This window comes from Bradyrhizobium sp. IC4060, assembly GCF_020193715.1.
Taxonomy (GTDB): Bacteria; Pseudomonadota; Alphaproteobacteria; order Rhizobiales; family Xanthobacteraceae; genus Bradyrhizobium; species Bradyrhizobium yuanmingense.
The window spans coordinates 1-56481 of the sequence record NZ_JADYVJ010000007.1; the positions used below are offsets into that span (position 1 = coordinate 1).

The 56481-nt window shown below is 65.8% G+C and carries 50 protein-coding genes and 1 pseudogene; 27 read left to right on the forward strand and 24 right to left on the reverse strand.

Translation table 11 applies throughout. The features are described 5' to 3' along the window. The 4 genes and pseudogenes from I6F16_RS22385 to I6F16_RS22400 form a co-directional block, all read left to right on the forward strand. Positions 1 to 150, forward strand: a pseudogene (locus I6F16_RS22385) (chemotaxis protein CheW); the annotation flags it as partial. A 72-nt stretch (positions 151 to 222) separates the two neighbouring features. Next, the gene (locus I6F16_RS22390) at positions 223 to 588 is read left to right on the forward strand and encodes a response regulator (protein ID WP_007600538.1); all 366 of its coding nucleotides are present in this window, start codon (positions 223 to 225) and stop codon (positions 586 to 588) included. Between the two features lie 75 nt (positions 589 to 663). After that, positions 664 to 1851, forward strand: a complete 1188-nt coding sequence (locus I6F16_RS22395; protein WP_225115058.1) for a chemotaxis response regulator protein-glutamate methylesterase — start codon at positions 664 to 666, stop codon at positions 1849 to 1851. After that, positions 1848 to 2720, forward strand: a complete 873-nt coding sequence (locus tag I6F16_RS22400) for a protein-glutamate O-methyltransferase CheR (RefSeq protein ID WP_225115057.1) — start codon at positions 1848 to 1850, stop codon at positions 2718 to 2720. The genes I6F16_RS22395 and I6F16_RS22400 overlap by 4 nt, the downstream gene beginning before the upstream one ends. A gap of 158 nt (positions 2721 to 2878) precedes the next feature. Here I6F16_RS22400 and I6F16_RS22405 read toward each other — a convergent pair whose 3' ends face one another. The 4 genes from I6F16_RS22405 to I6F16_RS22420 all read right to left on the reverse strand — a co-directional run bounded on the left by I6F16_RS22405 (position 2879) and on the right by I6F16_RS22420 (position 5695). Further along, positions 2879 to 4039 (reverse strand): glutathionylspermidine synthase family protein, encoded by a 1161-nt coding sequence (locus I6F16_RS22405; RefSeq protein ID WP_036011885.1) that lies wholly within the window; start codon positions 4037 to 4039, stop codon positions 2879 to 2881. Positions 4040 to 4042: 3 nt separating this feature from the next. Continuing rightward, a complete protein-coding gene (locus I6F16_RS22410) occupies positions 4043 to 4423 on the reverse strand; it encodes a hypothetical protein (RefSeq protein WP_074448088.1) in 381 nt (126 codons plus the stop codon). A gap of 1 nt (position 4424) precedes the next feature. Continuing rightward, positions 4425 to 4829 (reverse strand): DUF350 domain-containing protein, encoded by a 405-nt coding sequence (locus tag I6F16_RS22415; RefSeq protein ID WP_036011880.1) that lies wholly within the window; start codon positions 4827 to 4829, stop codon positions 4425 to 4427. A 164-nt stretch (positions 4830 to 4993) separates the two neighbouring features. Further along, positions 4994 to 5695 (reverse strand): response regulator transcription factor, encoded by a 702-nt coding sequence (locus I6F16_RS22420; RefSeq protein WP_016848562.1) that lies wholly within the window; start codon positions 5693 to 5695, stop codon positions 4994 to 4996. 448 nt (positions 5696 to 6143) lie between these two features. Between I6F16_RS22420 and fliI the strand changes: the two genes are divergently transcribed. The 6 genes from fliI (at position 6144) to I6F16_RS22450 (ending at position 12276) form a co-directional block, all read left to right on the forward strand. After that, positions 6144 to 7469 (forward strand): flagellar protein export ATPase FliI, encoded by a 1326-nt coding sequence (fliI, locus tag I6F16_RS22425; protein WP_036011877.1) that lies wholly within the window; start codon positions 6144 to 6146, stop codon positions 7467 to 7469. 121 nt (positions 7470 to 7590) lie between these two features. Beyond that, a complete protein-coding gene (gene fliJ, locus I6F16_RS22430) occupies positions 7591 to 8010 on the forward strand; it encodes a flagellar export protein FliJ (RefSeq protein ID WP_025032035.1) in 420 nt (139 codons plus the stop codon). Between the two features lie 176 nt (positions 8011 to 8186). Beyond that, positions 8187 to 8732, forward strand: coding sequence for a sigma-70 family RNA polymerase sigma factor (locus tag I6F16_RS22435; RefSeq protein ID WP_225115056.1), 546 nt, complete (start codon positions 8187 to 8189; stop codon positions 8730 to 8732). Positions 8733 to 8769: 37 nt separating this feature from the next. Further along, complete coding sequence (locus tag I6F16_RS22440; RefSeq protein WP_225115055.1) at positions 8770 to 9831, forward strand: anti-sigma factor; 1062 nt, start codon at positions 8770 to 8772, stop codon at positions 9829 to 9831. Between the two features lie 151 nt (positions 9832 to 9982). After that, positions 9983 to 10942: an AraC family transcriptional regulator gene (locus tag I6F16_RS22445; RefSeq protein WP_225115054.1), complete on the forward strand. Its 960-nt coding sequence runs from the start codon at positions 9983 to 9985 to the stop codon at positions 10940 to 10942. Between the two features lie 113 nt (positions 10943 to 11055). Beyond that, positions 11056 to 12276 (forward strand): FAD-dependent oxidoreductase, encoded by a 1221-nt coding sequence (locus tag I6F16_RS22450; protein WP_225115053.1) that lies wholly within the window; start codon positions 11056 to 11058, stop codon positions 12274 to 12276. A 275-nt stretch (positions 12277 to 12551) separates the two neighbouring features. Here I6F16_RS22450 and I6F16_RS22455 read toward each other — a convergent pair whose 3' ends face one another. The 8 genes from I6F16_RS22455 to I6F16_RS22490 all read right to left on the reverse strand — a co-directional run bounded on the left by I6F16_RS22455 (position 12552) and on the right by I6F16_RS22490 (position 19940). Next, the gene (locus I6F16_RS22455) at positions 12552 to 12752 is read right to left on the reverse strand and encodes a hypothetical protein (RefSeq protein WP_036011854.1); all 201 of its coding nucleotides are present in this window, start codon (positions 12750 to 12752) and stop codon (positions 12552 to 12554) included. A gap of 294 nt (positions 12753 to 13046) precedes the next feature. Next, positions 13047 to 15188 (reverse strand): flagellar biosynthesis protein FlhA, encoded by a 2142-nt coding sequence (gene flhA / locus I6F16_RS22460; protein WP_036036007.1) that lies wholly within the window; start codon positions 15186 to 15188, stop codon positions 13047 to 13049. A gap of 353 nt (positions 15189 to 15541) precedes the next feature. Then, positions 15542 to 15844, reverse strand: a complete 303-nt coding sequence (locus tag I6F16_RS22465; protein ID WP_036011848.1) for a copper-binding protein — start codon at positions 15842 to 15844, stop codon at positions 15542 to 15544. Positions 15845 to 15861: 17 nt separating this feature from the next. After that, on the reverse strand, positions 15862 to 16317 hold the full coding sequence (locus tag I6F16_RS22470; protein ID WP_036011860.1) for a cupredoxin family protein: 456 nt from the start codon (positions 16315 to 16317) through the stop codon (positions 15862 to 15864). 32 nt (positions 16318 to 16349) lie between these two features. Next, positions 16350 to 17684, reverse strand: a complete 1335-nt coding sequence (locus I6F16_RS22475; RefSeq protein WP_036011845.1) for a copper oxidase — start codon at positions 17682 to 17684, stop codon at positions 16350 to 16352. A 14-nt stretch (positions 17685 to 17698) separates the two neighbouring features. Next, on the reverse strand, positions 17699 to 19126 hold the full coding sequence (locus I6F16_RS22480; protein WP_036011842.1) for a TolC family protein: 1428 nt from the start codon (positions 19124 to 19126) through the stop codon (positions 17699 to 17701). A gap of 9 nt (positions 19127 to 19135) precedes the next feature. Continuing rightward, positions 19136 to 19417, reverse strand: a complete 282-nt coding sequence (locus I6F16_RS22485) for a hypothetical protein (RefSeq protein WP_225113998.1) — start codon at positions 19415 to 19417, stop codon at positions 19136 to 19138. Positions 19418 to 19493: 76 nt separating this feature from the next. Further along, entirely contained in the window at positions 19494 to 19940 is a 447-nt protein-coding gene (locus tag I6F16_RS22490) for a hypothetical protein (protein WP_225113999.1), read from the reverse strand. Positions 19941 to 20061: 121 nt separating this feature from the next. On the opposite strand from I6F16_RS22490, the gene I6F16_RS22495 reads away from it, so the two are divergent. Then, positions 20062 to 21354: an MFS transporter gene (locus I6F16_RS22495; RefSeq protein WP_225114057.1), complete on the forward strand. Its 1293-nt coding sequence runs from the start codon at positions 20062 to 20064 to the stop codon at positions 21352 to 21354. A 74-nt stretch (positions 21355 to 21428) separates the two neighbouring features. Here I6F16_RS22495 and I6F16_RS22500 read toward each other — a convergent pair whose 3' ends face one another. Further along, positions 21429 to 21836: a DUF4864 domain-containing protein gene (locus I6F16_RS22500; protein WP_225114000.1), complete on the reverse strand. Its 408-nt coding sequence runs from the start codon at positions 21834 to 21836 to the stop codon at positions 21429 to 21431. 221 nt (positions 21837 to 22057) lie between these two features. Between I6F16_RS22500 and I6F16_RS22505 the strand changes: the two genes are divergently transcribed. After that, positions 22058 to 22435: a PRC-barrel domain-containing protein gene (locus I6F16_RS22505; RefSeq protein ID WP_074448090.1), complete on the forward strand. Its 378-nt coding sequence runs from the start codon at positions 22058 to 22060 to the stop codon at positions 22433 to 22435. A gap of 193 nt (positions 22436 to 22628) precedes the next feature. Here the strand turns inward: I6F16_RS22505 and I6F16_RS22510 are convergent, their stop codons facing one another. Together I6F16_RS22510 and I6F16_RS22515 are read right to left on the reverse strand one after the other, a co-directional pair. Next, entirely contained in the window at positions 22629 to 22844 is a 216-nt protein-coding gene (locus I6F16_RS22510; RefSeq protein WP_225114001.1) for a hypothetical protein, read from the reverse strand. A gap of 754 nt (positions 22845 to 23598) precedes the next feature. After that, positions 23599 to 24231: a TetR/AcrR family transcriptional regulator gene (locus tag I6F16_RS22515; RefSeq protein WP_109145194.1), complete on the reverse strand. Its 633-nt coding sequence runs from the start codon at positions 24229 to 24231 to the stop codon at positions 23599 to 23601. Between the two features lie 252 nt (positions 24232 to 24483). On the opposite strand from I6F16_RS22515, the gene I6F16_RS22520 reads away from it, so the two are divergent. Genes I6F16_RS22520 through I6F16_RS22530 form a run of 3 tightly spaced genes read left to right on the forward strand, consistent with a single transcriptional unit; the run spans position 24484 to position 28281 of the window. Further along, the gene (locus I6F16_RS22520; protein ID WP_036026794.1) at positions 24484 to 24981 is read left to right on the forward strand and encodes a (2Fe-2S)-binding protein; all 498 of its coding nucleotides are present in this window, start codon (positions 24484 to 24486) and stop codon (positions 24979 to 24981) included. Beyond that, positions 24978 to 26033: a xanthine dehydrogenase family protein subunit M gene (locus I6F16_RS22525; RefSeq protein ID WP_036026792.1), complete on the forward strand. Its 1056-nt coding sequence runs from the start codon at positions 24978 to 24980 to the stop codon at positions 26031 to 26033. The genes I6F16_RS22520 and I6F16_RS22525 overlap by 4 nt, the downstream gene beginning before the upstream one ends. Next, positions 26026 to 28281 (forward strand): xanthine dehydrogenase family protein molybdopterin-binding subunit, encoded by a 2256-nt coding sequence (locus tag I6F16_RS22530; RefSeq protein WP_074448091.1) that lies wholly within the window; start codon positions 26026 to 26028, stop codon positions 28279 to 28281. Before I6F16_RS22525 ends, I6F16_RS22530 begins: the two co-directional genes overlap by 8 nt. A gap of 178 nt (positions 28282 to 28459) precedes the next feature. Here the strand turns inward: I6F16_RS22530 and I6F16_RS22535 are convergent, their stop codons facing one another. Then, positions 28460 to 29008, reverse strand: a complete 549-nt coding sequence (locus I6F16_RS22535; RefSeq protein WP_018646206.1) for a cupin domain-containing protein — start codon at positions 29006 to 29008, stop codon at positions 28460 to 28462. Between the two features lie 161 nt (positions 29009 to 29169). On the opposite strand from I6F16_RS22535, the gene I6F16_RS22540 reads away from it, so the two are divergent. Beyond that, positions 29170 to 30498: an aspartate aminotransferase family protein gene (locus I6F16_RS22540; RefSeq protein ID WP_225114002.1), complete on the forward strand. Its 1329-nt coding sequence runs from the start codon at positions 29170 to 29172 to the stop codon at positions 30496 to 30498. Between the two features lie 66 nt (positions 30499 to 30564). Next, positions 30565 to 31830, forward strand: a complete 1266-nt coding sequence (locus I6F16_RS22545) for a D-amino acid dehydrogenase (RefSeq protein WP_225114003.1) — start codon at positions 30565 to 30567, stop codon at positions 31828 to 31830. A 133-nt stretch (positions 31831 to 31963) separates the two neighbouring features. On the opposite strand, the gene I6F16_RS22550 is transcribed toward I6F16_RS22545, so the two are convergent. Then, positions 31964 to 32620, reverse strand: coding sequence for an XRE family transcriptional regulator (locus I6F16_RS22550; protein WP_225114004.1), 657 nt, complete (start codon positions 32618 to 32620; stop codon positions 31964 to 31966). A gap of 178 nt (positions 32621 to 32798) precedes the next feature. Between I6F16_RS22550 and I6F16_RS22555 the strand changes: the two genes are divergently transcribed. From I6F16_RS22555 to I6F16_RS22570, 4 genes are read left to right on the forward strand one after another with little or no spacing between them, the layout of a single operon-like run. After that, on the forward strand, positions 32799 to 33557 hold the full coding sequence (locus tag I6F16_RS22555) for an ABC transporter substrate-binding protein (RefSeq protein WP_225114005.1): 759 nt from the start codon (positions 32799 to 32801) through the stop codon (positions 33555 to 33557). A gap of 28 nt (positions 33558 to 33585) precedes the next feature. Continuing rightward, a complete protein-coding gene (locus tag I6F16_RS22560; protein ID WP_024341720.1) occupies positions 33586 to 34239 on the forward strand; it encodes an amino acid ABC transporter permease in 654 nt (217 codons plus the stop codon). Continuing rightward, positions 34236 to 34967 (forward strand): amino acid ABC transporter ATP-binding protein, encoded by a 732-nt coding sequence (locus I6F16_RS22565; RefSeq protein WP_036011798.1) that lies wholly within the window; start codon positions 34236 to 34238, stop codon positions 34965 to 34967. The genes I6F16_RS22560 and I6F16_RS22565 overlap by 4 nt, the downstream gene beginning before the upstream one ends. A gap of 11 nt (positions 34968 to 34978) precedes the next feature. Next, on the forward strand, positions 34979 to 36262 hold the full coding sequence (locus tag I6F16_RS22570) for an FAD-binding oxidoreductase (RefSeq protein ID WP_225114006.1): 1284 nt from the start codon (positions 34979 to 34981) through the stop codon (positions 36260 to 36262). A 50-nt stretch (positions 36263 to 36312) separates the two neighbouring features. On the opposite strand, the gene I6F16_RS22575 is transcribed toward I6F16_RS22570, so the two are convergent. After that, complete coding sequence (locus tag I6F16_RS22575; protein WP_081494583.1) at positions 36313 to 36531, reverse strand: hypothetical protein; 219 nt, start codon at positions 36529 to 36531, stop codon at positions 36313 to 36315. 147 nt (positions 36532 to 36678) lie between these two features. Next, entirely contained in the window at positions 36679 to 38268 is a 1590-nt protein-coding gene (locus tag I6F16_RS22580; protein ID WP_225173999.1) for a gamma-glutamyltransferase, read from the reverse strand. Between the two features lie 122 nt (positions 38269 to 38390). Between I6F16_RS22580 and I6F16_RS22585 the strand changes: the two genes are divergently transcribed. Beyond that, positions 38391 to 39164: an enoyl-CoA hydratase-related protein gene (locus tag I6F16_RS22585; protein ID WP_109145186.1), complete on the forward strand. Its 774-nt coding sequence runs from the start codon at positions 38391 to 38393 to the stop codon at positions 39162 to 39164. Between the two features lie 139 nt (positions 39165 to 39303). On the opposite strand, the gene I6F16_RS22590 is transcribed toward I6F16_RS22585, so the two are convergent. Both I6F16_RS22590 and I6F16_RS22595 read right to left on the reverse strand, forming a co-directional pair. Beyond that, the gene (locus I6F16_RS22590; protein WP_172788150.1) at positions 39304 to 39480 is read right to left on the reverse strand and encodes a hypothetical protein; all 177 of its coding nucleotides are present in this window, start codon (positions 39478 to 39480) and stop codon (positions 39304 to 39306) included. 9 nt (positions 39481 to 39489) lie between these two features. Then, positions 39490 to 39723 carry a hypothetical protein gene (locus I6F16_RS22595; RefSeq protein WP_036011788.1) on the reverse strand — a complete coding sequence of 78 codons (234 nt, stop codon included), beginning with the start codon at positions 39721 to 39723 and terminating at the stop codon, positions 39490 to 39492. A 198-nt stretch (positions 39724 to 39921) separates the two neighbouring features. On the opposite strand from I6F16_RS22595, the gene I6F16_RS22600 reads away from it, so the two are divergent. From I6F16_RS22600 to I6F16_RS22610, 3 genes are all read left to right on the forward strand, one after another. Next, complete coding sequence (locus I6F16_RS22600; RefSeq protein WP_225114008.1) at positions 39922 to 42009, forward strand: PQQ-dependent sugar dehydrogenase; 2088 nt, start codon at positions 39922 to 39924, stop codon at positions 42007 to 42009. Next, entirely contained in the window at positions 41966 to 42904 is a 939-nt protein-coding gene (locus I6F16_RS22605; protein WP_225114009.1) for an SMP-30/gluconolactonase/LRE family protein, read from the forward strand. The genes I6F16_RS22600 and I6F16_RS22605 overlap by 44 nt, the downstream gene beginning before the upstream one ends. Positions 42905 to 43035: 131 nt before the next feature. Next, positions 43036 to 44061: a histone deacetylase family protein gene (locus tag I6F16_RS22610; protein WP_036026779.1), complete on the forward strand. Its 1026-nt coding sequence runs from the start codon at positions 43036 to 43038 to the stop codon at positions 44059 to 44061. A 234-nt stretch (positions 44062 to 44295) separates the two neighbouring features. On the opposite strand, the gene I6F16_RS22615 is transcribed toward I6F16_RS22610, so the two are convergent. From I6F16_RS22615 to I6F16_RS22625, 3 genes are all read right to left on the reverse strand, one after another. Beyond that, positions 44296 to 45027: a 4'-phosphopantetheinyl transferase superfamily protein gene (locus I6F16_RS22615; RefSeq protein WP_225114010.1), complete on the reverse strand. Its 732-nt coding sequence runs from the start codon at positions 45025 to 45027 to the stop codon at positions 44296 to 44298. A 220-nt stretch (positions 45028 to 45247) separates the two neighbouring features. Further along, positions 45248 to 45418, reverse strand: coding sequence for a hypothetical protein (locus I6F16_RS22620; RefSeq protein WP_225114011.1), 171 nt, complete (start codon positions 45416 to 45418; stop codon positions 45248 to 45250). Positions 45419 to 45557: 139 nt separating this feature from the next. Beyond that, on the reverse strand, positions 45558 to 52001 hold the full coding sequence (locus I6F16_RS22625; RefSeq protein ID WP_225174000.1) for a non-ribosomal peptide synthetase: 6444 nt from the start codon (positions 51999 to 52001) through the stop codon (positions 45558 to 45560). 136 nt (positions 52002 to 52137) lie between these two features. On the opposite strand from I6F16_RS22625, the gene I6F16_RS22630 reads away from it, so the two are divergent. Then, entirely contained in the window at positions 52138 to 55602 is a 3465-nt protein-coding gene (locus I6F16_RS22630) for an AAA family ATPase (protein ID WP_225114013.1), read from the forward strand. Position 55603: 1 nt separating this feature from the next. Further along, positions 55604 to 56398, forward strand: a complete 795-nt coding sequence (locus I6F16_RS22635) for an rRNA adenine N-6-methyltransferase family protein (protein WP_225174001.1) — start codon at positions 55604 to 55606, stop codon at positions 56396 to 56398. Positions 56399 to 56481 lie beyond the last annotated feature (83 nt).

Below are 56481 nucleotides of genomic sequence, written 5' to 3' on the forward strand. Positions count from 1 at the left end.
CCCGAGGACGGTAAGGAAGAAAACCCCGTCAACCTCGACCCCCGCATGGCCAAGCTCGCCGGCGGCGTCCACCGCCTCGACGGACAGCTCATGGTCGTCCTCGACGTCGACCGCGTCCTCGAGCTCGCGCCCGAGATGATGGCGGCCTGATACGGCGGCATTGCCGCCGAGGGACTTGCGATTGGAAGTGCCCCGCAAAGGGGAAAGGAAGCAGAGGTTCACATGCGAACTTGTCTCGTCGTTGATGATTCCAGCGTCATCCGAAAGGTTGCGCGCCGGATCCTGGAGGGGCTCGACTTCCAAATCCTCGAAGCCGAGGACGGTGAGAAGGCGCTGGAGGCCTGCAAGCGCGGCCTGCCGGACGCGGTGCTGCTCGACTGGAACATGCCGGTCATGGATGGCTACGAGTTCCTCGGCCATCTCAGGCGCATGCCCGGCGGCGACCAGCCCAAGGTGGTGTTCTGCACCACCGAGAACGACGTCGCGCATATCGCGCGCGCTCTGCACGCCGGCGCCAACGAATACATCATGAAGCCGTTCGACAAGGACATCGTGACGGCGAAATTTCAGGAAGTCGGCCTGATCTGAGCGATCTCCCGGAGGCTGAACGGATCCTTCGGCGCTTGTTTTCAACTGAACCGTTTCAGTCTGAGTTGGTGTGTAATGAGTGTTGCGTTCGCAGGTAATTCGACCACGAGCACGTCGCGCGAAACCGGGCCGCTGCGGGTGATGATCGTCGACGACTCGGTCGTCATCCGCGGTCTGATCTCGCGCTGGATTGGTGCCGAGCACGACATGGAGGTCGCGGCCTCGCTGCGCACCGGGCTCGAGGCGGTCAACCAGCTCGACCGCATCAATCCCGATGTTGCCGTGCTCGACATCGAAATGCCCGAGCTCGATGGCCTCTCGGCGCTGCCGCAACTGCTCGCCAAGAAGCGCGATCTCGTCATCATCATGGCTTCCACCCTGACCCGCCGCAACGCGGAGATCAGCTTCAAGGCGTTGTCGCTCGGCGCAGCCGACTACATTCCCAAGCCGGAATCGACGCGTGAGGCGTCGGCCGCGGACATTTTCCATCACGACCTGATCCAGAAGATCCGCCATCTCGGCGCGCGGCTGCGTCGCAAGTCTGCGGTTGCGAGTCCGCCGCTGGCGCCGGCGAGCCCGGCTCCCGTCGCGCGCAGTCCTGTCGCGCGGCCTGCCGCGCCTGCGCCCGCTCCGGCCCCCTCGTCAGGCTCGGTGTCAACGCGTCCGTTCTCGACCCAGGCGCCCAAGGTGCTGTTGATCGGCTCCTCGACCGGCGGTCCTCAGGCGCTGATGTCGCTCGTCACCGAGCTCAGCGCCGTGATCGATCGCTTCCCGGTGCTGATCACCCAGCACATGCCGCCGACCTTCACCACCATCCTGGCCGAGCATCTGGCGCGCTCGAGCCGCCGGCCGGCGGCCGAGGCGGTCGACGGCGAGCCGGTCAAGCCGGGACGGATCTACCTCGCACCGGGCGGCAAGCACATGCGCGTCACGCGCAGCGGCGCCGATCCTGTGATCGCGCTCGACGACGGCCCCGCCGTCAATTTCTGCAAGCCTGCGGTCGATCCGCTCTTCACCTCCGCCATCGACGTCTGGCACGGCAACATCCTCTCGGTGATCCTGACCGGCATGGGCTCGGACGGCATGCGCGGCGGCAAGGACATCGTCGCGGCCGGCGGCAGCGTGATTGCGCAGGACGAAGCCTCCAGCGTGGTCTGGGGCATGCCCGGCGCGGCGGCCAATGCCGGCATCTGCGCGGCGATCCTGCCGCTCAACCAGATCGGCGCCAAGGTCAACCGCCTGTTCGCTGGAGACCGCTCGTGACGCCCGCAGATTACGACTATCTGCGCAAGTTCCTGAAAGAGCGCTCCGGTCTCGATCTCTCCGCCGACAAGCAATATCTGGTCGAGAGCCGGCTGCTGCCGCTCGCCCGCAAGGCAAGCGTTCCCGGCATCCCCGACCTCGTCCTGAAGATCAGGAACGGCGACGGCCGGCTTGCGACCGACGTGGTCGAAGCGATGACCACCAACGAGACGTTCTTCTACCGCGACAAGATTCCGTTCGATCACCTGCGCGGCACCATCCTGCCGGGCCTGATCCAGGCGCGCGCGGCGCGCAAGTCGCTTCGCATCTGGTCGGCGGCCGCCTCGACCGGGCAGGAGCCCTATTCGATCGCGATGTGCGTGAAGGAGATGGGCGCGGCGCTCGCGGGGTGGCGCATCGAGATCGTCGCCACCGATCTGTCGCAGGAGGTGCTGGAGAAATCCAAGGCGGGCCTCTACAGCCAGTTCGAGGTGCAGCGCGGCCTGCCGATCCAGCATCTGGTGAAATACTTCACGCAAACCGGCGAGCTCTGGCAGCTCAACGCCGACATTCGCGCCATGGTGCAGTTCCGCCAGCTCAATCTGCTGCAGGACTTCTCCCATCTCGGCACGTTCGACGTGATCTTCTGCCGCAACGTGCTGATCTATTTCGACCAGGACACCAAGGCGGTGATTTTCGAGCGCATGGCGAAGGCAATGGAAGCCGACGGCACGCTGCTGCTGGGCGCTGCCGAATCCGTCGTCGGCATCACCGATGCATTCCGCCCGATCGCCGATCGCCGCGGCCTCTATCAGCTCAACCCCGCGCGCTCCGGCCGTCCGATGGGCGGATTGATGCCGCAGCCGCTGAAGGTCGCCGCGGCGAGATGAAGTTCTCTTTGTCATTCCGGGGCCGCGCATAAGCGCGGAGCCCGGAATCCATAACCACAGGCCATCGAAATAGGCAGGCGGTTAGACCAGGGCCATTTCATCCGACTGTGGTTATGGATTCCGGGCTCGCGACTTTGTCGCGCCCCGGAATGAGAAAATCACAAAATCGCATGCGGCAAGAACCGCGAGCGGTTGCCCGTGATCGGGCTCTCGTCCTCGCGGATCGATATCCCGCAGGGCTCGTGGTTCACCAGCCAGCTTCCGATCACCGGATAGCAGCCCGAAAAGTTCGGCAGCGGTGCCAGCGCCTGACGTACGAAACCTTCGGCGCCGTACGGCCCCGTCTGCTCGTCGAGCGGCATGCCGCCGGAGACCAGCGTGACATTGGCGCCTTCGCGCGACAGCAGCGGCTTGCGCACATAGGACGTGCCGAGCTCGGCGGCGCGCGGATCGTCCTCGAAGAAGGCCGGCAGCAGATTGGGATGGTTCGGAAACATCTCCCAGAGCAGCGGCAAGATGCCCTTGTTGGAGAGCACCGCCTTCCACGGCGGCTCGATCCAGCGCGTTGGCGCATCCTTCAGCTTTGCGCCGAAGGCGTCCTGGAACATCCATTCCCAGGGATAGAGCTTGAAGGCGAGCGCGATGTCGTTCTCGCCGAGATCGACGAAGCCGCCGGCCTCGTCGCGCCAGCCGACCTGCTCGATGTCGAGCAGCGTCGTCGAGAGTCCGGCCTGGCGCGCGGTGTCTTCGAGATAAGCGAGCGTGCCGGCGTCCTCTTCGTTGCCGGTGATCCCTGTGAGATGGACGTGACGGCTCCCAGCGATCTCCTTCCATGCCGCGATCAGCCGCTCGTGGATGGAGTTGAATTGGTCGGCACGCGAGGGGATGACGCGGCGTTCGATCGCCTGTTCGAGCCAGGTCCATTGGAACACCGCGGCCTCGAAGATCGAGGTCGGCGTGTCCGCGTTGTATTCGAGCAGCTTTGCCGGCGACTTGCCGTCGAACCTCAGATCGAGCCGGCCGTAGAGGCTGCGGTCGTCGCGCTTCCAGCTCTCGACGATCAGGCCCCAGAACGCTTCCGGAATCTTCAGCCGTCGCAAGGAACGCTCGTCGCCGATGACGCGGCCGGCGAGTTCCAGGCACATCGCGTCGATCTCGCCGGTCGGCGCCTCGATGCCTCGCTCGATCTCCTCCAGCGTAAAGCCATAATAGGCGCGCTCGTCCCAATAGCGCTCGCCGTCGATGGTGTGGAAGACGAAGCCGCATCGTGCGGCGGTCTCCCGCCAGTCGTCGCGCTCGAGGCAGGTGATGCGCTGCATGGATCAGCCGCCGCCCGAGAAGCCGTGGCCGAACGAGCCGAAGCCGCCGCGGCTCACGCTGCTATGGCTGACATTGGACGACGTTCCCGACGAGGAATGGCTGGAGGAATCGCCGCTGAACAAGCTCGATCGCGACGACCAGCGCGAACTGCTGCCGCCCGACGAACTGCTGCTGCTCGTGCAGGTCGTGGTCGTCTGCCCCGGCACGGCGCCGGGCGTGGGCTCGCAGTTCTGCCGCGGCATCAAGGTATAGGCCGTGGTGCCGACGGCGATCGTGCCCATCACCAGCAGCGCGACGTGGCCGGAGCGCTTCACCGGCGGTCGCGGCGGCTCGGCGACTGGCCGGCGCTTGCCGAACTCCTTCTTCGCGGGTTTGTCGGCCATGTCAGTAGATCATGCTGGCGGCGTTCAGCAGGCCCGCGGCGAGCGAGGACAGGCCGAGCCAGATCGCCGGGGCAAGCTCGCCGTCATCGATGCGCCTCGACAAGTCCGGCACCGGAACCTTGACGAGATAGAATACGATGACCTGCACGATCAGCGCGATCGTCGCCCAGATCAGGCAGTCCAGCACGTTGGCCGAATGCGCGATGGCGCTGACCAGCGGCGCCACGAAGCCGAGCAGGCTGAGCCCAAGCGCGATCGCCGCGGCCGGCTGGTTGTCGCGAATGAGCTGGAATTCGTTATGCGCCGTGATGCGGGTGTAGACGAACAGATAGGCCACGATCACGATCAGCCCGGTGCAGAAATAGACCAGGAAGGCGGGCAGGCCGGCGAGTGATTGCAGGATCATCGTTCCCCCATCGTGCAGCGACCATTCGTCGGCAGGGGAAGGCTAGGGGTTCAAACGTTAAGCTTCCAATGAAGCGTCCCCCCAAAAACGAAAACCCCGCCATTTGCGGCGGGGTCCAGGCTGGGAGGAGCGAGCCTGACTGGGCTCGCGACGTAACCCAGGGATCAGGCGGGGATGCGCTCGTCGGCCTCGTGCGGCTCGCGCAGCACGTAGCCGCGGCCCCAGACGGTCTCGATGAAGTTGCGGCCCTCGGAGGCGTTGGCGAGCTTCTTGCGGAGCTTGCAAATGAAGACGTCGATGATCTTCAGTTCGGGCTCGTCCATGCCGCCATAGAGGTGGTTGAGGAACATTTCCTTGGTGAGGGTCGTGCCTTTGCGGAGCGAGAGCAGCTCCAGCATCTGATATTCCTTGCCGGTCAGATGCACGCGCTGACCGCCGACTTCCACCGTCTTGGTGTCGAGGTTGACGACGAGGTCGCCGGTCTGGATGACCGACTGGGCATGGCCCTTGGAGCGGCGCACGATGGCGTGGATGCGGGCCACCAGCTCGTCCTTGTGGAAGGGCTTGGTCATGTAGTCGTCGGCGCCGACGCCGAGACCCTTGACCTTGTCCTCGATGCCGGCGAGGCCGGAGAGGATCAGAATCGGTGTCTTGATCTTGGAGACCCGGAGCTGCTTGAGCACATCGTAGCCGGACATGTCGGGCAGGTTGAGGTCGAGGAGAATAATGTCGTAATCGTATAGTTTACCGAGATCGACGCCTTCTTCCCCCAAATCGGTCGTGTAGACGTTGAAGCTCTCCGACTTCAGCATCAGCTCGATCGACTGCGCGACGGCGCTGTCATCTTCAATCAGCAAAACGCGCATGCCAGTTCCCCATAGTCGCCGCTCCTGGGCGTCAGGTCGGCCGCATTCGCGGCACTCAACAAAACGCCTTTGAACAACTGATTCGGATCCTGACAACAGATGGTTAACAAAGTCTGATTCTGGAACGCAAGTCCCCCCGGTGCAATTTTTGTCGAATCGCCCTAAGGTCTTGCGTACGAAGCAGCTTTCGTTACCCGATTCCGTTCAAGCTCCACTTTAAGAGACGGGCCTAACCGACTCCCGCGACTCAGCCTTCTTCTGAAGGGGAGGCACGCTCAGTCTCAAAGACAGTGACGCAATGATTAATGATGCGGGTAAACACGAAGTTAAGCGCCGTTCAGAAATATGGCGAAACTTAAGGTTTTCACCGTGATGTCCCGGGATCACCGAAGGCGACCATCTCATGAGGACCCTCATATGAAGGTGCGCTGCTGATGAAGGCCCCCCGATGAAGGCGCTGGCCGAACAGATCGGCGACATCGACGGCATCAACATCTATGGCCGCGTGGTCGGCGTTCGCGGTCTGATGGTCGAGGTGGCCGGCCCTATCCACGCGATGTCGGTCGGCGCGCGGCTGGTGATCGAGACCGGCGCCAACCGCACCATTCCGTGCGAGGTGATCGGCTTCTCCGGCAACAATGCCGTGGTGATGCCGTTCGCCGGCCTCGAGGGCGTGCGCCGCGGCTGCAAGGCGGTCATCGCCAATGCCGCCAACCAGGTGAGGCCGTCCGCGGCCTGGCTGGGACGCGTCGTCAATGCGCTGGGCGAGCCGATCGACGGCAAGGGGCCGCTGCCGCAGGGCTCTTCGCCGATGCCGTTCCGCAATACGCCGCCGCCCGCCCATTCGCGCAAGCGCGTCGGCAGCCCGCTCGACCTCGGCGTGCGCGCCATGAACACCTTCCTCACCTGCTGCCGCGGTCAGCGCATGGGCATCTTCGCAGGCTCCGGCGTCGGCAAGTCGGTGCTGCTGTCGATGCTGGCGCGCAACGTCGATGCCGATGTCAGTGTCATCGGGCTGATCGGCGAACGCGGCCGCGAGGTGCAGGAATTCCTGCAGGACGATCTCGGCGAGGAGGGCCTTGCGCGCTCAGTCGTGGTGGTCGCGACCTCCGACGAGCCGGCCCTGATGCGCCGCCAGGCGGCCTACCTCACGCTCGCGGTCGCCGAATATTTTCGCGACGAGGACAAGGACGTGCTCTGCCTGATGGACTCGGTGACGCGCTTTGCGATGGCCCAGCGCGAGATCGGCCTGTCTGCCGGCGAGCCGCCGACGGCCAAGGGTTACACGCCGACCGTCTTCACCGAGTTGCCGAAGCTGCTGGAGCGTGCCGGGCCGGGATTGGGCGAGGGCGCCATCACCGCGATCTTCACGGTGCTGGTCGACGGCGACGACCATAACGAGCCGATCGCCGATGCCGTCCGCGGCATCCTCGACGGCCACATCGTGATGCAGCGCTCGATCGCCGAGCGCGGCCGCTATCCCGCGATCAACATTCTCAAATCCGTCTCGCGCACGATGCCGAAATCGGCCGATCCGCAGTTCTGGCCGGTGATCCAGCGGGCGCGCCAGGTGATGGCGACCTATGCCGACATGGAGGAATTGATCCGTCTCGGCGCCTACCGCGCCGGCTCCAGTCCCGAGGTCGACGAGGCCATCCGCCTCAACGAGCCGCTGGAAGCCTTCCTGCGCCAGCGCAAGGACGAAAAGGCATCGCTCGCGGAGGGCTATCGCCAATTGGCGCAAATCCTCGGCAATTTGGAAACGGAACGCTAACTTTGTCCGGTCATCATCCGATCCCACAGAGTAGCAGAGCCGGTCTGGGCCCCCTTCGGGCCCGTGGGGTGACCGGTATCGTCCCACGTGCAGCGGGGGGACTTCTGGGGAGTACGAGTCGATGAAGTCACGAGATACCCTCATCCGCCTGAAGAAGTTTCAGGTCGACGAGAAGCGCCGCCGGGTCACCCAGATCGAGACCATGATCGCCGACTTCCAGCGCATGTCGGTCGATCTCGAACGCGAGATCCAGACCGAGCAGGAGCGCGCCGGGATCAACGATCCCTCGCACTTCGCCTACCCGACCTACGCCAAAGCCGCGATCCAGCGCCGCGAGAACCTGACCCGCTCGGCCGACGAGCTCAAGGGCCAGCTCGAGGAAGCCAAGGCCGCACTGGCCGAGGCCTTCGAGGAACTGAAAAAGGTCGAGCTGCTCGACGAGCGCGACCAGGCCCGCGAGCGTGCCGAGGAGAACGCCCGCGAGCAGGCTGACCTCGACAGCATCGGCCTGATGCGTGCCCGTATCGGCGCCGTCGCCTGAGCCGCTAGCACCAGATCATCTAGGAATTCCAGAACCCGGACCCGCAAGGTCCGGGTTTTCGCATGTGCTGTCCACAGTGTGGCGCCGCGCCCCTTGGTGGTCGGCTTGGCTGCGCGCTATGGTGGTGCGGTGCCGGGGTCTGCGCCGAACGCGACGGCCGCGTGTTGGGGGGCTGAATGCTGACGCCAGCGGAGCTGGTCGGGTTGATTGAGGCGGTGGCGAAGGGCGATCAGGCCGCGTTCGAGCGCCTCTACGCCGCCACGCGCGCGAAACTCTATGGCGTCGTGCTCCGTATCTTGCGCAGGCAGGATCTCGCGGAGGAGGTCATTCAGGAGACTTACGTCAAGATCTGGAACAGCGCCGGCCAGTTCAATCCGGCCCTGTCCTCGCCGATCACGTGGATGGCCTCGATCGCCCGCAACCGCGCCATCGACATCGTCCGCAAGAAGTCGGAAGCCTCCATCGAGGAAGAGCCTCAGGCGATGGAAGTCGCGGCCGAAAGTCCCGATCCGCTGGCCCGCCGCGAGATGACCGAGGAGCTGAAGCGGCTCCTGGAATGCATCGGCCGGCTCGAGCCGGGCCGTCAGAGGCTCGTGCTGCTCGCCTATTACAACGGGTGGAGCCGCGAGCAATTGGCGGAGAAGTTTTCAGCGCCGGTCAACACGGTGAAGACGTGGCTGCGGCGCAGCATGCTGGATATCCGGGAGTGCCTCGGACTGTGATCGCTTGGATGATGAGGGTGGTTCTGGACTGCAATTGATGGCCTACACGGAGGACCATATCGCGCTCGCCGCGGAATATGCGCTCGGGACGCTCGGCGCCGACGAGCGCGCGCAGGTCGAGACCATGATGGCGGTGGACCCGGCGTTCGCCGAGATCGTGCAGGCGTGGGCCTATCGGCTCGGCGTGCTCAACCAGATGGTCGGCTCGGTCGAGCCGCGTCCGATCGTGTGGGAGAACATCAGGGCGGAGATCGCGCGCACGATCGCCGCGCAGGAGCCGCCTGCGCCTGCCGAAGCTTCGCCGCCACCACAGCCGCCTGTGCCCGAGACGCCCTCACTGGCAGCTGCGGAATCTCCGCCCGAGAGCTCGCAGTCGGCTGAGGTGCAGCAGCCCGAAGCCGCCGCGCCTGAGGCGCCGCGTCCCGAGTTTGATGCTGTTCCGGACATCGCGCCGCAATTCATCCCGCAAGTCCATGCGCCGGATGCCAACCTCGTCCGTGCGGCCCAAGCGCCGGTGGTCGACGACAGCAATGTGATTCGTCTCGAGAGACGGGTGAAGCGCTGGCGCACCATCGCTTCCGCCATGGGCGCGCTCGCGGCCGCGCTGCTCGTAACGCTGTCGCTGCAGATCTTGCTGCCCGACGCGCTGCCGGGCGCTTTGCGTCCCCCGCCGCGCATCCAGACGGTCGAGGTGAAGACGCCGGCCGCGCCGCTCGCCGCCTCCGCGCAATATGTTGCGCTGCTGCAGGGCCAGGGCGGTGGCCCCGCCTTCATCCTCACCATCGACGGCGCGACGCGGAATTTCACGGTGCGGAAGGTCGGCGCGACGCCGGAGCCCGGCAAGAGCTTCGAGCTCTGGCTGATCTCGGACAAGCTGCCGCGCCCGCGCTCGCTCGGCGTGATCGGCGCCGGCGATTTCACCGCGCGTCCACTGCTCGCCTCCTACGATGCCGAGGTCGTCAATAGCGCGACCTTCGCCGTCACCATCGAGCAGGCGGGCGGCTCGCCGAACGGCCAGCCGACCTCCGCCCCGGTGTTTTCCGGCAAGCTGATCGAGACCGTGCCGCCGGCCCAACCGCAGGCGCCCGCGCAAAAATAGGTGCCACGGCGACTGTCGCCACGGTCCATCCCGCTGTCGCAGCCCGACAAGTGCTCCCGAATCCGCCCTCGATTTGAACCTCGCCTCGGTCCACGGCGTCAAATTCCCGGAATTTGAACGCGATTGATGCCGGAAAGGGCGAGAAAATCAGATGGATGCAGCGAGAACGCCGGGCATCTTCCTTCACCAATATGCAGGCCTGCCGCACGGTCCGGCCTTCGAGCATTGGCGCGAGCGGGCCGTCGGTCGCTGCGGCCTCGATATCGGGCCGAGCCATGGCGACAGCATCGATTGCCGGCTGCAGATCAGCGTCGTCGACAACATCACGCTCGCCATTCCGGAAGGCGCCTCGGCGCAATATTCCCGCACGCAGAGCCACCTTGCCGACGGCAGCGACGATCTCGTCCTGATCGCGGCCCACGCAGGGCTCGTCCGCGTCGGGCAAAACGGCCACACCGTCGAGCTCACGCCCGCCCAGATGGTGCTCGTCGACATGAGCGTGACCGGGACCGTCGGCCACACCGAGGCAGACCGCTTCACCAGCATTCGCATGCCGCGCCGTGCGCTGCTCGACATCAATCCACGCGCCGAGGACAAGCTCTCGCAGGTGCTCGTCGACGGCGCAGTCGCCGAGACCATCTTCCGCTACCACGCGCTCGCCGCCAATCACGCGCCGCATCTCGATGCGGTCGGCCAGCGCCTGACCGCGCAGCACATGGTCGATCTCGTCGGTCTCCTGCTCGGCACCGATGCCGAGCACGCAAGCCGCGCCCGCGGCCGCGGGCAGGCGGCGGCGCGCCTCGATCTCATGCGCGCCGACGTGATGGCCGCACTCGGCCGCAACGATCTCTGCCTCGCCGAAGTTGCGACGCGCTCGGGCTTGAGCCCGCGCCAGGCCCAGCGCCTGTTCGAGCAGGCCGGCACGACCTTCACCGAATTCGTGCTGGAGCAGCGCCTGCTCCACGCGCGCAAGCTGCTCGGCGATCCCCGCGCCAGGATGCGCAAGATCAGCGACATCGCGCATTCCTCCGGCTTCTCCGATCTGTCCTACTTCAACCGCGCCTTCCGCAAGCGCTTCGGCACGACGCCGTCGGAGCTGCGCGAGGCGTAAATCGCGATTTTGTGCAGCGGCGCGGACGCCGCCGCATTTGGTCGCCGCCTGCTGTTGAGCTAGTCTGTTTCTGCGGGCTGACCGCGGGTGTCTGGAGAGCGCAGTAGGCGGAGATGGCGCGTATCGTCGTGCTCGGCGCCGGGTTTGCGGGGTTGTGGGCGGCCATCGGCGCCGCGCGCAAGCGCGAGGAGATCGGTGCGAGCGATCGCGACATCGAGATCCGTCTCGTCGACCGCAATCCCTATCACAATATCCGCGTGCGCAATTACGAGGCCGATCTCGCCGAGGTCGCGCTTCCGCTTCCGCAATTGCTCGATCCGATCGGCGTCAGCCACGGCCTTGGCGAGGTCGAGGCGATCGATCCGGCCCGGCGCGAAATCTCGCTCGTCACCAGCGCCGGCAAGGAGACGCTGCACTATGACCGCCTCGTGCTGGCGCTCGGCAGCGCGGTGATGCGTCCCGACATTCCCGGCCTTGCCGCGCACGCCTTCGACGTCGACACCTATGCCGCGGCGCTCCGCCTTGAAGATCATCTGGTTTCGCTCGGACGCAGCGCGCCGTCTCCGGGCCATTCAACGGCGGTCGTGGTCGGCGCCGGCTTCACCGGCATCGAAGTCGCAGCTGAGATGCCGGACCAGTTGGCGCGCGCAGGGATCACCGGCCGCCGCCGCATCGTCCTCGTCGATCCCAATCCGAGCGTCGGCGCCAGCATCGGCGCGAACGCGCGCCCGGTGATCGAGACGGCCCTGGCTTCGCTCGACATCGAGACGCGGCTCGGCGTGCGTGTCGCCGCGATCGAGGCCGCGGGCATGCGCCTGAGCTCGGGCGAATTCATTCTGGCACGGACGGTGATCTGGTGCGCGGGCATGCGGGCAAGCCCTTTGGCCGCGAGCTTTCCGGGCGGGCGCGATTCCCTCGGGCGTCTCCTCGTCGATCCCTTCATGCGCGTGGCCGATGTCGACGGCGTGTTCGCGGCCGGCGACGTCGCCTCGAGCGTGATCGACGGGCTGCATCCGACGGTGATGTCCTGCCAGTTCGCCCGTCCCATGGGCCGCTTCGCCGGCCACAACGTGGTCGCCGATCTCGTCGGCCTGCCCATGCTGCCGCTGCGGATCGACTGGTACGTCACCGTGCTCGACCTCGGCGGCTGGGGCGCGCTCTATACCGAAGGATGGAATCGCGAGGTCCGTGCCACCGGCGCGGCGGCAAAGGCGACCAAACAGACCATCAACCGCAAGCGCATCTATCCGCCGCTCTCGGGGCACAAGGACGAGCTGTTCGCGGCGGCCGCGCCGACCGTGCAGGCGCCGCCGCCGACGTATGGGGGAAGGTAGTTGGCAGGGCCGTGCCGCTTGCTCCGTCATTGCGAGCGCAGCGAAGCAATCCAGAGTCTTTCCGCGGAGGCAGTCTGGATTGCTTCGCTGCGCTCGCAATGACGAATTGGACGCGCGTGCGCTCGCAATGACGAGATACCAGAAATGGGAAAGCGCCCGTGGGGGGCGGGCGCTTTCTGTAGTCGACTTGGGGTTGGGGTCGTCTACATATCCACGTGGCGACTTTGGGGGGCTGGTAAAGAGCCGCGTGAATTCACAAAACTCGTCAGATCTCCTTAGCGAACGAGGGACGCGTTCGAACTGGTGACAACGACCGGCTTGCCGGCCTTGATGACGCGGGCGGTCTGGGTCAGGCCTTCATCCGAACCCGAGCGTGCCGTAATGCCGAGGCCAGCCACCGCGATCCCTGCGACGAGGGCGACGACCACGATTTTCAAATGGGTCGCGCGATCTGCGCTGTAAATCGAGTGGTTCATGGAAGCCTCCTGCCGCCATCTACCCGAAGTAGTCGCCGGCCGTTTGAGGCAGGTTCATGCTTCCGGTGCCCATCAACCTAGTATCGGGGGGATTCGTTCCCAAGGGGCCATCACAAGGGCGTGATATGACGTGATAGATCGCGATCAAAGGCGACCCTTGATCGTTCTTTTGTATAATTATTTCAAAGCTGTAATGAGCCTATGCCGGGCTTTTGAGGCCTTTGGGGGACAAGGCGCCAGGAACTCAAAAACCATTTGCCTGTGGCTGAAAAACACACGGCTTCTTAAGGCAAATCAGATGCTTCCGACGGTTTTCAGCCTCGCCCTGGGGTGGATTTCGGCCTGCGACAGCACGGTGGTCTGGGCCCGGAACCGTTCCACCAGCGACCGCACGAAGGGTCGAATGGAAGCGGAGGTGACCAGCACCGGCGCCTCGCCCTCGCGGGCGGCGCGCTCGAAAGCCTCGCGCACGGCGGTCATGAATTCCGAAAGTTTCGAGGGCTGCATGGCAAGGCTCCGCTCCTCGCCCTGGCCGATGATGGATTCGGCAAAAGCCTGCTCCCATTTCGCCGACAGTGCGATCAGCGGCAGATAGCCGGCGTAGGAGGTGTTCTGCGCGCAAATCTGCCGCGCTAGGCGGGCGCGGACGTGCTCGACCATGGTCGCGGGGTTGCGCGAGAAGGCGAGGGAATCCGCAATGCCTTCGAGGATGGTCGAGAGGTCGCGGATCGAGATGCGCTCGGCGAGCAGCAGCTGCAGCACGCGCTGGATGCCGGAGACCGTGACCTGGCCCGGGACGATGTCCTTGACCAGCTCGCTCTGCTCCTTCGGCAGCTCCTTGAGCAGCTTCTGCACCTCGCCGTAGGACAACAGGTCCGACATGTTGGCCTTGAGCAGCTCGGTGAGATGGGTCGAGAGCACGGTCGCGGCGTCGACGACGGTGTAGCCCTTGAGCGAGGCCTCTTCCTTGAGGCTGGCATCGACCCAGGTTGCGGGCAGGCCGAAGGTCGGCTCGGTGGTGTGGATGCCGGGCACCTGCACCTGGCTGCCGCCGGGATCCATGACCATGAACTGGTTCGGCCAGATCTTGCCGGTGCCGGCGTCGACCTCCTTGATCTTGATGATGTAGGTGTTGGCCTCGAGCTGGACGTTGTCGAGGATGCGCACCGCCGGCATCACGAAGCCCATCTCGATCGCGAGCGAGCGGCGCAGCGCCTTGATCTGCTCGGTGAGGCGGTCGGTGCCGTCGGGGCCGTTGACCAGCGGCAGCAGGGCGTAGCCGAGCTCGATCTTGAGGTCGTCGATCTTGAGCGCGGCCGAGATCGGCTCTTCGGTCGCGGCAGCGCCTGGCGCACCCGGCGTTCCCGGCGCGGGCGCCGCATGAACGGCTGCTTCGGCCTTGGCCGCCACCCGATTGCGGTTGCGGGCGTTCCAGGCCAGCGCGCCGGCGCCGGCGCCGAGCGCGAGGAAGGGCAGGGTCGGAATGCCCGGCAGCGCCGCCAGCACCAGCATCACCGCCGAGGACATCGCCAGCGCCTGCGGATAGCCGGAGAACTGCTTCATGAGCGCCTTGTCGGCGGCGCCGGAGACGCCGGCCTTGGAGACGAGCAGGCCGGCCGCGGTCGAGACGATCAGCGCCGGCACCTGGGTGACAAGGCCGTCACCGACGGTCAGCAGCGTGTAGGTGCGCCCCGCGTCGGCGAAGGACATGCCCTGCTGCGCGACGCCGATGATGATGCCGCCGACGACGTTGATGAACACGACCAGGAGGCCGGCGATGGCGTCGCCCCGGACGAACTTGGAGGCGCCGTCCATGGCGCCGAAGAAGCCGCTCTCGTCCTCGAGCTCCTTGCGCCGCTCCTTGGCGACCTTCTCGTCGATCAGGCCGGCGCCGAGGTCGGCGTCGATCGCCATCTGCTTGCCGGGCATGGCGTCGAGGTGGAAGCGGGCGGCGACTTCGGCGATGCGGCCCGAGCCCTTGGTGATGACGACGAAATTGACGATGATCAGGATGGCGAAGACGATGATGCCGATGACGAAATTGCCGCCCATCACGAAGTTGCCGAAGGCCTCGATGACGTGACCGGCGGCGGCCGTGCCCTCGTGCCCGTGCGACAGGATCAGCCGGGTTGAGGCCATGTTGAGCGAGAGCCGCAGCATAGTCGAGATCAGGAGGACGGTCGGGAAGGCCGAGAACTCCAGCGGCGTCTGGATGAACAGCGACGTCATCAGGATCAGGATCGAGAGCGTGATCGAGATCGCCAGGAACACGTCCAGCACGATCGCGGGCAGCGGCAGGATCAGCACCACCAGGATGGTGAGAACGCCGAGCGCCAGCGCGATGTCGCCGCGCTTGAGGACGGTGACGATGTCATTGAGGGAAGGGATCGAGGGCCTTGCGCTGCCTACGCCCTGTCCTGCCGTGACGTCGACCATGGTAGCTGCCTCCCCGCGCGACTGCCGTCCGCGCGCCCCAAACGTCTGCGCGGCGGCCGACGGGCCGCCGTTCCGAAAGTGAGGCACCGCACTGGCGTCCACGGGAGCTCCCGTTCTACGCGGCTGACGACACTCGACTTCACCCGGCAATTTTTGCCCGGTGTATGGTTAGCAAAGCGTTAACGGAGGGGGTGGGAGGAGCTCAGACCGGCGTGTTTCGGGGGCGGGTTGTCATTCCGGGGCGATGCGGAGCATCGAGCCCGGAATCCATCGGGCCGCAGGTATGGTGGTGCAATGGATTCCGGGCTCGCGCCAAGAGGCGCGCCCCGGAATGACTGTCGCGGAAAAAGGCCCTACTTCGCCTTCTGCATCTTGGTCACCGTGTAGCCCGACGCCGCTTCCTCGGCCTCGAAGGTGATCTTGTCGCCGACCTTCACCTGCTTGAGCATGGCGGGATCCTTGACACGATAGACCATGGTCATGGGGTCCTCCATGCCGAGGCTCTTCGCAGGTCCGTGCCTGAGCGTGATCTTGCCGGCGCCCTCGTCGATCTTCTTCACCTCGCCGCTGATCGCGGCGCCCTCGGCGGCGAGGGTTGCAGTCGCAAGGCCGACGGTCAGCGCCAGCGCCGAAGCGATACGGATGATGCGGTTCATGTGGATCTCCTTTCGCGTTACTTCACGGTGACCTGGCCGACCATGCCGTACTCGCGATGGTCGGGAATGAGGCACGAATATTCGAAGGTGCCGCGCTTGCTGAACTTCCAGAGGATCTCGGTCGTCTTTTTTGGGGCAAGCCGCGCCGCATTGGGCTCGTCGTGCTCCATGTGCGGATGCTTCTTCATCTGATCCGCATGCGCGAGGTTCTCCTTGGTCGTGGCCAGCAGGAATTCGTGGTCCTCCTTGCCGACATTGCGCAGCACGAATCGGATCTGCTCGCCGCGCTTCACCTCGATTTTCGCGGGCGTGTAGTCCATCTCGTTCATCAGGATCTCGATGGTGCGCGCGGGCTTCTTGGGATCGCCGGGCTCGCCGGCTGAATAGTTTCCGTGCCCGTGCTTGTCGTGCGCAAAGGCTGGCGCGGTGGAAAGCGCAGCCAGCGCGAGGGCGAGCCTGATCGTGGTCTTCATCGTGGTCTCCGGTTGGTGGTTCATCGAAACGCTCACATCTTGTGCTTCATCGGCGGACTGCCGGATTTCTGCCGCGCTGGCTCCGGGGTGGGTGCGGCGACTTCGTAGGCGACAGTGCCTTTCGGGAATTTGTACGGACCGGGATCGCGGTAATCGTCGCGCGCGAGGTCCTCGCGGATCTTCATCACGGTGAACATGCCGCCCATCTCGATCGGCCCGAACTGGCCGGTGCCGGTCATCATCGGCAGCGTGTTGTCGGGAGCAGGCATCTCCATGTTGCCCATCGCCATGCCGGTCGAGCCCATGGCCATGCCGTCGGGCGCGAGCTTGCCGACGGCCTTGGCGAGGTCCTTGCGCGACACGCCGATCAGGTTGCGCACGTCGTGTCCCATCGAATTCATGGTGTGGTGCGACTTGTGGCAATGGAACGCCCAGTCGCCGGGATTGTCGGCGAGCACGTCGAACACCCTGATGGCGCCGACCGGGACGTCGGTGGTCGTCTCCGGGATCTGCGCGCTCTCTTGAATCCAGCCGCCATCGGTGCAGGTCACCGCAAAGCTGTGGCCATGCAAATGGATCGGATGGTTGGTCATGCTGAGATTGCCGATGCGCACGCGCACCTTGTCGCCGAGCCTGACCGGCAGCGGATCGATTCCAGGAAAGACCCGCGCGTTCCAGGTCCACATGTTGAAGTCCGTCATCTCATTGACGTGCGGCAGGTAGGTGCCGGGGTCGACGCGATAAGTGCTCATCACGAACACGAAGTCGCGGTCGACGGCGCGGAAACTCGGGTCACGCGGGTGCACGATGAACATGCCCATCATGCCCATCGCCATCTGCACCATCTCGTCGGAATGCGGGTGGTACATGAAGGTTCCGCTCTTCTTCATCTCGAACTCGTAGACGAAGGTCTTGCCCGGCTGGATGTGCGGCTGGGTCAATCCGCCGACGCCGTCCATGCCGCTCGGGATGATCATGCCGTGCCAGTGGACCGTGGTGTATTCGGGCAGTCTGTTGGTGACGAAGATGCGGACCTTGTCGCCCTCGACGGCCTCGATGGTCGGGCCCGGCGATTGCCCGTTGTAGCCCCACAAATTCACCTTCATTCCTTCCGCGAACTCGCGAACCACCGGCTCGGCGACGAGATGGAATTCCTTCCAGTCGCCGTTCATGCGGAACGGCAGCGACCAGCCGTTCAGCGTGACCACGGGGCGATAATCCGGGCCGCTGGTCGGATGCAGCGGCGGCTGCATCACCACCTTGTCCATGGTGGGGGCTTCCGGGATAGACGCGGCCTGGACGCGGCCTTGAATGGCCGATGCGCCGACAAGCGCGGCGGTGCCTAAAAATCCTCGGCGAGAAAACATCTTGGCCTCCGTCTTTAGTGGCCGCCGCCTTCGGCAGGAGCTGCCGCGGCAACGGTGGTTGGATTGTCGGCGCCGCCGGCGGGCAGACCGCCGCCGTTGACCGCGGTCTGCAGATCGGCCTGGGCGAGGAAGAATCTCTGCCTGGCGTCGATCGCGCCGCGCAGCGCCGCGAGGCGCTGCCGCGCTTCGGTGAGCAGCGCGAAGATGTCGACCTGCATGCTGGAGAAGCGCAGCTGCATCTCCTCGGTGATGATCTTTCGCAACGGGATGATCTCGCGCTGGTAGTGGCCGGCGATGTCGTAAGTGGAGCGGTAGACGCGATAGGCGTCGCGCGCCTCGGAGCGCACATTGACGGCCCGCTCGGTCAGGCGATTGAACGCGAGGTTGTAGGTCTCGGCGGCCTGGCGCACGCGCACCTCGCCGCCGTCGAAGATCGGAATCTGGAACTGCAGGTCGAAGCCGCGCTCGCGGAACGGCGGCCCTTCCGGATCCTGGGTGCGGCGGGAGATGCCGGCGATATCGAGCAGCGTCACAAAGCGCGTCGCCTCGGTGAGGTTCAGCGCCTTCGCCAGCGCGGCCAGCTCAAGCCGCGCGACCTGCAGGTCGAGGCGATGCGCGACCGCATCGGCCTCGATCGTGGGGAGGGCCAGCGGCCGGCGCGGCAGCGGCGGCAGTTGATTGGGCAGGCGGAAGTCGAGACCGTCGTCCCACAGCCCCATCAGGCGCGCCAGCCTTTCGCGCGCGCTTCCCGCTGCCTGTCGCGCGCTGGCGAGGTCGGCGGTGGTCTCGGCATAGAACACCTGCTCGCGGGCTTGGTCGAGCTTGTTGAGCGAGCCGGTCTCGCCGAGCTTGAGCGCGAGCTGTGCGGTCGATTCCGCCGTCGCCTTCGCGTCGGTCAGCAGCCCCACCATCTCGTTGGCGGCAACCGCACGGACATAGGCGCGGCGCACGTCCGAGGCGAGCCGCAGCGTCGCCAGCGCGGCGCGCAGCTGCGCTCCGCGGAAGCGTTCCCGAGCGATCTCGGACCGGAACGGCAGGGTGGCGAGCGCGAGGATGTCGCCGACCACTTGGCGTTCGATCTCGCTGGCGCCATTGCCGGTGATGCGAGAGACTGCGAACACCGGATTGGCCGGCAGGCTCTGCTCGACCAGCTCGGTCTCCGCCAGCGCCAGCTCGTTGTAGGCGGCCTGCAGTCCCTTGTTGTTGAGCAGTGCGATCTGCACGGCGGCGTCGACGCTGAGCGTGCGCGAGAGCAGCTGGCGGACGCGGGCATCGACCGCGGCGGCACCCTCGGCCGAGCGCACGAAGGCGACGTCCTTGTTGATGGCCTGGCTCGTCAGATCGGAGACCGCGCTCATGCCGCTGTCGGGCGAGAACGCGGCGCAGCCGGAAAGTCCGAGCGCGGCGAGCACGAGCAGGCCTCGCGCAAAATGCTGTGACATGGCGCGCTCCTACCGCTCTTGCTTCGGCTGCGGCGTCACCGCCTCGTTGCGGCCACGCCAGGGTGCCGGGGTCGCAGGCCGCAGGCTGGTATAGGGCGCGATGGTCGAGCGATAGCCGATTGGGGCCACCTTCGCCGCCGGATCTGCGGGATCCGCGCTGGCCATGTGCGTCGTTGTCGGCACGCAGCCGGACAGCGTCGGCCCGGCAAAGGCCAGCAGCAGCCAAGTGAAACGTGAGTGTCGATCACCCACCGCGGATGCGGCAGATTTCGCCCCGGAAAGCGCAACCATGTCTTAATTCCTGATCTGGAGACCACAGGTTCGCGCGCGCAAAAGCGCGCATCGAAACCGACGCCGTCATGTCAGATCAGGCGATGGGGGGACGGTAGTGCTGGGGCGGCGCCGCGCTGTGCAGGCTGGGCACGATCTCGGGCGCACAGGTCGACATCGGCCGGAGCGGCGTGGCGACGCTGGGCAGATCGGCCGGCAGCGCGCTGACGCACATCATCGCACAGCAGGGGCCCGCTGTTCCCTTGCCGTCGTGATGCTTCGGAGCAGGTGCGTCCTTCGCAGCGGTCTCCGAAGGGGTTCCCGCGTGCTCGTGCGGAATATCGCCAGGGTTCGCTGCCATATCATGGCTCGCAGCCATATGGTGATGCGCCGGAACGAGGTCAGCCTGGGCATCGTCGCCGAGGCAGGGCGCAGCACTGCCCCAGGCGAGGCTTGCGGCCGGCGCGAGCACGCAGAACAGATAGGCGAGGGCGATGATCCGCCCCACCCTGATCCGCATCGATCGCGTCAATCGCATCAACATTCCGCTGATAGGCTCCTCGCGCGGCAATGTTGCACACGCTTGTTGCAAACTAATGGCAAAAGACGCATTCGCCAAGAGCTTATTACCGCAGCGCACCGCGCATGCCCAATATCGCGGCAAGATGGTTGACCATGCGGCGGTCCGCGAACATGGTCCTGCCGTGCACGCGCCAAATCATCCAGGGCAAACACCTGACGCCTTCACCCCTGACTCCCGTCAGGCCTGGGTGCGGCTCGTCATTGCGCTCCTGATCGGCTCGATCGGGGCCGTCGGCATGTGGGCAGTCGTGGTCGTGATTCCGATCGTGCAGGTCGAGTTCGCTGCCACGCGCGGCGCAGTGTCGCTGGCTTTCACCCTCATGATGTTCGGGTTCGGGCTTGGCGGCGTGATCGCCGGCAAGATCACCGACCGATTCGGCATCGTTCCGGCGATGGCGATCAGCATCGCCTTCCTCGGCGTTGCCAACGTGCTCGCGGGCCTGTCGGGCCAGCTGTGGCAGTTCGTGGCGGCTTATTTCTTCATCGGGCTCGGCACCTCCGCCACCTTCGCGCCGCTGATGGCCGAAGCCTCGCACTGGTTCGAGCGCTATCGCGGTCTTGCCGTGACCATCGTCGCCAGCGGCAATTATGTCGCCGGCGCGATGTGGCCGCCGATCGTGAGCTGGGGCGCGCAGGAGATCGGCTGGCGCTACACCCATATCGGCATCGGCATCGTCTGCGCCGGCCTGATGACGGTGCTGGTGCTGATCCTGCGCGCGCAGATGGGGCGCGACACGGTCCACGATCATGCCAACGCGCCGCCGCCGCGGGTCGATCTCAGGCTGTCGACGAATACGCTGACCGTGTTGCTCTCGATCGCCAGCATCTCCTGCTGCGTGGCGATGGCGATGCCGCAGGTGCACATCGTCGCCTATTGCGGCGATCTCGGTTATGGCGTCGCTCGCGGCGCCGAGATGCTGTCCCTGATGATGGGCTGCGGCATCGTCAGCCGGATCGGCTCGGGCTACCTCGCCGACAAGATCGGCGGCATCTATACGCTGCTGGTGGGATCGCTGGCGCAGGGCTTTGCGCTGGTGTTCTATCTGTTCTTCGACAGCCTGACCTCGCTTTATCTGATCTCCGCGATGTTCGGCCTGTTCCAGGGCGGCATCGTGCCGAGCTACGCCATCATCGTGCGCGAGGCGATGCCGGCGAGCGAGGCCGCGACCCGCGTCGGCATCGTGATCTTTGCCTCCGTGTTCGGCATGTCCTTCGGCGGCTGGGTGTCCGGCGTGATCTTCGACGCCACCGGCTCGTATGCGGCGGCATTCGCCAACGGCGTCGCCTGGAATGCGCTGAACATCGGCATCGTCGTGCTGCTCTTGATCCGCGCGCGGATGGGCTCGGTCAAGACCGGCCCGGGTTTTGCCACTTAAGGTTTGAGCATGGACTTTTCGGAACACCGCTACACACTTTGCGCTAACGCGGCCCTCCGGGTCCGGATCATGCTTTAAACCGCCTGTCCCGCCTTCAGCAGCGAGCAGCCGGTGATCTTGTAGCTGCCGTCGCCCTGCTGCTCGAGCGTGTAGAGCGCCTCCCAGGCCTCGCCATTGGCATCGACGATATGAACGCGCTGGGCGATCCAGCCCCCATCGCTCTTGCTCTCGCCGAATTCGAAGCTCTTGTGACGATAGACCGGCGCGTAGCCGTTCTGCACCATGGACATGAAGATGTCGGGCGCGGGAAAGATCTCCTTGATCGCCGGCGCCGCATAGGAATAAGCCGCCGCAGCATCGTCGCGAACGAAGGCCTGCTCCTGGGCGCGGATGATGCTCTGGGCAGCCGCGACATCGCCGGCAAACGCTGAATGATGACAGGCAACAATGATGAGAGCGACCAGCAAGGCTGCGATGCGCATGACAGGCTCCGCGTTGAATACCCGGCGAAGGCGATCCTAGCACATCTGTGCCGCCAGGGCGTGTACTCAGATATCACGCGCTGGGTTTGAACGCTCCAGATGCCGACTCATCCGGGACAGCGGCGCAACAGTAGGCAGCTGCGACATGTTCTCCTAAGGCAGGAACGGCTCCGCGATGGCCGAGTTAAGCCGGCAAAACCACCTTACCAAGGAGCAAAGTCATGGCCCGTGCAACAGCACATCCGGATCATCACTGCATCTCAAGCGAGGACATTGAGGGAACCGAGGTCTATGGAGCAGATGGGACGAATATCGGCGAGATTGATCACCTCATCATCGACAAGGTGTCAGGCCGCGTGGCTTATGCGGTCATGAGCTTTGGTGGATTTGTGGGCTTGGGTCACAGCCACTACCCGATTCCCTGGGGCGCTCTGAAATATGACACGTCGCTTGACGGTTTCCGAACCAATATCACCGAGCAACAACTGAGGGATGCGCCTGAGTTCAGCGATGACTCCTGGGAAGATCGAGACTGGGAAACGCGAACTCACCGGTATTATGGAACGCCAACCTACTGGGAAGGGCGAGGTGGCCTATAACGCCAGCGGCGCGTCAGGACAGCTGAACTGACGGCGGCACAAACATCAGAGGTCGTGCAAGTCGCCGATCGGCCAGAAGCTGATTCTGCGTCGCGTTGAAATGGCGCTACCCTGTTTAGTGCGGATGGCGAGATCATACTGCGCCATAGTTGGCGTTTTGATCGAAGGGATGTTCGAAAGCACGGGCCGAGAGCTACGGTGTCAACTCCCTCAAGATGTGATCGCGGTGCGCGAGGTGCCGCGCCAGTGTCAGCCGAAATGTTTCGCCGATAGCGCGAGCCAAGCTCGTGTCGTGCCCCGAAAGCTCAAGGTCCGCAATTCGAACCTCCTGCTCGGAAAGGTGTCGGTCGGCCAGTGAAATGTGCTCTTCGGCTTCCGCCAGATGGCGAAGCGCCATGGCGCGATCCATTTGTCGCTCCCATGCATAGATGCAGGCGGGAGCACGATTGGTCTCTCAGCCACCGACGCCTACGGCACGGCCTTGGCCGGTGATGACAGGCAAGTTATCTCAGCAAACTCGGCGCAGCAATCCTTTGAAGTTGCTCTAATCAGAGCGGTTACGGATCTGCGATAGGTCGGTTCGCGCTTCAGCAAGTCCTGCTGCACGGCCATGGCTCGCCATTGCCGGGCGGCTTCGCGCAGGCTATGGGCCACCACGTTGTCGCGCGTTAGGTCAGCAAGCTTTTCGCATCCATCGGCTCGCTCTAGCATCTGGTCTGGCCAGCATTGTCTAATCCGGTTTTCCGATGAGGCCGATATGCCTGCCACGGCCCGGAAGTGCATTCAGGTGTGTTAATGAAGCCTTTACGTTCTTGGAAACGGCTCGCGGCTTGAACGCTGCGCCACCCTGGTCAACTTTGTTTCGTCCTCATTCGGAAACGGCTCTTGAGTCTTACGGCCTAGAAACGTATCCGGCCTTGGACAGCGTTGAAGCACCTCGGTCGCCTCCGCCACGACCTCGCGGGCACGTTGAAGCGCCAGACGATCCTGTCTGAGCGAATTGGTGAGCCGGGGCAAATTGAGAACTGGCGCCATGCCTGAACCTGCCATGTCGCAAGTCGAAGCGATGTATCAAATGATCCTTTAAATTGGATTAGGTGACAACAGTTCCATGTTTAGCGAAGTCCGCTCGGGGTCAGCGGCTCCCATCGGCAAGCTCCAGCCTAGCGCTTTCGCTTCGTCGCAGGCTTTGTCGTCATCGACGAGCGGGCCTTGCTGGGCGGCCGCACGCGCAAGCCGTCGACGAACACGTCGAGCAGGCGCAGCGCGGTCGCCTGCCAGCCGGGCTGGTCGTGCACGTAGCACATGCCGAAGAAGGCGCGCAGCAGATCCTCCGGGCTGATGTCGGCGCGCATCTCGCCGGCTGCGACCGCCCGGTCCAGCAGCGAGCCGATCGCCTTGGTCAGACGCTCGAAGGAGAAGGCATGCAGCTCCGACCCGCTCTGCACTGCGAGCGCCAGCGCTGCCATCATCCCCTTCTTTGTCGCAACAAACTCGACCCCTGAGCGCAGCCAGCGCCGCAGCGCCTCGACCGGATCCTTGGCATTCTTCAACTGCTCGGCCAGCTCGCTGAGCTGCTCGACCTCGCGGCGGTACACCGCCTCGAACAAGGCCTCGCGCGTCGGGAAATGCCGATACAGCGTGCCGATGCCGACCCCGGCGCGCTTGGCCACCGCTTCCAGGCTCGCCTCCGAACCGCCCGCGCTGAACACCAGCTTTGCCGCTTCGAGCACGCGCTCGCGATTGCGCACGGCATCGGCGCGGGGTTTGCGGGTCTGGTCGGTGTGGTCGTCCATGGCGCGCAATGTAGATCACGAATTGGTTAGATTGAACCCTCGCCGGACCCGCGCAGGGCTGCATCGCGTTGGTGACGCACGCGCTTTTGACGAATTCCAGATTTTTCCGCGCCGCCCTTGTTAAGCGGAGGCTGCCTCCGTATCTTCCGATCAAGCGTCGGACGCATCGTGTTCGGACGGCGCTATTCGACAGCGGCCACGGCGGTGGCGCGCTGCGCGATGACTCATGTCCAAATCTGATCGGAGCCTTGTATGAACCACTCCATCAGCCTCACCGTGAACGGTGCGCGGCGCGATTTCGTCCTCGACGATCCGCGCGTCACGCTGCTCGATCTCCTGCGTGAGCGCCTTCATCTGACCGGAACCAAGAAGGGGTGCGACCGCGGCCAATGCGGCGCCTGCACCATCCTGGTCGACGGCAAGCGCATCAATTCCTGCCTCGCGCTCGCCATTAGCCATGACGGGGCCGACATCCTCACCATCGAAGGCCTCGCGCGCGGCGACCAGCTCCATCCCGTGCAGGCCGCCTTCATCGCACATGACGGCTTTCAATGCGGCTTCTGCACGCCGGGCCAGATCATGAGCGCGATCGGCATGATCAGAGAAGGCCAGGCCGGCAACGATCCCGAGCGCGTCCGCGAATGCATGAGCGGCAATCTGTGCCGCTGCGGCGCTTACGTCGGCATCGTCGATGCCGTGCTGGAAGCGCAAGGACAAATGGACGAAACCAATCAGAGGCGTTCCGCATGAAACCGTTCGATTATGTCAGGCCGGCCACGGTCACTGAAGCCGTTGCGGCGGCGGCCCAGCCCGGCGCGGTCTACCTCGCAGCCGGCACCAACCTGCTCGACCTGATGAAGGGTGGCATCAGCCGTCCGGACCGGCTGGTCGACGTCACGCGTCTCGATGGGCTCGATCAGATCGAGACTCTCGCGGACGGGTCTTTGCGCATCGGCGCGCTGGTGCGCAATGCCGACCTCGCGCATGATGCGGAGTTCGCGCGGTCCTATCCCGCAGTGGCCGAAGCGCTGCTCTCGGGAGCGTCGGCTCAATTGCGCAATGCCGCCACCGTCGGCGGCAATTTGTTGCAACGGACGCGTTGCGCGTATTTCTACGACACTGCCAGCCGCTGCAACAAGCAGGCGCCGGGCTCCGGCTGCGACGCGCGCGACGGCGACAACCGCAGCCATGCCGTGCTCGGCTGGAGCGAGAGCTGCATCGCCACACACCCCTCGGATTTCTGCGTGCCGCTGGTCGCGCTCGATGCCATCGTCGAGATCGAGGGCAGGGGCGGCCGGCGCGAGGTCGCGCTCGACGAGCTGCACCGCCTGCCCGGCGATGCGCCCGAGCGCGAGTCGGTGCTCGAGCCCGGCGATCTCATCGTCGCGGTGCGCCTGCCGCCTGCCGCACGCGGCTTTGCCGCGCATGCGCGTTACCTCAAGGTGCGCGAGCGCACCTCCTATGCCTTTGCCGTCGTCTCGGCCGCGGCTGCGCTGCGGATCGAGAACGGCAGAATCGCACAGGCGCGGCTCGCGCTCGGCGGCGTCGCCGCAAAGCCCTGGCGCGCCCGTGCAGCGGAAGACGTCCTCAAGGGCGTCGCGCCGACGGCGGACGCGTTCCAGGAGGCCGCCCGGCGTGCGCTCGAGAGCGCAAAACCGTCCGGCGACAACGCCTTCAAGATCGAGCTCGCGCGCCGCATCGTCGTGCGCGCGCTGACCTTGGCCGCTGCCGGCACGCCTGTGCGGATCCCCGCGCTGCCGGCCTCTCCCTTCGCCTCGACCTCCGGAGCCGTCCATGTCTGAGCTCAATTTGACCAGTGCGCCCGCACATCTCAGGCACGGCTCGAATATCGGCCAGCCGCTGACCCGCCGTGACGGCATCCTCAAGGTGACGGGGCAGGCAAGCTATGCCGCGGACAATCATCCGCCCGGCATGCTGTTTGCCGTGATGGCCGTCTCGAGCATTGCGCGGGGCCGTGTGGTCTCGCTCGATGTCGCTGCCGCAAAACGCCATCCCGGCGTCATCGATGTCATGACGCCCGATCACAAGCCAGAGCTCGCGATCGACCCCGACCTCAAGACCAATCCGTTCGTGTTCCGGATGGAGGTGTTGCAGAGCAACGATATCCGCTACGCCAATCAGGCGATTGCGGTCGTGATCGCCGAAACGCTGGAGGCCGCGACGGAAGGCGCGGCGCAGCTGGCGCCGCGTTACGAGGTGCAGCCTGCGCTCGTCGGCCTCGATGCCGGCGAGAGCTTCGTGCCGCCGGTCGTCGGCGTCGGCAATCCCACGGAAAGCCATCGCGGCGATGTCGAAGCGGGCCTCGCCGCGGCCGACAAGCAGATCGACGCGACCTACGAGACGCCGCCGCAATATCATAACGCGATGGAGCCGCATGCGATCGTGGCGCGCTGGGAGGGTGACAAGCTCTTCCTCGACACGCCGAGCCAGGCCATGGTGATGGCTCGAGCCCGCGTTGCCGAGCTGTTTGGCCTCGCGCCGGAGAAGATTCACATCCGCAGCCCGTTCCTCGGCGGCGGCTTCGGCTCGAAGGGCTTCCTGACCGGACCGCAGATCCTCGGCGTGATGGCCGCGAAGCTGGTCGGCAGGCCGGTCAAGCTGGTGCTGCGCCGCGAGCAGATGTATGGCCCGGTCGGCCACCGTGCGCCGACGCGCCAGCGCCTGCGCCTCGGCGCCGACGGCGAGGGACGCCTGACTGCGCTCGATCATCACGCGCGAACCGTGTCGAGCACCTTCGACGATTTCTACGAGCCCGCCGCCGATGCCTCGCACACGCTCTACGCGGCGCCCGCGATCCGCACCTCGCACGATGCCGTGCGCGTCAACACCGGCACGCCGTTGTTCATGCGCGCGCCGGGCGAGGCGACCGGCTCGATCGCGCTCGAGAGCGCGATCGACGAGATGGCCTGGGCCTGCGGCATGGATCCGCTCGCTTTCCGCCTGAAGAACTACGCCGAGGTCGAACCGATGACGGGGCGGCCGTTCTCCTCCAAGGCGCTGCGCGCCTGCTACGAGCAGGGCGCGGCGCGCTTCGGCTGGGCCAAGCGTCCGCTGCAGCCGCGGCAGATGCGCGACGATGCCGGCCTTCTGGTCGGCTGGGGCATGGGTACGGCGACCTTCCCGGCGCTGATGTTCCAGGCCGAGGCGCGCGCGGCGATCCGCCGCGACGGCTCCGGCGTGATGGAGATCGGCGCGCATGACATGGGGCAGGGCGCCTGGACGGCGCTGGCGCAGATCGCGGCCGATTCCGTCGGTCTCGACATCGACCGCCTAGACTTCAGGTCCGGCACGTCCGACCTGCCCGATGCCGGCATCGCCGGCGGCTCGGCGCACACGGCAACCGCAGGCGCTGCGATCCACAGCGCCGGTGCCGCCGTGATCGGAAAGCTCGCCGATCTCGCCACCAGCGACGAGCGCTCGCCGCTGTTCGGCGCCGGCAATGCCGGCGTGATCGCGCGCGACGGCAGGCTGATCCGCCGCGACGATGAGAGCCGCAGCGAGAGCTATGCCGAGATTCTGGCGCGCGCGGGCGTTGCCGAAGTGGAGGCGCGCGGCACCGGCGCGCCGAACCCTGCGGCGATGGAGCAATATGCGATGCATGCCCATGGCGCGGTGTTCGCCGAGGTGAAGGTCGATCCCGAGCTCGGCCAGGTTCGCCTCACCCGCATGATCGGCGCCTTCGCCGCCGGGCGCATCGTCAATCCGCGCATGGTGCAGAGCCAGCTGTTCGGCGGCATGATCTGGGGCATGTCCTTCGCGCTGCACGAGGCGGCAATCACAGACCGGCGCAGCGGACGGATCATGAATGCCAATCTCGGCGAGTACCACATCCCCGTGAACGCCGACGTGCCGCCGCTCGACGTCATCACGGTCGAGGAGCACGATCCGCACGTGAATGCGCTCGGCATCAAGGGTGTCGGCGAGATCGGCATCACCGGCAGCGCCGGCGCGGTCGCCAACGCGGTCTGGCACGCCACCGGCGTGCGCGTCCGCGACTTTCCGATCCGGATCGAGGAACTGCTGACGTAGCTCTAGCTCTTCCGAAACAGGCGGCCCCGGAGTGCCTAGGAGTCCGGGGCCATAACCTCAGCACCTTTGCGCGAGGCTGCTCGGCTACGGCTCCCAACATATCAAGCTGCGGTTCGCGGAAATTGCGGTGGCTCAATATCCGCTAGATCCTCGGCTCCGTACGATTGCGGAGGGACCGTCAGAACGTCGGCGGCGTGCAGGCCGAGATCACCTCGCACGGTTTGCCGCCGACGCAGCGGAAGCGATGCGGGCGGCGGCTCTCGAAATAATAGGCATCGCCGGGATTGAGGATGCGGCGCTCGTCCTCGACGGTGACCTCGAGCTTGCCCGAAATCACGATGCCGCCTTCCTCGCCGTCATGGACGAGATGCACGCGCCCGGTGTCGCTGCCGGGCTCGTAGCGCTCCTTCAGGATCTGCAGGCTGCGGCCGAACAGATTGTCGCCGACCTGCCGGTATGAGATCGGCTTCTTGCCGACTTCGGTGAGCTCCTCGGCGCGGTAGAAGATCTTGCGCCTGGACTCCGGCTCCAGCGCGAAGAACTCGGCGAGCCCCATCGGGATGCCGTCGAGGATGCGCTTGAGCGCGCCGACCGAAGGGTTCATCTGGTTGGATTCGATCAGCGAGATCGTCGAATTGGTGACGCCGGCGCGCTTGGCCAGCTCGCGCTGCGACAGCTTGTGGCGCGCCCGGATGAATCGCAGCCGTCCACCGATGTCGACGCTCATGTTCTGGTCCTTGCCCTGGGTCCCGTGTTGCAGGTGTTGCGGATCGCGCAAATATGGACCGGCAGCCCCAGTTAAATCAATGGCTTGCAGGTCACCAGAAAAGGACTTGTTGCGCCATCCAAGCCATGGCTCAGCTATGGGGTCAGCACAGGAGCGCGGCCGTGACCCTTCATCAGATTCCGAACACCATCAAGACCGATTCGTACTGGATGCCGTTCACGGCCAATCGGCAGTTCAAGAAGTCGCCGCGCCTGTTCTCCTCGGCCGAGGGCATGTACTACACCAGCGTCGATGGCCGCCAGGTGATCGACGGCTCCGCCGGGCTCTGGTGCGTCAATGCCGGCCACGGCCGCAAGCAGATCGCCGCCGCCGTCGAGCGCCAGCTGATGACGCTGGACTTCGCGCCGTCGTTCCAGATGGGCCATCCGCTGGCATTCGACTTCGCCGAGCGTCTCGCCGAGATCGCCCCAAAGGGCCTCGACCGCGTCTTCTTCACCAATTCCGGCTCCGAGTCGGTCGACACCGCGCTGAAGATCGCGCTGGCCTATCACCGCGCCAACGGCCAGGCCAGCCGCACCCGCCTGATCGGTCGCGAGCGCGGCTATCACGGCGTCGGCTTCGGCGGCACCTCGGTCGGCGGCATGGTCGCCAACCGCCGCGCCTTCACCACCCTGCTGCCAGGCGTCGACCACATCCGCCACACCCATGATCTCACCCGCAACGCCTTCGCCAAGGACCTGCCCGAGCACGGCGCCGAGCTCGCCGACGATCTCGAGCGTCTGGTCGCCCTGCACGGCGCGGAAACGATCGCCGCCGTCATCGTCGAGCCGGTGCCGGGCTCGACCGCGGTGTTGCCGCCGCCGAAGGGATATCTGCAGCGCCTGCGCGAGATTTGCGACAAGCACGGCATCCTCCTGATCTTCGACGAGGTCATCACCGGCTTCGGCCGCCTCGGCACGCCGTTCGCCGCCAACTTCTTTGGCGTCACGCCGGATCTGATGACCACGGCCAAGGGCATCACCAACGGCACCGTGCCCTGCGGCGCCGTGTTCGCGAGCCGCAAGGTGCACGACGGCATGATGACCGGCCCGGAGAACCAGATCGAGCTGTTCCACGGCTACACCTATTCGGCGCATCCGGTCGCCTGCGCCGCGGGCATCGCGACGCTCGACATCTACAAGGACGAAGGCCTGCTCACGCGCGGCGCCTCGCTCGCCGAATACTGGCGCGATGCGCTGCATTCGCTCAAAGGCCTGCCGAACGTCGTCGACATCCGCAATTGCGGCCTGATGGGCGCGGTCGAGCTCGCACCGCGGAACGGCGTGGTCGGCGCGCGCGGCTACGACATGCTGGTCGAATGCTTCAACAACGGCCTCTATCTTCGCACCGGTGGCGATTCCGTCGCGATGTCGCCCCCGCTCATCGTCGAGAAGAGCCACATCGACCAGATGATCTCGATCCTCGGCGACGCCATCAAGAAGGTGGCCTGATAATTGCTCTCGCCGCTAGCGAGTTGTGTCCTTGCAGCGGCGAGCGCCGCGGGAGTTTGACGAAGCGTGAAAGTTCTGATCCTCGGCAGCGGTGTCATCGGTGTCACCTCTGCCTACTACCTCGCGCGTGCCGGCCATGAGGTGACGGTCGTCGACCGCCAGCCGGAGCCGGCACTGGAGACCTCCTTCGCCAATGCCGGCGAGGTGTCGCCCGGCTATTCCTCGCCCTGGGCCGGCCCCGGCGTGCCGGTCAAGGCGATCAAGTGGCTGTTGATGAAGCACGGCCCGCTGGTGATCCGGCCGAAGCTCGATCCGGTCATGTGGGTCTGGCTGCTCAAGATGCTGCGCAACTGCACCAGCGCGCGCTACGCGGTCAACAAGAGCCGGATGATTCCGATCGCGGAATACAGCCGCGATGCCTTGCGTGATCTGCGCCGCGACATCGGCATCCAGTATGACGAGCGCTCGCAGGGCACGCTGCAGCTGTTTCGCTACCAGGCCCAGCTCGACGGCACGGCCGAAGACATCGCCGTGCTCAAGCAATATGGCGTTCCCTTCGAGGTGCTGAGCCGGGAGGGCTGCATCGCGGTCGAGCCGGCGCTCGGCGGTGTGAAGGAGAAGTTCGTCGGCGGGCTGCGCCTGCCGCAGGACGAGACCGGCGACTGCCACATGTTCACGCAGGCGCTGGCGAGGCACGCCCAGGCGCTCGGCGTGCGCTTCCTGTTCAACACCTCGATCGACCGTATCGTCACCGATGGCGCGCGCGTCAGCGGTGTCGCCACCAGCGCCGGCCTGCTGCAGGCGGACGCTTACGTGCTCGCGCTCGGCAGCTGGTCGTCGCGGCTCCTGGCGCCGCTCGGTATTTCGCTGCCGGTCTATCCGGTGAAGGGCTATTCGATCACGGTGCCGATCAAGGACGCCTCCGGCGCGCCGGAATCCACCGTGATGGACGAGAGCTACAAGGTCGCGATCACCCGCCTCGGCAATCGCATCCGCGTCGGCGGCACCGCCGAAATCTCCGGCTATTCGGACAAGCTCTACGACGCACGCCGCGCCACGCTCGATCATTCGCTGACCGACCTGTTCCCGCGCGGCGGCGACCTGTCCAAGGCGACGTTCTGGAGCGGCCTGCGCCCGATGACGCCGGACGGCCCGCCCGTGATCGGCCGGACCCACTACGCCAACCTCCACCTCAACACCGGCCACGGCACGCTCGGCTGGACCATGTCGTGCGGCTCGGGCCGCGTGCTCGCCGACATGCTGTCGGGGAAGAAGCCGGACATCGACGTCAGTGCGCTATCGGTGGAGCGGTACAAGCACCGGTTTGGCTAAGGCTCTGTCCCTCGTCATTGCGAGGAGCCCTTGCGACGAAGCAATCCAGGCTTTCTCCGCGGTGAGACTCTGGATTGCTTCGCTGCGCTCGCAATGACGGGGATGGAGTTGTGTTCGCGGTTTGATAACAGAGCTACCCCGCCCCCGTGACGCAATTCACCCACAGCACCACGGCCTTCGCATCCTGCGCCGGATTGGAAAACCGGTGCGGCCTGCGGCTCGCGAAGCGAAAACTGTCGCCCGTCTTCAGCGACCACGTCTTACTGTCTACCGTCAGCATCATCTCGCCTTCGAGCACGAGCCCGGCCTCTTCGCCGTCGTGGGTGTAGAGCTCATCGCCGGTGGAGCCGCCCGCCTCCAGATGCACCAGAAACAGATTGAGCTTGTTGTCGCTGCTCGCGGGGCTCAGCAATTGCTTCGACACGCCGGTGCGCCACAGTTTCAATTCCGGCCGCTGCAGCCCGCGCGTTACCACCTGATCCGATGCGCCGTCGGCGCTCGGGCTCGCGCCGAACAGCGCGGCGATGCCGACGCCGAGCACGTCGGCGAGCGTCGCCAGCACCCGCAGCGACGGCGACGACAGCCCGCGCTCGATCTGGCTGAGGAAGCCGATCGACAGCTCCGTGCGCGCGGCGACCGTCTCCAGCGAGAACTGCCTGACTCGCCTGAGATCCCGGATGCGGCGGCCGACCGCAACGTCCATCGCCGGCTCGGCCGGCTTGGCAGCGGCTTTGGCTTTTACCTTGGCCGGCCTGTTCCTGGCCGGCTTTGCGGCGGCCGGATTGCGCATTCTTTTGCCACCGCTCACGTCAAACCGCTTCCTTCATGTGCATGAAAACCGCTTGCATCACCCGCGAAAGTGTGACCAAATTTTCATATTGGTGAAAATAGGCCGAAACGGGCCGGCCCGCAACGTTTGATCGCGACATGCGCGCGCCGCCGCCGGCCAGGCCCAAAAGGGGGATGCGATGAAGCGTTTTGTTCAGGCCGCAGTTGCGGCGCTCGCCATTGCCACAGCGGTGCCGGCAGCGGCGCAACAGGCTCTGAAGGTCGGCTCGACGCCGACGGGCATTCCCTTCACCTTCCTCGACACCAAGACCAACACCATCCAGGGCATCATGGTCGATCTCATCACCGAGGTCGGCAAGGATGCCGGCTTCAACGTGCAGATCGAGCCGATGGCGTTCTCGGCGCTGATCCCCTCGCTGACTTCGAGCAAGATCGACATCATTGCGGCAGCGATGTTCATCACGCCGCCGCGCAAGGAGGTCATCGACTTCTCCGACCCGATCTACAGCTACGGCGAGGGCCTCGTGGTGCCGAAGACCGACACCAAGGCTTACGCCACGCAGGAGGACCTGAAGGGCCAGACGGTGGGGGCGCAAGTCGGCACCGCCTTCGTCGACGCGCTGAAGAAGACCGGCCTGTTCTCCGAAGTGAAGGCTTACGACACCATCCCGGACATCCTGCGCGACGTGAACACCGGCCGCCTCAAGGCCGGCTACGCCGACTATCCGATCCTCGCCTACAATCTGAAGCAGGGCGGCTTCCCCGAGGTGCGCCTGGTCGACGGCTACAAGCCCGTCACGGTCGGCTCGGTCGGCATCGGCGTGCGCAAGGGCGAGAGCGCGCTGCTCGGCAAGATCAACACCTCGCTGGCGAAGCTGAAAGCCAACGGCACCATCGACAAGATCCTCGATAAATGGGGCCTGAAAGCACAAGGTTGATCGATAGAAGCTGATCGAAGGCTGCCCGATGAAAGGCTTCTGGCGCGACGCCGTCGAGTTCTTCCCGATCCTGCTGAACGGCGTCGCGCTGACGATCATCGTCACGATCGGCTCGCTGTTGCTGTCGACGGTGCTCGGCCTGGTCTGGGCGATGATGCGGGTCTCCGGCATCAAAGCGCTGTCGATGCTCAGCGCCAGCCTGATCAACGTGATCCGCGGCATCCCGATCATCGTGCTGTTGTTCTACCTCTACTTCGTGATGCCCGATCTCGGCGTTACGCTCAGCGCGTTGCAGGCCGCGATCCTCGGGCTCGGCATCGCCTATTCGGCCTACCAGGCCGAAAACTTCCGCGCCGGCATCGAGGCGATCGACAAGGGGCAGATCGAGGCGGCGCAGTCGATCGGCATGGGCTGGTGGCTCACCATGCGCCGCGTGGTGCTGCCGCAGGCCGTGCGCATCGTGCTGCCGCCCTACGGCAACGTCATGATCATGATGCTGAAGGATTCCTCGCAAGCCTCGACCATCACGGTCGCCGAGCTCGCGCTGCAGGGCAAGCTGATCGCGTCCTCGACGTTCAAGAACACCAGCGTGTTCACGCTGGTCGCCCTGATGTACCTCACCATGAGCATTCCGCTGATCCTCTTGGTCCGTCACTTCGAGAAGCGGGCCGGCAAGCGATGATCGAGCTGAGCGACGTCCACAAGAGCTTTGGCAAGGTCGAGGTGCTCAAGGGCATCACGGCGAGCGTCGAGAAGGGTGAGGTGGTCTGCATCATCGGCCCCTCCGGCTCCGGCAAGTCGACCATCCTGCGCTGTATCAACGGCCTCGAAAGCTACGACCGCGGCGAGATCAGCGTCGAAGGCTTGAGGGTCGATCGCGACGCGCCCTCGATCGTGAACATCCGCACCCAGGTCTCGATGGTGTTCCAGCGCTTCAACCTGTTCCCGCATCGGACAGCGCTGGAGAACGTGATCGAGGGGCCGCTCTTCGTGAAGAAGGAGCCGCGCGCCCAGGTACTCGAGCGCGGCCGCGCGCTGCTCGCTCAGGTCGGGCTTGCGGAAAAGGCCGATGCGCATCCGCCGCAGCTCTCCGGCGGGCAGCAGCAGCGCGTCGCCATCGCGCGGGCGCTCGCCATGCAGCCCAAGGCGATCCTGTTCGACGAGCCGACCTCGGCGCTCGACCCCGAGCTGGTCGGCGACGTCCTCGGCGTCATGCGCAAGCTCGCCGACGACGGCATGACCATGGTCGTCGTCACCCACGAGATGGGCTTTGCGCGCGACGTCGCCGATCGTGTTCTGTTCATCGATGGCGGCGTCATCGTCGAGCAGGGGCCGGCGAAATCGGTGCTCAATCAACCGCAGCACGCGCGGACGCAGGACTTCCTGCGCCGCGTGCTGCATCCGCTCTGAGCGGTTTCGACATGATGCGCCTGCCTCTGCCGCCCTCGCTCTATGCCGATACCGCCGTGGCGCCGGTTGCCACGCCGCCGCTCGATGTCGACAAGAGCGTCTCGGTCGCAATCGTCGGCGGCGGCTACACCGGCCTTTCCACCGCGCTGCATCTGGCCGAACAGGGCGTCGAGGCGCTGGTGCTGGAGGCGCAGGAGCCGGGCTGGGGCGCGTCGGGTAACAATGGCGGCCACACCAATCCCGGCCTGAAGCACGACCCTGACAAGATCGAGGCCGATTTCGGCACCGAGCTCGGCCGCCGCATGATCGTGTTCGCCTACGGCACGACCAACTTCACACACGATCTGATCCGCCGCTACCAGATCCCGTGCGAAGCGCGGCAGAACGGCACGTTGCGCGCAGCTTACAATGAGAGCAGCGCCGCTGCGATCGAGAAGACCGCGCAGCAATGCATCCGCCGCGGCATGCCGGTGACTTATCTGAACCGCGAGCAGCTCCGCGACATGACCGGCACCGATCGTTACATCGGCGCGATGTTGGATGCGCGCGGCGGCGATCTGCATCCTCTCAGCTACGCCCGTGGTCTTGCCCGCGCCGCGATGTCGGCGGGCGCGAAGGTTCATGGCGGGACACCGGCATTGTCGCTACGCCGCGAGGGAACGCGCTGGCGCATCGAGACGCCGCGGGCGGTGGTTCATGCCGACAAGGTCCTGCTCGCCACCAACGGCTTCACCGACGATCTCTGGCCGGCCCTCCGACGCACCATCGTGCCGGTGTTTTCCTCGATCGCCGCCACCGCGCCGCTTTCCGACGCAGTCTCCCGTTCGATCATGCCGACGCGTCCGGTGCTCTACGAGAGCGGCCATATCACGGTCTACTATCGCATCGATCAGCAGAACCGTCTGTTGATGGGCGGGCGCGGCCCGATGCGCTGGATCAGGTCGCCGCATGACGTCGCCTATCTCATGCGTTATGCGGAGCGACTCTGGCCGCAGCTCAAGGGCGTTGCCTGGACCCACGGCTGGAACAGCCGGCTCGCCATCACTGCGGACCATTATCCGCATGTGCACGAACCCGCCGAGAGCGTTTTGATCTCGCTCGGCTGCAATGGCCGCGGTGTCGCGCTTTCGACTGCGATGGGCGCGCAGCTCGCCCGCCGCCTGATCGGCGGCACCAAGGCCGAGATCGACATGCCCATCACGGGCATCAAGCCGATCCCGATGCACGCGTTCTGGCCGGTCGGCGTGACCACCGCCGTGATCGCGGGCCGGGTGCGGGACCGGCTCGGCATATGAAGAAGGCGCCGCTCGGTGAGGCGACGCCTTGCTCGAATCTTAGATCGGCTTTAGCAGCGACCCTGCTTCCAAAGTCCGGGCGGGCACGCGTGACCGCGCCAGCCGACCTTGCGACCGTGGTACCAGCCGAACGACTTGCCATGGTGATGATGGCCCATCTTGTGGCCATGACCATGTCCATGTCCGTGCCCACCCTTCGCCAGTGCGGGGCTCGTAAATGTGAAGCCGGCCGCAATGATCAGCGAGGCGGCGAGCGCAAGTTTCTTCATGATGTCCTCCGGTGGGGCGAGCGCATTTGTCCGTTCAGTGAACGAACGGTGGGAGAGTAAGTTCCCTGCGAATGTGGAGGAGTCGTGACGCTCGCCTGGATACGTAATTGCGCTGGCGCTCAACGCGCGCTGGCATGTCGAGCGAAGTCAAGCCTCCGCCACCGCATCGGCCCAGGGTTGGAAAATCTCGACCGCGCCGGAATTGAGCTCGCCCTCGCGCATCACGACGCTCGGACAGGCGAATTTCTGCGGCAGCGCCTGCACCCGGCTCTCTTCATAGTCGAAGCGCGCGGCCAGGGCATTGCGCACCTCCGCCGGCAGCCGCGCATCGCCGATCACCACCGCGCCTTCGCTGGCGTCGATGCGCGGCTGGTGAATGGCGGCGTCGAGGTCCATGCCGTAATCCATCGCGAAGGATACGAGCTGCATCACCGACGGCAGGATGCGGCGTCCGCCGGAGGCGCCGATTGCGAGGCGCTTGCCATCCTTCGTCTCGGCGATGACGGGCGTGTAATTGCAGAGGCAGCGCTTGCCCGGTGCGAGCGAGTTCGTGGTACCAGGCGTCGGATCGAACCACATGATGCCGTTGTTCATGGTGATGCCGGTGTGCGGTGTCACGTATCGCGAACCGAACGACGAGAGCAGCGTCTGCGTCACCGCCGCGATGTTGCCGTGACGATCGACCACCGAGAAATGCGTGGTGCAGGCCGGCGCGAGATATTCGGCGCCGAGCGAGCGCTTGCCGTCGGCATCGCCCATATCCTTGAGACGCTCACGGAAGGCGGCCTGCAGGGCGAGCGCATATTCGACATAGGCGGCGGCATCCGGCGCGTCTGCCGGCGTCAAGCTCTGCTGCAACAGCCGTAGCGCATGCGCCATCGTCGGCCCTGCGGTGAGCTCGGGGGTCGCGAACACCTCGCCTTCGCGATAGGGAATCGCCAGCGGCTCGCGCAGATGGGCGCGGAAGGCTGCGAGATCCTCCACCGACAGCGAGCCGCCGTCGGCCTTGATGTCGGAAGCAATGCTCCTGGCGAGATCGCCCTGATAGAAATCACGCGCGCCCGCGTCCGCAAGATGTGACAGCGTCGCCTTCAGGGCATCCTGCGGCAGCCGCGTCTCAGCCTTGATGCCCCACGGCGCGGTCGGCGGCAGGCCGTCCTTCAGATACGCGGCCGCGCTCGCGTGGTAGCGTCTGAGATCGGCGGCCGAGCCCGCGATCGTCACCGTCGTCCACCAATCGACCAGCAGGCCTTCGCCGGCAAGCCGAGCTGCCGGCGTGACCAGATCCTTCCACGGCATCTTGGCGTAGCGGCGGTGCGCCTCTTCCATTCCGGCGACGACGCCGGGCACGGCGATCGAGCCGGGGCCGTGGATGTTGCGATCGTCCTTCACCCTTGGCCAGGGAAACAGATCGGACGACGCGCCTTCGCCGCTGAGCGGATAATCGGCCGTGCGCAGGCTTTGCGGCGCGCACATGCCGTAGTCGATCACCTCATAGCGATTTTCCTTGGCGCGGTAGAGCACCATCGCGCCGCCGCCGCCGATGCCGCTGTTCCAGGGTTCCAGGACGTTGAGGGCAAACGTGGTCGCCACGATCGCGTCGACGCAATCGCCGCCGGCGGCCAGCACCTGCGCCCCGACTTCGGCCGCCCGCCGCGATTGCGAGGCGACGATGCCGCCCTTGGAGGTGACGGCGGGCTTGCGGACGGTCTGGTTGAGGCTGAACTGGTGAGGCATGGTGTCGTCTTGATCTCTGGATTCAGTTGCGTCGTGCACTGAGGTTGAAAGCTCTGCGATTGGCGAAGCGCGCGGACAATGGCACATTGCCGCCAACGAGAACATCGAAAGGGAGGCGCGGCATGGCTGGTGTGAAACAGGCGCGGGATGGCGCGGTCGGGATCCTGACGCTCGACGAGCCGGCCAGCCTCAACGCGATGACGCCAGACCTGCTCGGCGCACTTGCCCTAGCCGTCGGCGAAATGACGGGGGACGAGGCCATCCGCGCGCTGGTGCTCACGGGCGCCGGGCGGGGATTTTGCTCAGGACAGAATTTGAAAGCCTCAGAGGCGCTCGGCGAGGACATCGCGGCCGGCGTGATGCGCTTCTACTGGCCGGCCTTCAAGGCCTTGCGCGAATGCCGAGTGCCTGTCGTCGTTGCCGTCAATGGCGTCGCGGCCGGCGGCGGCTTCAGTCTCGCAATGGCCGGCGACATCATCGTCGCGGCGCGGTCGGCGAGCTTCATCCAGGTGTTCAGCCGCATCGCGCTGGTGCCCGATCTCGGCTCGACCTGGCTCTTGCCGCGGCTGATCGGCCGGCAGCGCGCGCTCGAGCTGATGCTGCTCAATGAGCCGCTGACGGCGGAACGCGCCCAGGAGATCGGCCTGGTCCGGCAGGTCGTCGACGACGCCAAGTTGATGGATGAGGCGTTAGGTTTGGCGCGCCGCCTCGCCGAAGGACCGACGCGCGCTTTGGTCGCAACCCGCGCTCTGGTCGAGGAGAGCGAGCATGCGACCTATGAAGCGCAGTTCCGCCGCGAGATCGAGCTTCAGGCCACGATCCGCAAGAGCGCGGACGCCATGGAAGGCCGCAATGCGTTCGTGGAGAAGCGCAAGGCGAAGTTTACCGGGAGGTAGGTGGGCATGCTTCTCATCCAACCGTCATGCCCGGGCTGTCCCGGGCATCCACGTCTTCCTATCCGAGCCCCCAAAACGTGGAATGGCCGGGTCAAGCCCGGCCATGACGACGATTAGTGCGATTTCTACGGCCGCGCGCTCAGCGCATGCGATCCAGCCGGCTGGCCTGGTACTTGGCGCGCCATTTCGGGCCGGGTCCGCGCATGTAGTGCAGCTCGGGGCGGTAGGGATTGGCTGCGACGCGGATCAGCGTCTGCCATCTGGTGGCGACGAAGCTGAGGGGCTGGCGCAGCAGGCTCAATGAAGCGAGCAACATGGCATCACCTCAATGCGGCTTGCCGAGCATGGCGGTGAAGGGGAGGTCGAACAGATCCTCGCCGTCGGAGCCGCTGACGTGGATCACCCAGTCGCGCCAGTCCTCGGCGCCGGGGGTCTGGATCATCGAGTTCATGATCTGAGCGGCGCGGTCGCGCGCCTCGGTCAGATTGGCGACTGCGGCGCCGTAGCGGTCGATCAGCGTGCCCTCGGTGTTGGAGCAGTGAAAATAGACCTGGACCATAGGCGCCTCCTGTAGAAAGCGATCGGGACGGCAAACCGATACCACCCCAAGCATTCGCGAAACATTCGGGTCGAGCCCGGTAAGGAAATCTACGGATATTGGTCGGACCCAAGGTCGTTACAGGTTTAATCACAGGCGGGTGATGACTGGACGGCACCGCGGCGGCATGGAACAACGCCCGCGGGAAGGCGGCTCACGGTGAACCAGTTCACATTCGATCGCGAACGGCCAAATTTGCGCTTGCCTGCAGCGGTCGTTCTTGCAGCGGGCTTCGCCGCCGCGCTGCTCGGCTTCGCCCCGGCTTCGTCCGAGCCGGTCAGAAAGAGCGGCTACGCGATCGGCGCGGAAGCCTGCGGCAGCGGCGATCTCGCCTTTCCCAGGATCCAGATCGACATGAAGGCGGGATATTGCGCCGGCCTCGTCGCCAGCGAGGGGGACCGCCTCAAATTTCCGCGCTCGATCGTCCAGGTGCCCGGCCGCGACCTTTTGGTGGTCGCCGATATGGGCGGCTGGGGCCACACCGACGGGCGGCTGCTGCTGCTCGATCCGCGTGCCCCGCAGGGGCAACGCTTCAAGGAACTGCTGACGGGGATAGAATATCCGTTCGCTCTCGTCACCGGCCCGGACAGCAAGCTCTATGCCTCGACCGCGGAGACGATCTTCCGGTTCGACCCGCTCGCGGACAATCCACGCAGCACGGTCGAGACCATCATCCGTCACCTGCCCGGCCGCCGGATCACGCTGCCGGATGGCACGAGGACCGATGAGAGCGCGCACCCGTTCAAGCAGTTCGTGTTCGACCGGAACGGCCGGCTGTTCGTCAATGTCGGCTCGCACAGCGACGATTGCATCACGCCTGCGCCGATCACAAAACCCTGTGCGGCGGCCGAGGGCGCGTCTGCGCTGGCCTCGATCTGGCTGTTCACGCCGCCCTCAAGCGGCGTCTTCCCGGCATTGAAACCCGGCGATCCCGACCCGCCGCACAGCGTCTATGCGCGCGGCTTGCGCAACTCAATGGCCCTGGTGCTGCACCCGAAGTTTCCGGATGCCGGCTACGCCTTCCTCCAGGGTGAGAACGCCCGCGACCTGCCCGACATCTTCAAGCCGAACGAGGAGATCAACGCGATCGAGCAGGGCAGGCACTACGGCTGGCCCTATTGCTACGATTTGTCGACGCCGAGCCCCGAATTCAGGCTCGTGCTGCAATCGGGCGCGTACAAGTCGTTCTGCTCGGCCAATGCGCTTTACAAGGCGCCGCTCTCGCTGCTGCCGCCGCACGGCGCGCCGCTCGCGATGCTGTATTACCACGGCGCCAAATTCCCTGAGCTGGAGGGCAAGCTGCTGGTCGGTCTGCACGGCTATCGGCCGACCGGGAGCCGGCTGCTGGTCTATGACGTCGACGATCACGGCTTTCCAAAGCCCAGCGCGGCACCGGTGCGCTATCACGTCAGTTGCGCGGCCGAGCCGACCCGCAGTTTCCGGACCGACGCCGGCGAGGTCGCCGCCGCGCCGTTCGAAGAGCTGATTGCAGGTTGGCACCGCGTCAACGGCGCGCGGCCGCAAGGTGCGCCGGTCGGCATGACGGTGGCCGAGGACGGCGCGATCTGGCTGGTCGAGGACAAGAACAAGACCGTGATCCGCATCGATCGCGCTGCTGGCGAAGCGCCTGCGCCTCTCCCCTGCGATACGCGCAGCCAGGCGATGATCGACCAGCTCGCAGCTTTCGTGGCCAGGGATGCGCAGAACGGCGTTCGCCTCACCACCTTGCGCAAGGGCCTCGTCGAGAAGCATTGCGTCGGCTGCCATTCGGATTTCGGCCTGAGCGCGGGGCAATCGGATGCGGAGAAGGACAGGGCGGTGCTGCACTTCATGCTGGCGCAGGACGGCTGGATCTACCCTGGCGATCCCGACGCCGGCAGGCTGCGGACGCGCCTGCGCGGCCTAGGCGCCGAGAAGCTGATGCCGCCGGGCGGCGAGAGCCTGCCCAAGACCGAGCCCGGTTACACGCGCCTGCTCGATACCGCGGACCTGTTCGTCGCCAAAATGGCGCCGGGCACGCGGATGCGGATCAAGCCAGGCCCGCCGCAGCGGAAGTTTTTCAGCAAGGCCAACAAGGAATGCGGCGAAATACCGGCCGGAAAGGTCGTCGTCGTGACACAAAGGAGCGCTGTAGACAGACCCGGCTTCAGCCGATTCTTCCGGCCAGCCGATCCCTATCTGAACGGCGAGTGCACCGACGGCGATGGCTATTACATCCGGCAGGAACTTCTGGTGCCTGTGCAGTAGCATCCTGCTGGTCACGACGCTGCCGGCCGCTGCCGAAACAAAACTGTTCGAAAGCGCACAGCTGACGCCCGCCAGCGAATACACCTTCGGCATCGAAGGGCCGGCCGCCGATCTCGACGGCAATCTGTTCGTCGTCAATCTCGGCAAGCCCGGCACCATCGGCAAATTGCCCGCTGGTGGCGCCGCCTCGGAGCTGTTCACGACGCTCCCCGAAGGCAGCGTCGGCAACGCGATCCGTTTCGATCGCAGCGGCACCATGTTCATCGCCGACTACAAGAAGCACAACATCTTCGCCATCCCCAAGGGTGCGACCAAGCCCGCGGTGTGGTTTCACTCCGGCGAGATGAGCCAGCCCAACGACATCACGATCGCGCCGGACGGCACGATCTATGCGAGCGATCCGAACTGGAAGGGGCGCGAAGGCCACATCTGGCGCATCGCCAGGGGAGCGGACGGTACGGTGCGGGGGCAGGTGATGTCGACGCCGCGCGCCATGGGCACCACCAACGGCATCGACCTCAGCCCTGACGGCAAGACGCTCTATGTCGGCGAATCCAGCAGCGGCCAGATCTGGTCCTATGCGATCAGCGGCAACGAGCTGACGGCTGCAAAACTCGTCAAGGCGTTTCAGCCCGACACCATCGACGGCCTGCGCACCGACGTTGCCGGCCGCCTCTACGTCGCGCGCATTCTCAAGGGCACGATTGCGCTGATGAAGCCGACCGGCGCGGTCGAGCGCGAGATCCCGCTGAAGGCCAAGGAGCCGACCAACATTGCCTTCGGCGGCAGCGACGGCAAGACCGTCTTCGTCACCCAGCGCCAGGGTGGCTTCATCGAGTCCTTCCGCACCGACCAGCAGGGCCGCGAGCACTGCCTCCAGCGCGGCCGTTGCTGAGCTTCGCAAGCGCTCTGCTTTCCGCGCAGGGCAGCGCGACGATGGACGGCATTCTTCTTGCTTGCATCCGGCGGCCGTGGCGATCAAGACTCTGCGGCACGTCCAGTAGCAGGCGACCACGGGGTGTTTGAGTGAAAGCCGTCCATACCGAACTGCACCGCAGCCACGACCCGCAATTCTTCTTGGTGCGTGGTGTCGTCAAGCGCACCACAGAGCAGCCCGAGCGCGCCGATCGCCTGCTCAGGGGATTGAAGGACGGCAGGCATCAACTGGTCGAACCAACCAAGTTCGGGCCCGGTCCGCGCGCACGCGTTCACAGTCCGGAATACCTGTCGTTCCTCAGCGAAGCCTGGGACGCCTGGACGGCGCTCGGCGATTCCGGCCCGGAGATGATCGGCAATATCCATCCCGTGCGCCATGCCGCGACCTATCCGACCCACATCGTCGGCAAGCTCGGCTGGCATACCGCCGACACCGCAGCGCCGATCGGCCCGGGCACGTGGGCCGCGGCCTGCGCCGCCACCGATGTTGCGGTGACCGCAGCGCAGATGGTGATGGATGGCGAGGACGCAACTTACGCGCTCTGCCGTCCGCCCGGCCATCACGCCTATCGCGACATGGCCGGCGGCTTCTGCTTCCTCAACAACAGCGCGATCGCGGCGGCGCATCTGCGGCAGAAGCATGAGCGCGTCGTGATCCTCGACGTCGATGTCCATCACGGCAACGGCACGCAAGGCATCTTTTATGCCCGGCCCGACGTCTACACGATCTCGATCCATGCCGACCCCGTTGCGTATTATCCGTACGTATGGGGCTATGCGCATGAGCGCGGCGAAGGACCCGGCCTCGGCACCAACCTCAACATTCCGCTTCCCATCGGCACCGGCGATGACGGCTATCTCCAGGCGCTGGACATCGCGCGCAAGGCGATCGAATCCTTTGCACCCGGCGCCCTCGTCATCGCACTCGGCCTCGATGCCTCCGAGCACGATCCGCTCAAGGGATTGGCCGTCACCACACCCGGCTTCCGCCGCATCGGCCAGGCCATCGCGAAGCTGGGCCTGCCGACCGTGCTCGTGCAGGAAGGCGGCTATCTCTCGGACATTCTCGGCGCCAACCTGACCTCTGTGCTGGCGGGATTCGAAGAAGCGCGGTGATGCTTACCTCTCCCCGCTTGCGGGGAGAGGTCGGAATTTGCGCAGCAAATTTCGGGTGAGGGGGTACAGGTCGCGCGGCGGTCCCCTGTGCGGAGAGAGGTCCCTCACCCCGACCACTCAGCGCGAGCGAAGCTCGTCGCGTCCCCGTAACAACGGGGCGAGGGAGAAGAAGCCGCGTCGCTCGCGACTCAAAACATCCCACTCGGCGCACGCGCCTTGCAGACACGAGCCGCCTCACTCAGCCGCTTCGCGGAGGGGCCAGGCATGGCGGCTGATGGGAAGGCCGCCGTCCGCGCGGGAGCCGTCGGCGATCGCGAGGCGATGCGCGGGCGATGGCGAGCACAGCGAGAAGCGCCAGGCGTTCGGATCGTCGACGATGTCGGGCTTGAAGCTGATCTCGATGGCCTCGCGTGACACCTGCATGGCGAAGGCGTCGAGCGGCAGATTGAGCCCAAAGCCCCTGGCCTTCAGATAGGCCTCCTTGAGCGTCCAATAGTCGAAGAAGCGCTCGATCGCCGCCGGCTCCGGCAGTCCGCGCAAGGCTTCGACCTCTTCCGGCGCAAAGAAGCGAAGCGCGGTGGACAGCGGCGCGACGCGCCGCGACACGGTTTCGACGTCGACTCCGACGGCCTCATGCCGCGACACCACGCAGGCGACGCAGCCGTCGGCATGCGACAGGCTGAAATGCAGCGCGGTCGAGGTGGCCGGTGCTGCGACGAACGGCCGGCCATAGCGGCCCGCGCCAAACGACCAGTCGGTGGGCGCGACGTTGGAAGCGACCTGTGACAGCGCCAGGCGCAACATCGCATGCGCGAAGATGTATTGCCGCCGATGCCGCTCGAACACGAAGCGATCGGCCCGGGCCCGCTCGTCGACCGAGAGCAGGCGTCGGCACGCCTCGGCCGCGCCCGGCACGTCAATGGTCTCGATCAGTCCGACAAAGAGTTCGATTCTGTCGTCTGCCATCAATTGGGCCCATGGCGTCGGGCGAGGCCAAATCCCTCGGTGCCGACGGAAGAAACAACTGCGCAAGAATCAGCCGAGAGGACCGTACCTAGCGGTCCACCCGGGCGAATTCTTGTCGATTTGCAGGCCGGTTTACAGGCGTAAGCTTGTGCGAGCCCCCAAACTCGACACGCAAGCGGCCGCTCTGTGAAGATTCGTACGGCCGTCCCCGCCGACGAATTTACTTCTTCTTCTTGGACTTCTTCTTGGATCCGCGCAGAGCCTTAAGGCTGGCGTCGACATCCTTCAGTGCGAGCTGGAGTTTTTGCTTCTCGAAATTGAGCAGGTCTTGCAGCGCCTTGCGGTCCTCCGCGCTGAGCGAGGTCTTCTTGGTAAATTTGATGAAACCCATAACACTCCCCCGGTTGAAAATGATCATCCCAATCAAAATCCGAGAATAATCTTGCGCGACGACGCCAAATAATCAAGCTGCAACTTGATCATTCACAGCTTTGGGGCGTGAACCCGTATTCTGGCGCGATGTCGCGGCATCAAGCGGCCCTGCGCGCGAGCAATCTCCCGAGTGGTGCGTTGGGCTGGGCGATCGCCGCCGTTAGCAGGGCGACGAGGTCCTCCATCCATTCGCCGACCGCTCGGCCCTCGAGCAAATCGCGCTTGTAATTGCAGGAGCCGGTAATGCCGGTCGGGCGCTCCTTGAGCATCAGCGACAGCCAGGTCTGGTCGATCGGCAGCACCGGCTGGCCTTCGCGCGCGACGTTGCCGATCGATTCTGTCGCGAGATCCGGGAGATCGAGCGGCCGGCGCAACGGATTCTGCAGCGTGAAATAGACCTGGAGCAGCGAGGCCGGATCGATCCCCTCCTGCTCCAGTCGATCGGCCAGGACGTTGAACGGCAGCTCCTGCCGCGCATGCGCCTCGAGCACGCTCTGGCGCACCCGCAGCAGAGCCTGCGCGAAAGACAGGTCCGGCGTGATTGTCGTGCGGACGATCACCGTGTTCTCGAACGGGCCGATGATCCGGTCGGTGTCCGGCTGGGCACGATTGGCCATCGCGGTCGCGACCGCGATGTCGGTGCGGCCCGTCCGGGCCAGCAGCATGGCCTTCAGGCCGGTGAGGAAGCACATGAACAGCGTGCAATTGTGCTGGCCGGCAAACGCCGTCAGCCGGGCGATCAGCTCGCGCTCGAGGCAGACCGGATGATGCCCGGTGGAGGCGCCCGGGCTCGATTCGCCGTCGAAGAGGGGACCCGCTCCGCGCAAATTCAGGATCCAGTCGGAAGCCTGGCGGCGCGCCGCGTCGGTGCCGCACCACCAGCGCTGCCAGCGTGCCACGTCCGAAAAGGCCGGCGGCGGGCTCGGCAGCGGCGCAGACGGATATCCGGCCAGCGCGGCATAGCGGCTCGACAATTCCTCGAACAGCACGCCGATCGACCAGCCGTCGACGACGGCGTGATGCAACGTCAGCAGCAGCACGTGGTCATCGTCGTGGAGCCGCAACAGCCGGGCGCGCAACAGCGGCGCGCGCGTGGTGTCGATCGGGGTATAGGCCTCCTGCTCGATCAGGAGATCGATCTTCCTGAGCTCGAGCGCCTTGCGCCGCTTGTTGTTGTGGAAATGACCGTCGCCGATCGTCTCGACCGTCATGATTCGGCCGAGTTTGCGTGGCGCGGCGATGCGGCTTTCCGGCTCATCGCCGTTCCAGGCGAACGCGGTGCGCAGCGATTCGTGCCGGCGCACCACGTCGTCGATCGCCTTTGCCAGGGCGGCCGAATCGAGCGGGCCCTGCAGGCGGAAGGCGAAGGGCAGGTTGAGCTGCGGCAGCCCCGGCAGATTCCGCTCGATGTGCAGCATCTGGTCCTGTCCGATGGAAGGCGCCGGCGGCCCGCCCGCAGCCGATCGCGGCAGGCTTGCGGCAGGCTTGTGCGGCTTCGTGGCCACGGTCTGTTCGACCCGCCGCGCCAACCCCTCGATCGTCGGCGCCTCGAAGATGGCCTTGATCGGCAGCGGCACGCCGAGCGCCCGCGCGATGCGCGCCATCACCTGGCCGGCCAGCAGCGAATGGCCGCCGAGGTCGAAGAAATTGTCGGTAACACCGATGCGTTCGACGTTCAGCAGGTCGATCCAGATGTCGGAGAGCACCTTTTCGGTGAAGCGCCGCGCCGGGACGGCCGCATCCGCGCCGGACGTTTCCGGCGGGACGGACGCCAGCAGCGCCGAGCGGTCGATCTTGCCATGGGCGTTGAGCGGCACCTGATCCAGGAACAGGAAGGCGGCGGGGATGGCGTGGACGGGCAGGCGGCTCTTAAGGAAGTCGCGCAGTTCGCTGGCGCTGCTGCGGCTGCCGGGCTTGGCGACGACATGGGCGATCAGCCTGATGTCGCCGCTCGCCTCGCGGCGCGGTTCGACGATGGCGGCGCGCACGCTTGGATGCTCGGCCAGCGCGTTCTCGATCTCCTTGAGCTCGATACGATAGCCACGGATCTTGACCTGATGGTCGGCGCGGCCGAGGCATTCGATCGTCCCGTCGGCGCGACGCCGGGCCAGATCGCCGGTCCGGTAGAGCCGGCTGCCGGCCTGGCGCGAGAACAGATCGGGCAGAAAGCGCTGCCGGCTCTGCGCGGGATCGTTGATATAGCCGCGGCCGATTCCGGCGCCGCCGATGCAGAGCTCGCCGGTCACGCCGATCGGTTGCGGCTGGAGCTGCGCGTCGAGCACGTAGAGCTGCGTGTTCGGCAGCGGCGCCCCGACCGGAACGTTGGCCGTCGTGATCGCCGGCGCCTTGGTCAGGCGATGCAGGGAGACGTCGTCGGAGCATTCCGACGCGCCATAGGCATTGATCAGCGGCACCCTCGGGCAGCGGGCAAACCAGGCGCGGCAGAGCTCGACGGGCAACGGCTCGCCGGTCGAGATCAGCAGCCGCAGCTTCGCGAAGGCGCGCCGGATCGGCGCCTCGTCCATACGCTCGAGAATGAGGCGCAGCAGCGAGGGCACGATCTCGAGCACCGTGATGCCCTCGCGCTCGATCTCGCGCGCCAGCAGCATCGGGTCCTGCACGATCGCGCTGCCGCAGACATGGACGCGCGCGCCGACCATGGGACCGGCGAGGAATTGCCAGACCGAAATGACGAAGCTCTGCGGCGCGATCTGCGCGATCACGTCCTTAGGCGAGAGGCCGAGTTCGGAGATGAGCGAGGCCAGATGGTTCGACAGGCCGCGCTGCTCGATCATGACGCCCTTCGGCGCGCCGGAGGAGCCGGACGTATAGACGAGATAGGCAAGGCTCGAGGCGGCGCGGCGTGCGGCGCGGGCCGGCTTTGTCGACCCGGATGCAAGAGCGTCGTCGAGCTCGGCCACCGGGATGCGCTCGACCAGCGGTTCGAGCAGGGCCTCGACCATGGCAGACTGAGCCCGTCCGGTCAGCAGCACGCGGGCACAGCTCGATCCGAGGATGGTCGAGAGCCTTGCCGTCGGCTGGTCGGGATCGAGACTGAGGAAGGCCGCGCCGACGCGCTGCACCGCGATCATCGCGGCGAGCAGGTCGGGCCCGCGCTCCGCGAGCAGGGCAACCACGCTCTCCGCGCCGACGCCCTCACGGGCCAGCCAGCGCGCGGCCGCCCCAGTGCGGCGCGCCAGCTCGCGATAGGTCAGGGACGTGCGACCGTCCGAGACCGCGACGGCGTTCGGCGTCTTCCTCGCCTGGCGCTCGAAGCGTTCGATCAAGTTGCCGCGTGTGGTGAAATTGGCCGGCATGCCCCGGCCTTTTGCCAGCGCTTGCCGACGTTCGGCCTCGGTCAGGAGCGGCAGGCGCGAGATGCGCTGTTCCGGATTGGCGATGACGGCCTTGAGCAGCGCCTTGAACTGGGCCGCCATGGCTTCGATCGTCGCGGCCTCGAACAGATCGGTGGCGTATTCGAAGAAGCCGGTGAAGCGGCCATCGGCCTCGACCAGTTCGAGCGTGATGTCGAACCGCGCCACCCTGGGATCGACTTCCAGCCGCCGGGTCGACAGGCCAGGAAAGCGCGCCGCCTCGATCGAGGCGTTCTGGAGGATGAACATGATCCGGAACAGCGGATTGCCGTCGCGGCGGCGCGCCACCCGCAAAGCGCGCAACACCTCCTCGATCGGAAGGTCTTGGTTGCGGTAGGCGTCCAGCGTGACCTGCCGCACCCGCCGCAACATCTCGCCGAAGCTCGGATCGCCGCTGAAATCGTTGCGCAGGACCAGGGTATTGGCGAACAGCCCGATCAGGCGTTCGCTCTCGATCTGGTTGCGGTTGGCGATCAGCGATCCCGTGGCGACGTCCTCATGCGAGGTGTGGCGGAACAACAGGCACTGGAAAGCGGCGAGCAGCGTCATGAACGGCGTGACGCCCTGGTTCTGGCTCAACGCGCGCAGCTCGGACGAGAGGGACTTTGAGAATTCAAGGTAGTGACGCGCGCCGTGTCCGCTCCAGATCTCAGGTCTTGGCCTGTCGGTTCTCAGCGGCAGCATGGTGACGCCGTCGAGCTGGGTCCGCCAATAATCGAGCTGCTCCCTGGCCGCGGGCGTCTGCGCCCAGCTTTGCTGCCAGAGTGCGAAGTCGCGATATTGGAAAGCGGGCGGCGGCAGTGCGGCCGAATGCTTCTTGCGCGCCGCGGCATAATGGACGGCGAGCTCCTGCCAGAACAGCCGCTGCGACCAGCCATCGGTGGCGAGGTGATGGACGTTGACCACCAGCGCATGGTTGTTCCTGTCGAACGACAGCAGTGTCGTCTTCAGGGGCGGCGCGTGGGCCAGGTCAAACTGATGTTGCGCAAGCCTGAGCGCCTCGCGCCGGATTGCCGCAGGCCGCCTGCCCGCAGGGCATGGCTTGAGCTTGATGCGCTCCAGCCGCGGCGTCGATGACAGCACGAGTTGCATCGGCTCGCCCTGGCGCTCGAGGAACACCGAGCGCAGCGCCTCATGGCGCGTTGAGATCGCAGCGAGGCTCGCAGACAGCGCGGCGGCGTCGACCGGGCCCTTGAGGGCGGCGATCTCGACGACGTTATAATTGTACCGCGTCGGGTCCAGTCGCGAGAGCACGTACATCCGCTGCTGCTGGAACGACAGCGGTGCGTCCGTGCCTGCAAGCCGGCGCCAGCCCGGCAGCGCCGTCTCGCGCCGGCTTGCGGCGGTCTCGATCCGGGCCGCGAGCGCTGCGACCGTCGGGCAATCGAAGATATCCTCGAACGAGAAGTCGACATTGAAGCGGTCGCGCAGGCGCGAGCGCATCTGTGTCACCGCGAGCGAATCCGCGCCGAGCGCGAAGACGTCCTGGTCGGCGCCGACCTGCGGCAGCTCCAACAGGCCGGCCCAGATCTCGGCGAGCTGGCTCTCGACCGCATTGCGCGGCAGCCGGGTCTCGTCGTCCGCGTCGACCGTTGCAATCAGCCCGGCGAGGGCGTTGCGCTTGACCTTGCCGCTGGCGCCCTTCGGCAGCGCCGCCACGCTGCGGATCAGGCTCGGCACTTTGTAGGCTGCAAGCCGCTTTCGCGCGAATTGGCGCAACTGGTCGGGGGTCGTCTCGGCATTCGGCCGCAGCACCACGACGGCCGCGACGTTCTCGCCGAGCTTCTGGTGCGGGACCGCGAACACGCCGGCTTCCAGCACCGCCGGATGGCTGAGCAGGACGTCTTCCACCTCCAGCGGCGATATCTTCTGCCCGCCGCGGTTGATGACGTCCTTGATGCGGCCGACGATGAAGAGATAGCCGTCGTCATCGAGATAGCCGAGGTCGCCGGTCCTGAACCAGCCGTTGCGGAATGCGGCCCGCGTCGCCGGCTCGTCATTATAATAGCCGCGGCTCATGTTCGGCCCGCGCAGCACGATCTCGCCGTGCGCCCCGCTTGCGAGCATGCGGCCGGTCTCGTCCATGATCGCGATCTCCGGGCCGGCGGCGCGGCCGACCGACCCGACCTTGCGCAGCTCGAACCGATTGGCCGCAATCTGCGAGGCCGCCTCGGTCATGCCGTAAGTTTCGAGCACGGGAACGCCGAACGTTGTCTCCAGCCCGGCGAGAATCGTCGGCGCGAGCGAGGCCGAAGCCGACCGGATCACGCGCAGCGACGATGGTCGGGCGCGGTCGGGGTTTACTTCCGCCGCCGTCAGCAATGCGCGATGAATGGTCGGCACCGCCGTGTACCAAGTCGGTTGCAGCTCCCGCATCCAGCCGAAGAACGACGCTGCGTCGAAACCGTCGGTGCAGATCACGCTGGAGCCCGCGGCCAGCGCCGTGAGCAGGCCGGAGATCAAGCCATGGGCATGAAACAGCGGCAGGACGTTGAGCAGGCGATCATGCGTCGTGAGCGACAGCACATGGCCGGCATTGTAGGCGGACAGGCAAACATTGCGGTGGGTCAGCGGCACCATTTTCGGTCGCGCCGCCGTGCCTGACGTCAGCAGGATGAACGCATCGTTGTCGCCGCGCGAAGCGCCGCCGGCATTGGCCGGCCCGATCGCCGGAGCGATGAACGCGCAGCCGCCGAGATCGTGGGTGGGCCCCGCCACGAAATCGATCACGGCGATGTCGAGCATCCGGGCGGCGTCACGGCTCGCCGAGTTCACGTCGGCCCGGGTCACGAGCGCGGTCAGCTTCAGTTCGCTGAAACAGCGTTGCAGCTCGTCCGCCGTCAGATCGGGGTTGACGGGGATGCAGGCGCAGCCTGATGCGACTGCTAGCAGCGCCAGGGCAGTATCGGCGCCCCGCGGCAGCGCCACCGCGATGCGGTCTGCGGGACGGATGCCGAGTTCACGCAAGGCACGCACCAGTTGCCGGATCGACTCGGCCAGCGCGCCATAGCTGAGCGCCGGCCGGCCGGGAGCGAGGAGTGCGGGCGCCGCCGGCGTCCTGCGGGCGTAGAATTCGAGAAGGCCGCTGATATGCGCGAACACCTTCGTTTCGGCCGTGGTGCCGGCTGATGCTTCGTCCGCTCCGGATGCAATGTCCGACAACGCCATTCCCTTTTGGACCGATTAAGTTATTCTTCCAAGAAGTTGGGGAATGCGTCCAGTCCGAGGTGAAGTTTGGACCCCAAAATCTGTGGTTGAGGGGCCCTCGAGCCCTTCGACGGAGTAAGGGTCGGGCAGAATCACGATGCTGGAGAACGAGCCGAGCACGAGTTTGGAAGGTGGGCTGAATCACTGGCTCGAAAGCATCGGCCTCGGGCACTACACCGATCTTTTCGCGCAGCACCGCCTCGATCTCGACGTCATCGCGGATCTCACCGAAGCCGATCTGGTCGAGCTCGGATTGCCGCTCGGCGATCGCAAGCGGCTGCAGCGGGCGATGGCGGCGCTGTTTCAAGCGGAAACCACGGAGGCGCCGGCGGAGGCGCCGCGTCCGCAAATCCGGGCGGAGGTCGGAGCCGAACGGCGCCAGCTCACCACCATGTTCTGCGACATGGTGGATTCCACCTCGCTGTCCGCGCAGTTCGATCCGGAGGACGTCCGCGACATGATCGCGGATTTTCGCGAGACCTGCGTCCGGGTGGTCAAGCAATACGAGGGCTTTGCCGCCCGTTTCGTCGGCGACGGTATCCTGGTCTATTTCGGCTATCCGACCGCACATGAGGACGATGCCGAGCGCGCGGTGCGCGCCGGGCTCGAGATCGTGCGGGTGCTGTCGACGGCACGCGCGGTCGAGCCGCGTGGTGCGCTCAGCCATTCACCCGCCGTCCGCATCGGGATCGCGACCGGCCTCGTTGTGGTCGGCGACCTCGTCGGGCAGGGCACCGAAGAACGCGACTCCGCGGTCGGGGAAACCGTCAATCTCGCGGCGCGCCTGCAAGGCCTGGCGCCGCCCAACGGCGTGGTGATCTCGGCCTCGACGCAGGCGCTGCTGAAGGGGAAGTTCGACTACCGCAATCTCGGAGTCCACGACTTGAAGGGGATCTCCGAGAAGGCCCAGGCCTGGCACGTGGTGCGCGCCTCGCGGTTGGAGACCCGTTTCGCTGCGGCGATGGGTACGCGCCTGACGCCGCTCGTCAACCGCGAGGAGGAGATCGCGCTGTTGATGGGGCGCTGGCAGCAGGCCAAGGACGGCGACGGCCAGGTCGCGGTCAAGTTCGGCGAGCCCGGAATCGGCAAGTCGCGCATCATCCAGGAGATCTTCGAGCGGATATCGGGCGACCGCCATGGACAGGTCTCGCTGCAGTGCTCGCCCTATTACACCTCCACCGCGTTCCATCCGTTCGTCGAGCAGCTCAAATTCTCCCTCGGTCTCGATCGCGAGGATTCGTCCGCGCTGTCGCTGGCGAGCCTGGAGAACGCGATCGCCGCCGCCGATGGCGACATTGAGCAGGTCACCCCGCTGTTTGCCGCGCTGCTGTCGATACCGACCGGGGACCGCTATCCGCCGCTCGAGCTGTCGCCGCAGCAGCAGAAGGATGCGACGGTCGTGGCGCTGGTCAACCATTTCCTCGGCCTTGCGCGCGAGATGCCGCTGGTGATCGCGTTCGAGGATTTGCATTGGATCGACCCGACCTCCCGTGAGGTGGTCGACCTCCTGGTCGATCGGGTGCAGAACCAGCCGATCCTGGCGATCATCACCGCGCGCTCGGAATTCCAGGCGAGCTGGAACGCGCATTCGCACATCACCACCCTGGTCCTGAACCGCTTGAGCCGGCAGTTGCGCACGACGCTGGTGGAGCGCGTCGCGGGACGCGAGCTGCCCAAGGAGGTTGTCGAGGAGATCATCGTCAAGACCGACGGCGTGCCGCTGTTCCTGGAAGAGCTGACCAAGACGGTTCTGGAATCCAATCTGCTGACCGAGCGGCACGGGCGCTACGTGCTGTCGGGACCGTGGCGGCAGCTCGCAATCCCGGCCACCCTGACCGACTCGCTGATGGCGCGGCTCGACCGGATGGGACCTTTCAAGCGCATCGCGCAGATCGGCGCCACGATCGGCCGCGAGTTCTCCTACGAGACGCTGCACGCCGTTGCCAATGCGCCGGCCGAGCAGATCGAGGCGGCGCTCAGCCATCTGCAGGAAGCCGGGCTGATCATGCGCCGCGGCCATCCGCCGGATGCGCTGTACTCATTCAAGCACGTGATGATCCAGAACGCCGCGCATGCGAGCCTGTTGCACAGCGAGCGGCGCAAGCTGCATGCGCGGATCGCCCAGGTGCTCGCCGAGATGTATCCGGAGAGGACCGAGCGCGAACCGGAGCTGCTCGCCCATCATTTGACCGAATCCGGCCAGAGCGAGGGCGCTGCCAGCTTCTGGCTCAAGGCCGGCAAGCAGGCGGCCAGGACCGGGGCCAATCTGGAGGCGATCGGCCACCTGCGCCGCGGCCTTAACGTCGTGCAGGCCAATGCGCGCATGCAGGGCGCTGACGAGATGGAGCTCAAGCTGCGCATCGCGCTCGGCAACGCGCTGATCGCCGCCAAGGGCTACGCGGTGCAGGAGGTCGAGGAGAACTACATCCGCGCGCTGGAGCTCGGCCGTCAGCTCGATGACGACGAAAAGGTCTTCGCTGCGACGCGCGGGCTCTGGGTGTGCCATTTCATCCGCGCCGATCTCACCCGCGCGCACGATCTCAGCGTCGAGCTGTTGAAGTTTGCCAAGCGCGAGCGGCTGAACGAGCGGACGCAGCCGGCGCAGCAGACCGGCTATCTGATCGAGGCGCACCGCGCGATCGCGATGACCATGCTCTATCGCGGCCGCTTCGCAGCCTCGCAGCACCATTTGCACCGCTGCATCAACCTGTTCAGCCCCGATCTGCACTCCGACCTGATGGAACGGCACGGCATCGATCCCGGTGTCGTTTCGCTGTCCTATCTCGGTTACCTCCTGTGGTTCCTCGGTCGGCCCGACGCGGCGCGCCAGCACAGCGAGCAGGCGATCGCGAACGCCGAGAAGATCCGCCACCCTTTCACGCTCGCCTTCGCGCTGGTGTTCGGCGCCTATCTCCGCCAGCATTTGCGCGACGTCGAAGGCACGCGCGACTACGCCAATCGCGCCATGATCATTGCCACCGAGCACAATTTCCTGCACTGGAAGCAGCAGGCGGCGATCCTGCGCGGCTGGGCGCTGGCTCAGCTCGGCGAAGCCGACGAAGGCCTCGGCCAGATGCGCTTCGGCCTCGACGAGTACGAGGCGATGGATTCCTGGCTCGCCGGCTGCTGGTTCCGCTGTCTGCTCGCGGAAACGTACGCCAAGGTCGGGATGCGCGACGCCGCCTTGCGCGCGCTGGATGGTGCGCTTGCGACCGCAAGGCGGACGGGCGATCACTTCTATCTCGCCGAGGTCTATCGCATGCAAGGCGAGATCACGCTGGCGGGTGGCGACCCGGCGTCGGTACAGGAGGCGGAGGACCTGTTCGGCCTTTCGCTGGAGACCGCACGCAAGCAGGGAGCGCTGTCCTGGGAGCTTCGCACCGCCGTCTGCCTCGCGCGCCTGTCGCATCAAGCCGGCAAGCGCGAGCACGCAAGACTCCTGCTGATGCCGATCGTCGGCAAATTCAGCGAGGGCTTTTACACGCCGGACCTGAAGCAGGCGATGCAGCTCCTCGATGAGCTCGGTAGCGACGCGGCGGTGCGCGAGCAGGCCGGTCTGTGACATGAGCGATCTTGCCGCCGCGCGTGCGCGCTACGCTGAGTTGATCGCCAGGCGCGAGCGGATTGCCTCGAAGCGTCTGCTCGCCGCGCTCGCCGCCGTTCCGCGCGAGGAATTTCTGCCAAGTGGACCGTGGCGCATCAAGGGCGAGGCAGCGCGCAGTTACCGGCTGACGCCCGACGCCGATCCCCTTCATCTCTACGACAACGTGCTGGTCGCGATCGATGCGCGCCGCAAGCTCGACACCGGCCTGCCGAGCCTGTGGGCGCATTTGATCGACACTCTCGACGTCAAGCGGGCGGACCGTGTGGTGCAGATCGGCTGCGGCCTCGGCTATTTCTCCGCGGTGCTGTCGATCATGGTCGGCGAGAAGGGCCGCGTCCATGCGATCGAATGCGACGATCGGCTCGCGACCCGGGCGGCGAACTACTTGCGCGGCTATGGCAACGTCACGGTCGTCCACGGCGATGGGTGCAAGGACGTGGGCGAGCCCGCCGACGTGATCATCGTGCATGCCGGCTTCCCGCATCCGCACCCGCTCTGGCTGCGGTCGCTCCGTCCGCGCGGCCGTCTTCTGGTGCCGCTGACCCAGCGCGACCGCGAAGGCGCCGCCCTCAAGATCACGCGGAGGGCCAGGGGTTTCGAGGCAGAGGCGATCCAGCAGATCCGGATCTTTCCCGGCCGGGGCCGCGGCGTGACCGCCCTCGACGACCGCGTCGCCAACTGGTGGCAGCGCGCCTCAGCCCTGGCGCCGCTCCGCTTTCGCGGGCTGGAGCGGGGGCTGCCGTCGGATGGCTAACACTTCGTTTCGCTTTACCTTGATTTCGATCGTGAGTTTCCGGCATCTCGCATTGCCGCTATCAGTGCCGGTCTGATGGCCAT

Coding starts and splice junctions, on each gene's coding strand:
- I6F16_RS22535 (WP_018646206.1), bottom strand. CDS start 29,008: ATGAGCGTCGACATCGGTGGACGGCTGCGATTCATCCGGGCGCGCCAC.
- I6F16_RS22495 (WP_225114057.1), top strand. CDS start 20,062: ATGGTTGACCATGCGGCGGTCCGCGAACATGGTCCTGCCGTGCACGCG.
- I6F16_RS22390 (WP_007600538.1), top strand. CDS start 223: ATGCGAACTTGTCTCGTCGTTGATGATTCCAGCGTCATCCGAAAGGTT.
- I6F16_RS22525 (WP_036026792.1), top strand. CDS start 24,978: ATGAAACCGTTCGATTATGTCAGGCCGGCCACGGTCACTGAAGCCGTT.
- I6F16_RS22595 (WP_036011788.1), bottom strand. CDS start 39,723: ATGGTCCAGGTCTATTTTCACTGCTCCAACACCGAGGGCACGCTGATC.
- I6F16_RS22475 (WP_036011845.1), bottom strand. CDS start 17,684: ATGTTTTCTCGCCGAGGATTTTTAGGCACCGCCGCGCTTGTCGGCGCA.
- I6F16_RS22515 (WP_109145194.1), bottom strand. CDS start 24,231: ATGGACGACCACACCGACCAGACCCGCAAACCCCGCGCCGATGCCGTG.
- I6F16_RS22635 (WP_225174001.1), top strand. CDS start 55,604: ATGAGCGATCTTGCCGCCGCGCGTGCGCGCTACGCTGAGTTGATCGCC.
- I6F16_RS22405 (WP_036011885.1), bottom strand. CDS start 4,039: ATGCAGCGCATCACCTGCCTCGAGCGCGACGACTGGCGGGAGACCGCC.
- I6F16_RS22530 (WP_074448091.1), top strand. CDS start 26,026: ATGTCTGAGCTCAATTTGACCAGTGCGCCCGCACATCTCAGGCACGGC.
- I6F16_RS22605 (WP_225114009.1), top strand. CDS start 41,966: ATGGCTATTACATCCGGCAGGAACTTCTGGTGCCTGTGCAGTAGCATC.
- fliJ (WP_025032035.1), top strand. CDS start 7,591: ATGAAGTCACGAGATACCCTCATCCGCCTGAAGAAGTTTCAGGTCGAC.
- I6F16_RS22500 (WP_225114000.1), bottom strand. CDS start 21,836: ATGCGCATCGCAGCCTTGCTGGTCGCTCTCATCATTGTTGCCTGTCAT.
- I6F16_RS22415 (WP_036011880.1), bottom strand. CDS start 4,829: ATGATCCTGCAATCACTCGCCGGCCTGCCCGCCTTCCTGGTCTATTTC.
- I6F16_RS22550 (WP_225114004.1), bottom strand. CDS start 32,620: ATGCGCAATCCGGCCGCCGCAAAGCCGGCCAGGAACAGGCCGGCCAAG.
- I6F16_RS22590 (WP_172788150.1), bottom strand. CDS start 39,480: ATGTTGCTCGCTTCATTGAGCCTGCTGCGCCAGCCCCTCAGCTTCGTC.
- I6F16_RS22580 (WP_225173999.1), bottom strand. CDS start 38,268: ATGCCTCACCAGTTCAGCCTCAACCAGACCGTCCGCAAGCCCGCCGTC.
- I6F16_RS22465 (WP_036011848.1), bottom strand. CDS start 15,844: ATGAACCGCATCATCCGTATCGCTTCGGCGCTGGCGCTGACCGTCGGC.
- I6F16_RS22570 (WP_225114006.1), top strand. CDS start 34,979: ATGATGCGCCTGCCTCTGCCGCCCTCGCTCTATGCCGATACCGCCGTG.
- I6F16_RS22455 (WP_036011854.1), bottom strand. CDS start 12,752: ATGAACCACTCGATTTACAGCGCAGATCGCGCGACCCATTTGAAAATC.
- I6F16_RS22585 (WP_109145186.1), top strand. CDS start 38,391: ATGGCTGGTGTGAAACAGGCGCGGGATGGCGCGGTCGGGATCCTGACG.
- I6F16_RS22490 (WP_225113999.1), bottom strand. CDS start 19,940: ATGTTGATGCGATTGACGCGATCGATGCGGATCAGGGTGGGGCGGATC.
- I6F16_RS22505 (WP_074448090.1), top strand. CDS start 22,058: ATGGCCCGTGCAACAGCACATCCGGATCATCACTGCATCTCAAGCGAG.
- I6F16_RS22445 (WP_225115054.1), top strand. CDS start 9,983: ATGGATGCAGCGAGAACGCCGGGCATCTTCCTTCACCAATATGCAGGC.
- I6F16_RS22565 (WP_036011798.1), top strand. CDS start 34,236: ATGATCGAGCTGAGCGACGTCCACAAGAGCTTTGGCAAGGTCGAGGTG.
- I6F16_RS22450 (WP_225115053.1), top strand. CDS start 11,056: ATGGCGCGTATCGTCGTGCTCGGCGCCGGGTTTGCGGGGTTGTGGGCG.
- I6F16_RS22620 (WP_225114011.1), bottom strand. CDS start 45,418: ATGGGTTTCATCAAATTTACCAAGAAGACCTCGCTCAGCGCGGAGGAC.
- I6F16_RS22470 (WP_036011860.1), bottom strand. CDS start 16,317: ATGAAGACCACGATCAGGCTCGCCCTCGCGCTGGCTGCGCTTTCCACC.
- I6F16_RS22410 (WP_074448088.1), bottom strand. CDS start 4,423: ATGGCCGACAAACCCGCGAAGAAGGAGTTCGGCAAGCGCCGGCCAGTC.
- I6F16_RS22435 (WP_225115056.1), top strand. CDS start 8,187: ATGCTGACGCCAGCGGAGCTGGTCGGGTTGATTGAGGCGGTGGCGAAG.
- I6F16_RS22615 (WP_225114010.1), bottom strand. CDS start 45,027: ATGGCAGACGACAGAATCGAACTCTTTGTCGGACTGATCGAGACCATT.
- I6F16_RS22510 (WP_225114001.1), bottom strand. CDS start 22,844: ATGGATCGCGCCATGGCGCTTCGCCATCTGGCGGAAGCCGAAGAGCAC.
- I6F16_RS22555 (WP_225114005.1), top strand. CDS start 32,799: ATGAAGCGTTTTGTTCAGGCCGCAGTTGCGGCGCTCGCCATTGCCACA.
- I6F16_RS22560 (WP_024341720.1), top strand. CDS start 33,586: ATGAAAGGCTTCTGGCGCGACGCCGTCGAGTTCTTCCCGATCCTGCTG.
- I6F16_RS22575 (WP_081494583.1), bottom strand. CDS start 36,531: ATGAAGAAACTTGCGCTCGCCGCCTCGCTGATCATTGCGGCCGGCTTC.
- I6F16_RS22480 (WP_036011842.1), bottom strand. CDS start 19,126: ATGTCACAGCATTTTGCGCGAGGCCTGCTCGTGCTCGCCGCGCTCGGA.
- fliI (WP_036011877.1), top strand. CDS start 6,144: ATGAAGGCGCTGGCCGAACAGATCGGCGACATCGACGGCATCAACATC.
- I6F16_RS22395 (WP_225115058.1), top strand. CDS start 664: ATGAGTGTTGCGTTCGCAGGTAATTCGACCACGAGCACGTCGCGCGAA.
- I6F16_RS22485 (WP_225113998.1), bottom strand. CDS start 19,417: ATGGTTGCGCTTTCCGGGGCGAAATCTGCCGCATCCGCGGTGGGTGAT.
- I6F16_RS22625 (WP_225174000.1), bottom strand. CDS start 52,001: ATGGCGTTGTCGGACATTGCATCCGGAGCGGACGAAGCATCAGCCGGC.
- I6F16_RS22520 (WP_036026794.1), top strand. CDS start 24,484: ATGAACCACTCCATCAGCCTCACCGTGAACGGTGCGCGGCGCGATTTC.
- I6F16_RS22440 (WP_225115055.1), top strand. CDS start 8,770: ATGGCCTACACGGAGGACCATATCGCGCTCGCCGCGGAATATGCGCTC.
- flhA (WP_036036007.1), bottom strand. CDS start 15,188: ATGGTCGACGTCACGGCAGGACAGGGCGTAGGCAGCGCAAGGCCCTCG.
- I6F16_RS22630 (WP_225114013.1), top strand. CDS start 52,138: ATGCTGGAGAACGAGCCGAGCACGAGTTTGGAAGGTGGGCTGAATCAC.
- I6F16_RS22420 (WP_016848562.1), bottom strand. CDS start 5,695: ATGCGCGTTTTGCTGATTGAAGATGACAGCGCCGTCGCGCAGTCGATC.